Annotated in this window: 44 protein-coding genes (2 of these 44 running past the window's edge); 20 read left to right on the plus strand and 24 right to left on the minus strand. The window is 35.3% G+C overall.

Translation table 11 applies throughout. From position 1 onward, the window contains the following. The 5 genes from ORI89_RS08450 to ORI89_RS08470 all read left to right on the plus strand — a co-directional run. On the plus strand, nucleotides 1-897 hold the 3' portion of the coding sequence (locus tag ORI89_RS08450) for an acyl-ACP desaturase (protein WP_268230025.1). 99 nt of this gene lie to the left of the window's left edge; only the last 897 of its 996 coding nucleotides appear in the window; its start codon lies off the left edge, out of view; its stop codon occupies nucleotides 895-897. 355 nt (nucleotides 898-1252) lie between these two features. Continuing rightward, complete coding sequence (locus tag ORI89_RS08455) at nucleotides 1253-1687, plus strand: MarR family winged helix-turn-helix transcriptional regulator (protein ID WP_268230026.1); 435 nt, start codon at nucleotides 1253-1255, stop codon at nucleotides 1685-1687. 31 nt (nucleotides 1688-1718) lie between these two features. Continuing rightward, on the plus strand, nucleotides 1719-2723 hold the full coding sequence (locus tag ORI89_RS08460; RefSeq protein ID WP_268230027.1) for an NAD(P)/FAD-dependent oxidoreductase: 1005 nt from the start codon (nucleotides 1719-1721) through the stop codon (nucleotides 2721-2723). Then, a complete protein-coding gene (locus ORI89_RS08465; protein ID WP_268230028.1) occupies nucleotides 2723-3052 on the plus strand; it encodes a 2Fe-2S iron-sulfur cluster-binding protein in 330 nt (109 codons plus the stop codon). The genes ORI89_RS08460 and ORI89_RS08465 overlap by 1 nt, the downstream gene beginning before the upstream one ends. A gap of 189 nt (nucleotides 3053-3241) precedes the next feature. Then, nucleotides 3242-4918 (plus strand): DNA polymerase/3'-5' exonuclease PolX, encoded by a 1677-nt coding sequence (locus ORI89_RS08470; protein WP_268230029.1) that lies wholly within the window; start codon nucleotides 3242-3244, stop codon nucleotides 4916-4918. 50 nt (nucleotides 4919-4968) lie between these two features. Here ORI89_RS08470 and ORI89_RS08475 read toward each other — a convergent pair whose 3' ends face one another. The 3 genes from ORI89_RS08475 to nadC all read right to left on the minus strand — a co-directional run bounded on the left by ORI89_RS08475 (nucleotide 4969) and on the right by nadC (nucleotide 7433). After that, nucleotides 4969-5772, minus strand: coding sequence for a M48 family metallopeptidase (locus ORI89_RS08475; protein ID WP_268230030.1), 804 nt, complete (start codon nucleotides 5770-5772; stop codon nucleotides 4969-4971). Between the two features lie 128 nt (nucleotides 5773-5900). Then, the gene (gene plsY / locus ORI89_RS08480; RefSeq protein WP_268230031.1) at nucleotides 5901-6551 is read right to left on the minus strand and encodes a glycerol-3-phosphate 1-O-acyltransferase PlsY; all 651 of its coding nucleotides are present in this window, start codon (nucleotides 6549-6551) and stop codon (nucleotides 5901-5903) included. A gap of 27 nt (nucleotides 6552-6578) precedes the next feature. Then, entirely contained in the window at nucleotides 6579-7433 is an 855-nt protein-coding gene (gene nadC / locus ORI89_RS08485) for a carboxylating nicotinate-nucleotide diphosphorylase (RefSeq protein ID WP_268230032.1), read from the minus strand. Nucleotides 7434-7793: 360 nt separating this feature from the next. Between nadC and gpmI the strand changes: the two genes are divergently transcribed. Together gpmI and ORI89_RS08495 are read left to right on the plus strand one after the other, a co-directional pair. Next, nucleotides 7794-9329: a 2,3-bisphosphoglycerate-independent phosphoglycerate mutase gene (gene gpmI / locus ORI89_RS08490; RefSeq protein ID WP_268230033.1), complete on the plus strand. Its 1536-nt coding sequence runs from the start codon at nucleotides 7794-7796 to the stop codon at nucleotides 9327-9329. A 7-nt stretch (nucleotides 9330-9336) separates the two neighbouring features. Further along, nucleotides 9337-9882 carry a hypothetical protein gene (locus ORI89_RS08495; RefSeq protein WP_268230034.1) on the plus strand — a complete coding sequence of 182 codons (546 nt, stop codon included), beginning with the start codon at nucleotides 9337-9339 and terminating at the stop codon, nucleotides 9880-9882. A gap of 37 nt (nucleotides 9883-9919) precedes the next feature. On the opposite strand, the gene ORI89_RS08500 is transcribed toward ORI89_RS08495, so the two are convergent. Genes ORI89_RS08500 through ORI89_RS08520 form a run of 5 tightly spaced genes read right to left on the minus strand, consistent with a single transcriptional unit; the run spans nucleotide 9920 to nucleotide 14890 of the window. After that, nucleotides 9920-10696, minus strand: a complete 777-nt coding sequence (locus ORI89_RS08500; RefSeq protein WP_268230035.1) for a TerC family protein — start codon at nucleotides 10694-10696, stop codon at nucleotides 9920-9922. A 50-nt stretch (nucleotides 10697-10746) separates the two neighbouring features. Then, the gene (locus tag ORI89_RS08505; RefSeq protein WP_268230291.1) at nucleotides 10747-11274 is read right to left on the minus strand and encodes an adenine phosphoribosyltransferase; all 528 of its coding nucleotides are present in this window, start codon (nucleotides 11272-11274) and stop codon (nucleotides 10747-10749) included. A gap of 9 nt (nucleotides 11275-11283) precedes the next feature. Further along, nucleotides 11284-12195: a helix-hairpin-helix domain-containing protein gene (locus ORI89_RS08510; RefSeq protein WP_268230036.1), complete on the minus strand. Its 912-nt coding sequence runs from the start codon at nucleotides 12193-12195 to the stop codon at nucleotides 11284-11286. A gap of 27 nt (nucleotides 12196-12222) precedes the next feature. After that, nucleotides 12223-13527 carry an efflux RND transporter periplasmic adaptor subunit gene (locus ORI89_RS08515; protein ID WP_268230037.1) on the minus strand — a complete coding sequence of 435 codons (1305 nt, stop codon included), beginning with the start codon at nucleotides 13525-13527 and terminating at the stop codon, nucleotides 12223-12225. A gap of 7 nt (nucleotides 13528-13534) precedes the next feature. Then, nucleotides 13535-14890: a TolC family protein gene (locus ORI89_RS08520; RefSeq protein ID WP_268230038.1), complete on the minus strand. Its 1356-nt coding sequence runs from the start codon at nucleotides 14888-14890 to the stop codon at nucleotides 13535-13537. A gap of 31 nt (nucleotides 14891-14921) precedes the next feature. Here ORI89_RS08520 and ORI89_RS08525 point away from each other — a divergent pair, with 31 nt between their 5' ends. Beyond that, nucleotides 14922-15557, plus strand: coding sequence for a polysaccharide deacetylase family protein (locus tag ORI89_RS08525; RefSeq protein ID WP_326494308.1), 636 nt, complete (start codon nucleotides 14922-14924; stop codon nucleotides 15555-15557). A gap of 22 nt (nucleotides 15558-15579) precedes the next feature. Here ORI89_RS08525 and ORI89_RS08530 read toward each other — a convergent pair whose 3' ends face one another. The 4 genes from ORI89_RS08530 to ORI89_RS08545 all read right to left on the minus strand — a co-directional run bounded on the left by ORI89_RS08530 (nucleotide 15580) and on the right by ORI89_RS08545 (nucleotide 21062). After that, nucleotides 15580-16392 (minus strand): alpha/beta hydrolase, encoded by an 813-nt coding sequence (locus ORI89_RS08530; RefSeq protein ID WP_268230039.1) that lies wholly within the window; start codon nucleotides 16390-16392, stop codon nucleotides 15580-15582. A gap of 7 nt (nucleotides 16393-16399) precedes the next feature. Beyond that, nucleotides 16400-17281 carry a hypothetical protein gene (locus tag ORI89_RS08535; protein ID WP_268230040.1) on the minus strand — a complete coding sequence of 294 codons (882 nt, stop codon included), beginning with the start codon at nucleotides 17279-17281 and terminating at the stop codon, nucleotides 16400-16402. 139 nt (nucleotides 17282-17420) lie between these two features. Next, the gene (locus tag ORI89_RS08540; protein WP_268230041.1) at nucleotides 17421-18065 is read right to left on the minus strand and encodes a hypothetical protein; all 645 of its coding nucleotides are present in this window, start codon (nucleotides 18063-18065) and stop codon (nucleotides 17421-17423) included. A 72-nt stretch (nucleotides 18066-18137) separates the two neighbouring features. Beyond that, nucleotides 18138-21062 (minus strand): FAD-binding and (Fe-S)-binding domain-containing protein, encoded by a 2925-nt coding sequence (locus tag ORI89_RS08545; protein ID WP_268230042.1) that lies wholly within the window; start codon nucleotides 21060-21062, stop codon nucleotides 18138-18140. 237 nt (nucleotides 21063-21299) lie between these two features. Between ORI89_RS08545 and ORI89_RS08550 the strand changes: the two genes are divergently transcribed. From ORI89_RS08550 to ORI89_RS08560, 3 genes are all read left to right on the plus strand, one after another. Continuing rightward, the gene (locus ORI89_RS08550) at nucleotides 21300-21776 is read left to right on the plus strand and encodes an Lrp/AsnC family transcriptional regulator (RefSeq protein ID WP_268230043.1); all 477 of its coding nucleotides are present in this window, start codon (nucleotides 21300-21302) and stop codon (nucleotides 21774-21776) included. 5 nt (nucleotides 21777-21781) lie between these two features. After that, nucleotides 21782-22903: an EamA family transporter gene (locus tag ORI89_RS08555; protein ID WP_268230044.1), complete on the plus strand. Its 1122-nt coding sequence runs from the start codon at nucleotides 21782-21784 to the stop codon at nucleotides 22901-22903. A 233-nt stretch (nucleotides 22904-23136) separates the two neighbouring features. After that, nucleotides 23137-23838: a DUF4397 domain-containing protein gene (locus tag ORI89_RS08560; RefSeq protein WP_268230045.1), complete on the plus strand. Its 702-nt coding sequence runs from the start codon at nucleotides 23137-23139 to the stop codon at nucleotides 23836-23838. Nucleotides 23839-23920: 82 nt separating this feature from the next. Here the strand turns inward: ORI89_RS08560 and ORI89_RS08565 are convergent, their stop codons facing one another. Further along, on the minus strand, nucleotides 23921-24745 hold the full coding sequence (locus tag ORI89_RS08565; RefSeq protein WP_268230046.1) for an aminotransferase class IV: 825 nt from the start codon (nucleotides 24743-24745) through the stop codon (nucleotides 23921-23923). 165 nt (nucleotides 24746-24910) lie between these two features. Between ORI89_RS08565 and smc the strand changes: the two genes are divergently transcribed. Continuing rightward, nucleotides 24911-28453: a chromosome segregation protein SMC gene (smc, locus tag ORI89_RS08570; RefSeq protein WP_268230047.1), complete on the plus strand. Its 3543-nt coding sequence runs from the start codon at nucleotides 24911-24913 to the stop codon at nucleotides 28451-28453. Between the two features lie 331 nt (nucleotides 28454-28784). Here smc and ORI89_RS08575 read toward each other — a convergent pair whose 3' ends face one another. Continuing rightward, on the minus strand, nucleotides 28785-29228 hold the full coding sequence (locus tag ORI89_RS08575) for an Hsp20/alpha crystallin family protein (RefSeq protein ID WP_268230048.1): 444 nt from the start codon (nucleotides 29226-29228) through the stop codon (nucleotides 28785-28787). A gap of 179 nt (nucleotides 29229-29407) precedes the next feature. Next, nucleotides 29408-29779 carry a dihydroneopterin aldolase gene (gene folB, locus ORI89_RS08580; protein ID WP_268230049.1) on the minus strand — a complete coding sequence of 124 codons (372 nt, stop codon included), beginning with the start codon at nucleotides 29777-29779 and terminating at the stop codon, nucleotides 29408-29410. A 74-nt stretch (nucleotides 29780-29853) separates the two neighbouring features. Here folB and ORI89_RS08585 point away from each other — a divergent pair, with 74 nt between their 5' ends. Then, nucleotides 29854-30588 (plus strand): 3-keto-disaccharide hydrolase, encoded by a 735-nt coding sequence (locus ORI89_RS08585; protein ID WP_268230050.1) that lies wholly within the window; start codon nucleotides 29854-29856, stop codon nucleotides 30586-30588. 79 nt (nucleotides 30589-30667) lie between these two features. Here the strand turns inward: ORI89_RS08585 and ORI89_RS08590 are convergent, their stop codons facing one another. Together ORI89_RS08590 and ORI89_RS08595 are read right to left on the minus strand one after the other, a co-directional pair. Next, the gene (locus tag ORI89_RS08590; protein ID WP_268230051.1) at nucleotides 30668-32506 is read right to left on the minus strand and encodes a UbiD family decarboxylase; all 1839 of its coding nucleotides are present in this window, start codon (nucleotides 32504-32506) and stop codon (nucleotides 30668-30670) included. 65 nt (nucleotides 32507-32571) lie between these two features. Then, entirely contained in the window at nucleotides 32572-33435 is an 864-nt protein-coding gene (locus ORI89_RS08595) for a hypothetical protein (RefSeq protein WP_268230052.1), read from the minus strand. A gap of 387 nt (nucleotides 33436-33822) precedes the next feature. On the opposite strand from ORI89_RS08595, the gene ORI89_RS08600 reads away from it, so the two are divergent. The 3 genes from ORI89_RS08600 (at nucleotide 33823) to odhB (ending at nucleotide 39244) form a co-directional block, all read left to right on the plus strand. After that, on the plus strand, nucleotides 33823-35067 hold the full coding sequence (locus ORI89_RS08600; RefSeq protein ID WP_268230053.1) for a deoxyribodipyrimidine photo-lyase: 1245 nt from the start codon (nucleotides 33823-33825) through the stop codon (nucleotides 35065-35067). Nucleotides 35068-35239: 172 nt separating this feature from the next. After that, entirely contained in the window at nucleotides 35240-37966 is a 2727-nt protein-coding gene (locus tag ORI89_RS08605) for a 2-oxoglutarate dehydrogenase E1 component (protein ID WP_268230054.1), read from the plus strand. 48 nt (nucleotides 37967-38014) lie between these two features. After that, the gene (gene odhB, locus ORI89_RS08610; protein ID WP_268230055.1) at nucleotides 38015-39244 is read left to right on the plus strand and encodes a 2-oxoglutarate dehydrogenase complex dihydrolipoyllysine-residue succinyltransferase; all 1230 of its coding nucleotides are present in this window, start codon (nucleotides 38015-38017) and stop codon (nucleotides 39242-39244) included. Nucleotides 39245-39350: 106 nt separating this feature from the next. Here the strand turns inward: odhB and ORI89_RS08615 are convergent, their stop codons facing one another. Together ORI89_RS08615 and ORI89_RS08620 are read right to left on the minus strand one after the other, a co-directional pair. Beyond that, nucleotides 39351-41291 (minus strand): LTA synthase family protein, encoded by a 1941-nt coding sequence (locus ORI89_RS08615; RefSeq protein WP_268230056.1) that lies wholly within the window; start codon nucleotides 41289-41291, stop codon nucleotides 39351-39353. Between the two features lie 353 nt (nucleotides 41292-41644). Then, a complete protein-coding gene (locus ORI89_RS08620) occupies nucleotides 41645-43522 on the minus strand; it encodes an LTA synthase family protein (protein WP_268230057.1) in 1878 nt (625 codons plus the stop codon). Nucleotides 43523-43690: 168 nt separating this feature from the next. On the opposite strand from ORI89_RS08620, the gene ORI89_RS08625 reads away from it, so the two are divergent. Further along, the gene (locus ORI89_RS08625) at nucleotides 43691-46306 is read left to right on the plus strand and encodes a valine--tRNA ligase (protein WP_268230058.1); all 2616 of its coding nucleotides are present in this window, start codon (nucleotides 43691-43693) and stop codon (nucleotides 46304-46306) included. Between the two features lie 492 nt (nucleotides 46307-46798). Further along, the gene (locus tag ORI89_RS08630) at nucleotides 46799-46999 is read left to right on the plus strand and encodes a YqaE/Pmp3 family membrane protein (RefSeq protein ID WP_268230059.1); all 201 of its coding nucleotides are present in this window, start codon (nucleotides 46799-46801) and stop codon (nucleotides 46997-46999) included. Nucleotides 47000-47001: 2 nt separating this feature from the next. Here ORI89_RS08630 and ORI89_RS08635 read toward each other — a convergent pair whose 3' ends face one another. The 5 genes from ORI89_RS08635 to ORI89_RS08655 form a co-directional block, all read right to left on the minus strand. Then, nucleotides 47002-47421 (minus strand): Dabb family protein, encoded by a 420-nt coding sequence (locus ORI89_RS08635; RefSeq protein ID WP_268230060.1) that lies wholly within the window; start codon nucleotides 47419-47421, stop codon nucleotides 47002-47004. A gap of 118 nt (nucleotides 47422-47539) precedes the next feature. Further along, nucleotides 47540-47968: a PepSY-like domain-containing protein gene (locus tag ORI89_RS08640; RefSeq protein ID WP_268230061.1), complete on the minus strand. Its 429-nt coding sequence runs from the start codon at nucleotides 47966-47968 to the stop codon at nucleotides 47540-47542. A 24-nt stretch (nucleotides 47969-47992) separates the two neighbouring features. Then, nucleotides 47993-48436, minus strand: a complete 444-nt coding sequence (locus tag ORI89_RS08645; RefSeq protein WP_268230062.1) for a PepSY-like domain-containing protein — start codon at nucleotides 48434-48436, stop codon at nucleotides 47993-47995. A 242-nt stretch (nucleotides 48437-48678) separates the two neighbouring features. Further along, nucleotides 48679-49965, minus strand: coding sequence for a sensor histidine kinase (gene porY / locus ORI89_RS08650; protein WP_268230063.1), 1287 nt, complete (start codon nucleotides 49963-49965; stop codon nucleotides 48679-48681). A 2-nt stretch (nucleotides 49966-49967) separates the two neighbouring features. Further along, nucleotides 49968-50639, minus strand: a complete 672-nt coding sequence (locus ORI89_RS08655; RefSeq protein ID WP_268230064.1) for a response regulator transcription factor — start codon at nucleotides 50637-50639, stop codon at nucleotides 49968-49970. Between the two features lie 213 nt (nucleotides 50640-50852). On the opposite strand from ORI89_RS08655, the gene ORI89_RS08660 reads away from it, so the two are divergent. Both ORI89_RS08660 and tamL read left to right on the plus strand, forming a co-directional pair. Continuing rightward, the gene (locus ORI89_RS08660; RefSeq protein WP_268230065.1) at nucleotides 50853-56126 is read left to right on the plus strand and encodes a translocation/assembly module TamB domain-containing protein; all 5274 of its coding nucleotides are present in this window, start codon (nucleotides 50853-50855) and stop codon (nucleotides 56124-56126) included. Next, on the plus strand, nucleotides 56092-57671 hold the 5' portion of the coding sequence (gene tamL, locus ORI89_RS08665) for a translocation and assembly module lipoprotein TamL (RefSeq protein WP_268230066.1). The gene runs 754 nt beyond the window's last position; 1580 of the gene's 2334 nt are visible here — the first part of the coding sequence; it begins with the start codon at nucleotides 56092-56094; the stop codon falls past the right edge of the window. Before ORI89_RS08660 ends, tamL begins: the two co-directional genes overlap by 35 nt.

Here is a 57671-nt window from a genome sequence, read left to right on the forward strand (position 1 = left end):
CCTGTTGAAGAAATGTGGCAACCGGCAGATTTCTTACCGGATGCTTCTCGTGACACCTTTTTTGAAGAAATTAGAGATTTACAAGACAGTGCACAAGAGCTTCCTTACGACCTCGTCGCTGTACTTATTGGTGACACAATAACTGAGGAGGCTTTACCTACCTATGAATCCTGGTTAACGATGGTTGATGATGTTCAGAAAAATGAACAAGGAGGATGGATGAAATGGGTACGCGCTTGGACTGCAGAAGAAAATCGTCACGGTGATTTATTAAATAAATACCTGTATTTATCAGGACGAGTGGATATGAAACAATTTGAAATATCTACTCAATACCTAATAAAAGATGGCTTCGACATTGGAACAGGTGCAGACCCATATCGAAATTTTATTTACACCTCCTTTCAGGAAATCGCGACCAATATATCGCATAGACGTGTAGCAGGAATGGCAAAAAAATCAGGTGATAAGTTATTAGCTAAAATGTGTGGTGTCATTGCTGCAGATGAAGCTAGACATGCTAAAGCATATATGTCATTTATAGCGCAAGCGATAAAAGTTGACGCCAATGAAGTATTGCTCGCTTTTGAAGATATGATGCGTAAAAAGATTGTTATGCCTGCTCATTTTTTAAGAGAATCCGGAGAACCGCAAGGAGAAGCTTTCGCTCATTTTTCTGATGCTGCTCAACGTTTGGAAGTTTATACAGCATTAGATTATATCGATATCTTAAAAACACTCAACGCCGACTGGGCTATAGATAAAATATCTGCACTAAACGAAAAAGGAGAAAAAGCACGAGATTATCTTATGAAATTACCCGATCGGCTTACACGTTTAGCCGATCGAATAAAGGTACCCGAAATACAGTATAAATTTAAATGGATTTATGGATAAATGTATTTCATACTCCAGTATAAGCCCAATGTAAAAAGCTTATACAAGCTAAACTGTATTAAAAACTGAAAAAATAATACGCTGAGTTTTCGATATCACTTTACAGAAAAGGTGAAATTCTTAATGAGTTTCACCTTTTTTTTAAACATTTAGGAAGACTAAAATTCATGTAATAATTTCTTTTAACCTTATTGTATCGAAATTTGCAGATAATTAAAGACCTTTTTCCCAGATACTGTTAGCATTAAAAAATCTTACATCCATATTAATATAATAAACGACACATGACATATTTATTATCCCATTGATAAATAAAAGAATAATTCTTAATTTTGTTGTCATACTAATAATTGTTATGCAAATAGAAAAATATTCACAGTATTCTTTCATACTCGACCGAACAGCGAAACGTGTTAAACAATATGCCCAAGCAGCTTTCGTTCAAAACAACTTTGATATCACTATTGACCAATGGTCTGTTATAAAATTATTGTATCAAGAAGATCCGATGACACATAAAGAGTTATCGGAGCGCTCTGGAAAAGATCAGCCTACCCTTACAAGGATTATTGATAACATTATCAAAAAAGATTTAGTAAAACGTGTGGAACATCCCAGCGATCGAAGATGTTTGCAGATACGTTTAACAGAATCAGGCCGCAAAAAAGTTGAAGAATTTTCTCCTAACATTGCAGCTATACGAATGAAAGCTTGGGAAAATCTTTCCGACGATGATTTCTCAAATTTTACACGCATACTAGACACTATATATAATAATTTAAGTGAATAAATAAATTTCAAAAACTGAAGTCAATAATATTATGATCACAACAGATATATGTATCATTGGAGCAGGCCCCGTCGGGCTATTTGCTGTATTTGAAGCAGGCTTATTAAAAATGCGCTGTCATTTAATTGATGTCCTCCCACAAGTTGGCGGGCAACTATCGGAAATATATCCGCATAAACCTATATATGACATCCCGGGCTACCCTACTGTAAAAGCACAGGAATTAATCGACAAACAAATGGAGCAAATAGCACCATTTAGTCCAACTTTCACACTGGGTGAACGGGTGGAAGAATTGCAAAAACAAGATGACGGTTCTTATCATGTGATTGGCTCCGAAGGTACAACCATACATTGCCAAGTAGTTGTTATCGCTGGAGGTTTAGGCTGTTTTGAACCCCGTAAACCAGATCTTAGTGGGTTAGAAAAGTTTGAAAAAAATAACGTGCACTATATGGTCAGAAACCCTGAACACTTTCGAGACAAGAAAATTGTTATTGCAGGCGGAGGGGATTCAGCGTTGGACTGGACCGTCTTCTTGGCAGACATCGCTAAAGAGTTAACGCTGGTGCACCGTAGCGACTCTTTCCGTGGAGCACCAGACTCTGCAGATAAAGTCTATCAATTAGCTAAAGATGGAAAAATCAACCTATTATTATCACATAATTTAGTTGAACTCCAAGGTAATGGTAGCCTCCAAAGTATACACATGACCAACAAACAGAAAGAAGACGTTATTGTAAATACTGAATATTTCATTCCGTTATATGGACTTAGTCCAAAATTAGGTCCTATTGGAAACTGGGGATTAAACATTGACAAAAATGCCATTGAAGTCAATACATTTGATTACTCTACAAATGTGGAACGAATTTATGCTATTGGAGACATCAATACATATCCAGGTAAATTAAAGCTTATTTTATGCGGCTATCATGAAGCAGCACTCATGTGTCAAAGTGCTTTTAAATATGTGTACCCAGATCAAAAGCTTAGTTTTAAATATACAACCGTTAACGGAGTAAATGCATTTTAATGGAAAATTTGATTACAATTTCAGTTGAAGATAGAGATGGTAGCATCAGGGATATTGAAGTACCTACAGACATCAATTTAAATTTGATGGAAATACTAAAAGCTTCCGAGTATGAAGTGTTAGCAACATGCGGAGGTATGGCCTTATGCGCTACTTGTCATGTAGAAATAATAAATGGTGCCGACAGTCTAACAGAGATCAGTGACCAAGAACTGGATATGCTTGACACCCTTCCTGATGCTGATGACAATAGCCGCCTCGCCTGTCAGCTACATCTAAGCCAAGATAATGAAGGATTAACTCTAAAAATCAAAGGGGCTTTACAATAATCCCACTCTTCAAATACAATATTATTGGTATCCTTCACTCCAGAAGAGATGCCAATAATAACTTGCCTTTCTTCAAAATTAGTATGTTCGTTTTTATGTTTCTATCTTTGAAGTTAAACTATTAATATTTACATTTTTTTGGCCTGCATCAATAACAGATCCAAATATTGATACTACTTTTTTATTACTATGGAAAATAAAGCTATAGCTCAATCATTTAAATTGTACAGCCAGTTAATGGATCTACATAAAGAAAATCCTTTTCGCACAAAAGCTATGGCCTCTGCGGCATTCAAAATCGACAAACTTCCTTTTGCAGCTACCACATTATCTTTTGATGAATTAAGTGAACAGCCCGGAATAGGAAAAAGTACAGCAGAAAAAATAATCAGCTTAATACAAACTGGTTCTTTTACGGATTTAGATAAATTGATTTCTAAGACTCCGGAAGGTATTCTAGAAATGCTACAAATAAAAGGTTTAGGTCCAAAAAAAATCCAAACAATATGGCATGACCTCGAAATAGAATCCGTTGGAGAGTTACTCTATGCTTGCAATGAGAACCGTCTAATTGAAGCAAAGGGTTTTGGACTAAAAACACAAGAAGACATTCGTAAAGCTATAGAATTTAACAAAGCTCATAAAGGTGTTTTCCTATATGCGAAAGTAGAAAAAATAGCCCAACCATTATATAATAAGCTACTTAGCACTTTCACAGAAGAGCTAAGCTCCCCAACAGGAGAATACAGACGCAAGACAGAAATCATTAATTCTTTAGAACTTATCACTACTGCAAATTTAACCGAGGTACAAAAACTGATTGAAAGCGTTAAAGAATATGAGAACGTAGAAGTTGCCGAGAACAAAATAAATTTCACTACTGATACAGGTCTAAAATGTAATATCAGGAAAACAACAAAAGATCGCTTCGCTCTTGATCTTCTTTTAAGCACAGGTAGCATTGAACATGTTACAGCATTACAAGCTATAGAAAAAGAGTTACCAGCTTTAAGTACAGAGCATGAAATATACAATAGCTTAGGCTTAGCTTATATAGAGCCCGAATTGCGCGAAGGTCTTGCTGAGATAAATTGGGCAAAAAACAACCTACTACCAGAACTTATAACGTACCAAGACCTAAGAGGAAGCTTACACAATCACTCAACTTACAGCGATGGTGTACACACGTTAAAGGAGATGGCTCTATACTGCAAAAACGAACTAAACTTAGAGTATTTAGGAATTTGCGACCACTCGAAAACAGCGGTTTATGCAGGCGGACTTACTGTCGAAGATCTCCAAAAACAATGGCAAGAAATTGATAATTTAAATAAAGAATTAGCACCTTTTAAAATCTTTAAGGGAATTGAGTCAGACATTCTAGGTGATGGTTCTTTAGATTATCCTGAAGAAATTCTAAAAGAGTTTGACTTTGTTGTAGCTTCAGTTCACAGCAATTTAAAAATGGATGAAAAAAAAGCCACTGAAAGACTTCTAAAAGCTATTGAAAACCCATACACAACCATATTGGGACACCCAACAGGACGTTTATTATTAAGTAGAGCCGGGTACGCACTAGACTTTAGACGAATTATAGATGCATGTGCCGCACATAATGTCGTTATTGAGATAAATGCTAATCCATTACGTTTGGATCTAGACTGGCGTTGGCATCAGTATGCTTTGGAGAAAGGTGTTTTATTATCCATCAACCCAGACGCACACCGGACAGAAGGATTGCTGGATATGCATTACGGCATACATGTAGCTAGAAAAGGTGGTTTAACAGCAAACAAATGCTTAAACACTTTCTCCATAGAAAAGCTACAACAATATTTTGAAAGTAAAAAAGCAGCGTCAATATAACGACACTGCTTTTTTTATTATTATCTATAATAAGTTATAAACTATAACCTTTATTTTTTATAATATTTCATTGCTTCGGGGATCAAAGCTTTAAGATCGTTAACGCGTCTTGCATCGTTCGGATGAGTACTTAAAAATTCTGGTGTAGAACTTGCCGATTTTGCAGAAGCCATTCTTTCCCAAAATGCAACAGCACTCTGCGGATTGTAACCTGCCATTGCCATAAACATTAACCCCAACTGATCAGCCTCAGTCTCATTACCCCTAGAATGTTTTAATGTTGCCAACTGTCCTCCAATACCGTACGCATTACTTACTAAGCCTTGCACTAAAGCACTTTTTCCTGCCGTTGAAGCACCTAGGACCTGAGCTCCAATTTGTAAAGCATACTGATTAGACATCTGCTCCATAGAGTGACGCGCTATCGCATGAGCTATTTCATGCCCCATGACAGTCGCAAGCCCTTCCTCTGTCACAGTAAAAGGTAGTATCCCTGTAAAAATAGCAACCTTTCCCCCTGGCATACACCAAGCATTAACATCAGGGCTTTCTACAAGGTTAAATTCCCAATTAAAATTATAATCTTGCTCTAAACCTTGGGTTTTCAGATATTGGTTAACAGATGCCGCTATGCGATTGCCTACTTTTTTTACCATTGCCGCATCAGCAGTGCCTGTGATAACTTTAGTATTTGCTGAATTCAAAAAAGACTTGTAAGAATTAGCTGCTTGTTTCTGAATTTGATCGTCACTTACTAAAGACAATTGACGACGTCCAGAAAGAGGAACAGTGGAACAAGATCCTAATACGGCCAATACCATCAAAAAAGCTGTGTATTTAAATACTTTTTTCATACGTGTATAATCTATTTTTTTTAATCTCTCCTATGAAATACTCTGAGTTGCTTGACTTCGTTAAACCTAAATATTTCAATTATACAATAAAATGCATCTTCCAATCAGGGAATACAAAAATACGAAATCTATGGATTATTTCTCTTACCAAATAAGTAGATCTTAGACTCATGACCTTTTAAAAGACGCTCAATATTCTTTTGATGCGTTACTAAAATGAGTGCACAAATAGCAATACCATATAACAGAACAGATGGGACTGAAGTATGAAAAACAAAAGCAACACTAAAAGGAAAAGTAAAACCTGCCATGATGGAACTCAAAGATACATAGTGGGTAAATATTAAAATCAATAAAAAAACAGTTACACAAAGTAAGGCTGCCCCTGGGTGTATGGCCAAGACCATACCAAACAATGTAGCCACACCTTTACCACCTCTAAAACCTGCAAAAACAGGAAACAAATGCCCTAATACAGCAATAACCCCTAATGCTAGTTGAAAATTGACAAATTGCACAGAATTAGGTATTCCCACTAAACCAGAATCCAGTAAGTAAGGTAAATTAGTTGCAGTCCAGCCCTTCAATATATCAACAAACATCACAATAGAACCCGCTTTTTTACCCAGGACTCTAAATGTATTAGTAGCTCCTGCATTACCACTTCCATATTCTCGAACGTCTACTCCATAAAAGGCGCCACCAAACCAAACAGCCGAAGGGATGGAACCAAATAGATAAGCTAAAATGACAATTCCGACTAAATAAATTGAAATCATATGTTTATTTAAGCTCCTTAAATATAACTAAAGTATCCTAGCTTTTAAGCTTAAATCTAGACTTTTAACAGAGTGCGTCAAAGCACCGACAGAAATAAAATCAACACCAGTTAAAGCATACGCACGTATTGTATCTAATGTAATACCACCCGAAGCTTCAGTAACTAAGCGTCCATCAATCAAATCTACAGCCTGTTTAACATCTGCAGGTGTGAAATTATCTAACATCACACGGTCGACATTTCCATTCATTAAAACCGCATCAAGTTCTTCGAAATTTCTAACTTCGATCTCAACTGGAATTTCTAATCCTTTTTTTCTTTTATAATCCTGTACACTGCTTAAGGCTTCAGCGATCCCTCCTGCATAATCAACGTGATTATCCTTAATCAAAATCATATCAAACAGTCCAAAACGATGATTAGATCCTCCACCTATAAGTACTGCTTCTTTCTCTAAAAACCGTAAAAGAGGTGTCGTTTTTCTTGTATCTAAGACCTTTGCTTTAGTACCTTCTACACAGTCCATATAAACAGATGTCCGCGTAGCTATACCAGACATTCGCTGCATGACATTTAACACAAGACGCTCTGATTTCAATATACTATGTACTTTTCCTTTGATACGCATAGCTATATTACCAGGTAGTACTTTTGCTCCATCTTCTATGAGAATCTCGACGACTAAAGAACTATCAATAATACGTAATATTTCCTCTCCCACCGACACACCTGCCAACACCCCAGCTTCTTTTACTAAAAGCTCGGCCTCTCCCTCAGTATTTTCAATTATAGTAGCCAATGAGGTATGATCACCATCCCTAACATCCTCCTCCAAAGCCAATTCTACAAATCTCTTCAGTTTACTTAACTCAACTGCCATCTCACATTATTTTTAAATATAAAGCGAAGATGTATAAAATATATTTTAATATAAAATCAATTGCCATTTTTTATCTCCTATTTTTATAGTCTTATCTTTTATTTACATGTTTTTCAACTAAAAAATTTTAAACATACAACATCCAAGAATCCATATAAAAAATACACTTCTTCCTCAATACTATAAATATTCTAAAATACTCATATTTGGAAGACACCAAGGCCAATGAATTAGAAAATGGGGATTCTATATAATAGTTAAAATCAAATCGAGCTTACACGCTCATGAAATAATTCTACACATATGAAATATAGATAAGGTTATTTTACGTTATTTTTTAACAATTAGATATATTTGTGTGTGAGTAAATTAGAAAATAAAAAAGTAGCCTTATTAATCCTAGACGGTTTAGGATATGGCAAAGAAGATAATTCAAATGCAGCTAGAAAAGCTAACACACCTTTTCTCGATAAATTATTAGCAACTTACCCTAACTCTAAACTAGAAGCTTCAGGTGAAGCGGTAGGTTTACCGAAAGGGCAGATGGGAAATTCGGAGGTTGGACATATGAACTTAGGTGCAGGTCGAATTGTATATCAAGAACTGGGTCGTATCAATAAAGCAACACAAGAAGGGGAGTTTAATACAAACCCGATCATTCAAGATGCATTCAAGTACGCAAAGTCGAACAACAAAAAAGTCCATTTCATAGGACTTTTATCTGACGGTGGAGTGCACGCACATATAGATCATCTTAAAGCTCTATGTGATGCTGCTAAACAAGCAGACTTCCAAAATGATGAAGTATTTATACATGCTTTTTTAGATGGCAGAGATACAGATCCAAATGGCGGTCTAAACTACCTTAAAAATTTACAGCAACATTTATCTACTTCCGTCGGTACTGTAGCTACTGCAATAGGGAGATACTACGCTATGGATAGAGATAATCGTTGGGAACGAGTCAAAGAAACTTATGATCTTTTGACACACGGAATAGGAAGTCCAACTAAAGATATTATTACAGCAGTAGAGTCTTCTTATAAAGATGGTGTTACAGATGAGTTTGTAAAACCTATTGTAGTAACAAATGCAGATGATAAGCCTATTGCAACTATACAGGAAGGTGATGTCGTTTTATGCTATAACTTTCGTACAGATAGGGGGAGAGAGATCACCATAGCCCTAACGCAGCAGGCATTCCCAGACTTTAATATGAAACCTATTCCTTTATACTATGTCACCATGACATCTTATGACGATTCTTTTAAAGATGTTAATGTAGTATTTCATAAAGACAACTTAACCAACACGTTAGGCGAAGTATTAAGTATACAAGGTAAAACACAGGTTAGAATTGCAGAAACTGAAAAGTATCCGCACGTAACCTTCTTTTTCTCTGGTGGCCGTGAGGATGAATTTTCAGGAGAACGCAGACTTCTTATTCCATCGCCAAAAGTCGCTACCTATGATCTTCAACCGGAAATGAGTGCAAAAGGAATCACACATGCCATTTGTGAAGACATCATAAATAATAGACCAGACTTTATATGCTTAAACTTTGCTAATCCAGATATGGTGGGGCATACTGGCGTTTTTGAAGCCGTTATTAAAGCCGTAGAAACGGTTGATAGTTGCACAGAAAAGGTTGTAAATGTTGGGCTAGAACATGGGTATTCCTTTATTATACTGGCCGATCATGGTAACTCTGAGTTTATGATAAACGACGATGGATCACCAAACACGGCACATACTACAAATTTAGTTCCTTGCATACTGATAGACGCCGACTACAAGCAGATAAAAAATGGCAAGCTAGGCGATATTGCACCAACAATACTTAAGATATTGGGCACTGAGGTTCCTGTAGACATGACGGGAAATATACTAGTATAATAACACTATGATTATTTATAATATAATAAATAAAGTAGTTTTAGCACTTGCTATTACTATTTTATTTTCTTTCTGTAGTACAAAGGTGCAAAACCAAAAAGATAATACACCCTACATAGATATTCCTACTTACTTTCAAAAGGAAATAATTCGTCTAAAAACAGAAAATCCTACAGTTATAAAAACTGTAAAAAAAGACAAACAGGAAGAAACAAAAGAAGTGCAAATCGCGAATTGGGAAAACGAGCTTTCAAACTATTTAAACATAGATTTAAACAAGCCTGCATACAATGGTCTTTTCACTAAAGATAGTACGGATCATAAAGTAACTTTTAGCGCGAAAGATAGTGATCTTGATATCTCATTTATCGAAATAAACTATATATTAAATGAACCTGTTGAATTTAAAATTAAGCGAAAAGTTAAAAATTCACTTTATCAAACTGAAGAAACCTTACATTATCATAAAAACAAAGGCTATAGCCTAGAGAAACACCAGTCCGTCATTGCTTTAGATGATAACCATTATTACATTGAAGGTCGTTTTAAATAAATAAAACGACCTTCAAATACTTTTTTAAAAATTGAACCTAACTTGTTTTTTCACTATTTCCGATTTTTCTCTGAGCTTTTTTCATTGACCTAATATTTAAGTATTCGACTAGAACAGAAAAAGCCATGGCAAAATAAATATACCCTTTAGGGATATGCTGATCAAAAGCCTCCGCTGTTAATGAAACACCGATTAATAATAAAAAGGCTAAGGCTAGCATTTTAACTGTAGGGTGATTATTAACAAAATTACTAATCGACTCCGCAGATAATAACATAATAACAACTGCAACAATCACAGAAGCAATCATTACACCTATCTGATCTACCATACCAACAGCTGTAATCACGGAATCTAAGGAAAACACGATATCAAGAATTAAAATCTGAACAATAACGCTACTAAAAGTAACGACCTTAGTTCCTATACTTGCATTTTCCACATGCCCTTCTACTTTATGATGTATTTCTGTTGTTGATTTATAAATTAGGAACAGCCCACCAATAAACAATATCAAATCACGTCCGGAAAGCTCAAGATACCTCGCTATGCTAGGGTTATCAATCCCGAAAATATCTCCAAAGTTAATAAGCGGAGTAGTTAAACCCATGACCCATTTGATAGAAAATAGTAAAGCTACACGGGTGACTAGTGCTAAAATCAGACCAATTTGCCTCGCTTTTTTTTGTTGTTCTAAAGGTAGTTTACTACTCTGTATTGATATAAAAACAATATTATCAATACCTAAAACAATTTCTAAAATTGTTAAAGTTAAAAATGAGATCCATATCTGCGGGTCAGCTAGCCAGTCCATTTTTCATCATATTATTAGTACACATATTTGTTTATTTAAACCACATTAAATCAATAACTAACCAGGGAAATAATATTATCACTAAATCTTGATAGACCTCCACGACCATTCAAAAAATCCAAGCTAATAACAAATGAATAACCTACAACATTCCCTCCAAGCTTTTCAATTAATTTTGAACTAGCAACAACTGTTCCACCTGTTGCTAATAGATCGTCATGAATCAAGACATTACTACCTTCTAAAAAAGCATCTTCATGCACCTCAATAGTAGCCTGTCCGTACTCTAATTTATAAGATTCCGAAATAGTTTTACATGGTAATTTCCCTTGCTTACGAATAGGTACAAAAGGTATTTTCAATTTATTTGCTAACATCAAACCAAATAAGAAGCCTCGGCTTTCCACCCCTGCAATAACATCAATTTTCACTCCTTTAAGCTGCTTGACAAATTCATCGACAATTTGTGTACACAAAATTTGATCTTGTAAAACAGGCGTTATATCCTTAAATACTACACCCTTACTAGGGAAATCGGGCACTTCCCTAATAACCTCCTTGAGACGTTGTTCCAGCATTTGCATGTTTCAATCGTAACTAAAATAAGGCTCAATTTTACGTAAAAAAACACTATCTAAAAGATAAATTTTGTTAAAATCTTTAATAGATTGAAAAAGACCATGTTGAAGACGATAAGCTACAATCGCGCTTGCTTGCTTCCGACTGATATAAGGATGTTTCGCCAAGTCTTCAACCGCAACTTGGTTAATTTTCAACAGCCTCAACTTCCCTTCTCCAACATAAAAATTTTCCTTTATCTTAAAAAACAGGTCTTCCGATATACCATAAACATCCCCTATTTGCTCTACACTATGAAACCCGCCTAGTGCATCTCGAAAGTTAACAATCCGTTGTGCATAAACTGGCCCTATACCTCGAAGTGTCCGAAGTTGTGCAGTGTCAGCAAGATTTATATCAAAGGAGGAACTCAATGTCTCAAATGGTATAGAAGATATTGATTTCGTTTCTAAAGAAGGTGTTGTTTCATTTTTAACAGACGGATCTAGACGGATATAAGGAGCAACCCGCTCATAATCTTTTTTTGAAATAACGTATATTTTAGCCAAATCATCGGGCTTGTAAAAATATCCTCCCTTTGCTTCATAATTTTTCACAACCCGAATTTGCCCATCTGTGAACCCCAGCCTCTTCCAATCTTTCACAGACAATCCATTCGGATCGAAGTAAAATAGTTCCGACAGTGCTTCTTGATAATTCTCTATTTTAGCATTGGGTTTATCTTTTATATTAAGAAGCTGTTCTGAAATTTTGTCTTTATGTGAAAGCCACAATAATGATACCTCCTCGTGCTCTTTGTCTTTCTTGTATAAGTTATGGAGAACAGTAAACAGTAAAAACAAAATGAGAAACAGCATCAATACTATAAAGCCTTTACGCTCTTTCGCTGTAAAGGAGAAAAAAGAAAAAAAACTCTCCATAATCAGCCATATTTTCAAAATAGAAGACTATTGTTTCAATTCATTTTCTGAAACTTTCTTTACCCGATCACCATCTTTCAATGTTTTAGAAACAGCATTAAATGGTCTTGACACGATTTCATCACCTGATTTTAACCCTGATTTAATGAGAATAAAACTATCATCCTGTATACCAGTGGTCACTTCCGTCATTTTTACAGTCTCCCCGTCTAATAGAAAGACGTACTCTTTAATATTTTCATCAGCTACCTGCTCACTATCACCTGTTCTAATTGTAACGGCTTGAATAGGTACTGTTAAGCCTTTATCACTTTTCGTATGAATCTGCACTGTAGCCGATAATCCTGGACGAAATGGTGAAGAGTTTGCTTTACTCTCGTCTAATAAATCTTCATAAGAAGACTGTTCGATCCTCACCTTAACATTAAAATTAGTGACTTGTTCGACTGTAGTTGCAGCTGCTGCACTAGAAGTAGAAGAACTCGAAATTTCTGTAACTACACCTTTAAATTTACGTCCTTGAAAAGCGTCCACCTCGATAGTAGCTTCATTTCCTTCTTTTACCCGATTAATATCATTCTCATTCACCTCGACATTCACTTCCATCGTTGACATATTAGCAATACGCATAATTTCAGTGCCCGCCATTTGTGCAGTACCAACAACCCGCTCTCCAAGCTCAATAGACAAAAGGGAAATCACACCATCGGCAGGCGCATAAATAGTCGTACGAGCCAAACTATTCCCTGCTTCTTCCAACTGTGCCTGCGATTGATTAACCGCATAGCCAGCAGCAATTACTTGTTGTTTCTGCGATTCTAGTGTTGCCCTAGCCCCCTCGTACTCCGCACGGGCTTTGTCCATCTCAGAAGCTGAAATCACACGTTTATCGAATAATGCTAAGCTTCTATTATATGTCGTTTCGATATTGATTAGATTCGCTTCCTGTTGCTTAAGCACTTGCTTAGATGCTGCTAAATTAGCTTGCTGCTGCAAAACTGTTGCTGCAACTTGATTATATCCTGATTGTAAAAGATCTGGTTTAACACGACATAAAACCTCGCCTTTCTTAACGACATCTCCTTCTTTAACGTTCAATTCAATGATTTCTCCAGAAACTTCCGAACTCAGCTTAACTTCAAACTCCGGCTGTACCTTTCCACTTGCTGAAACAAGTTCATAAACTGTTTTTTCAGAAACAGAATCAACCGCCACCTTTTGGACACCACCATCACCAAACCACCCCATCTTACTTCCGGCAACAACCCCTAACAATAAAACGACAGATAATACAACAAGTATTTTAGGGAGATTTCTTTTTTTCTTTGCCATGAAAATATTAATTTAATGTTATAGGATTACCTATATAATAATCGATCACTTTGCTACGGAAAACCAATTCGTATTTTCGACGTATCATATCAAACTCTGCTCTATTCATATTAGTCTGCGATGTAAACAACTCAATAGAATTTGCTACCCCAGCGTCATATCGATCTTTAAAAGCCAAAAAAGCGACCTTAGACGTGTTAAAAGCAATCTGAGAGGCTAAATACTGTTTGTTCGCACTTTTAAGATCTAACAAAGCTTGAGATATAGTCTTTTCTAAGTTTCTTTTCAACAATGCTTCATTATTTTCTGCTTGAAGATAACTTATTTTGGCTTTACTCACAGCGACTTTTGTTCTATTGTTATTAAAAATAGGAAAGTCTAGACTCACTCCTCCTCTAAAAGATTTATTTTGATCGAGTTGATCAGAAAAACTCATTTTCTGTTGAGTAATAATATCCTTCCCCTCAGAAGAATAGTTAGTCCCATAACTTGCAGAAACGCTTAACGTTGGATAATAACTACCTTTTGCAATATCGATATTCTTACTAGCTAGCTGCTTATTATAGCCAGCTTGTTCTATATCGGGCTGGACAGCCAAGGACTTGCGATAAACGTCCTCAAAGGGCATAGCCACGTACTCTGCCATTAACGCATCAACATCAGGCTTAATCAATTCTATTATTGTATCGGGTCGCATTTCCATCAGCTGCTTTAAAGCAAGCATGGAAAGCTCATAAGCATTGTCAGAAGTCATTACATTAAGCTCATCTGTCGCAACTTGATTTTCAGCTTGAGCCAAATCTGCCAACGTTTTATTACCGACATCAAACTGTATACTATCCTGTCTAAGCTGCTCTTTAGAAAGTTTAACCTGCTCTAAGGACGCTTCATACAAATCTTTATTTGTAATGGCTTCTACATAATTAGTAACAACCGAAAGTATTAAATCATATTTAATCTTTTCTATTTCTGAGGCATCGACTAAAAGTTGTATTTTATTGGCTCTAATCTGATTGATTTTTTGAAATCCCTGAAACACTGTTACGCTCGATGCCACCTGAGCTCCTGCAGAGCTTGTCCATTTATTTCCACGTAATAATTGCCCAGATATTTGATCAAACGACAATCCATATACGTGCGTATTACTCACTCCGACAGACAGATTAGGATACAAAGCTGATTTAGCTTCCAATAAACTTTGTTCACTGATTTGTTTACCAAACTCCGCTTGTTTAATTTGTAAATTACGGTCTAAGGTAACTTGAATAGCTTCCTGTAAACTAATTTGAGCATACAACTTCGGGCAGCAGCAAACCAACAAAGAAAGAATAAAAAAAATAATCGTGTTAAATTTTATTACCATTTCGTAATTTAAGTGTAAATCATTCCTAAATTTGGCATTAAATATCGACATTACCAACATGTATTTCATCAATTTTCCTTTTTTTTTAAGGCTATTCTACAAAAATGTCACTTTTAACGAGTCTAGAGAGAGAAAATGTGTATACCTCACTTTCGATGATGGTCCTATTCCTGAGGTGACTCCAACAATTCTTGATATACTTGAGGAGTATAATGTAAAAGCAACTTTTTTCTGTGTGGGGGAAAATATAAATAAAAACCCTCTGATATACCAACGTATTATTGAAGAAGGTCACCAAGTTGGAAATCATACGTATAACCATCTGAAAGGATGGAATACCTCTAACGACGCTTATCTTAAAAACATCAATCATTGCGAAGAACTAACCAAAAGTAAGCTATTCCGTCCTCCCTATGGTCGAGCAAAAAGATCACAATTAAACCTTATACAGAAAACACATAAAATTATTTATTGGGATGTCCTATCGGGTGATTTTGATCAAAAAATAAGTGCTGACAAATGTTATAAAAACGTTATAAAATATACACGAAACGGGTCTATTATTGTCTTTCATGATAACATTAAAGCTATTCCACGGGTAACACATGCTTTACCCCGAGTAATTGATTACTTGAAAAACAGAGGTTATACCTTTGAGACACTTTAAAGACACAGAAAGATAAAATCCCCTACTTCCCAACCAACGTCGGATCAAAACACTGCTTAAAAAATGCCATTTGATAATCGATAGATCGTTGCCAGTACTCCCAATTATGTTTTCCTGGCATCACTAAATAATGGTGATCAATATTCATATAAGTCAACTCCTCATGAAGTTTATTATTTACGGGGTAAAAGAAGTCTTCTGTCCCACAGTCAATAAACAATTTTAACTTTCCAGGCTCTATCAAATGAAGATTCCCCATTACAGTGTATGCAGTCCAAGTATCAAAATGATCTGACATCACACCCAACCTATTTTTTATACTCCAGTTATTTGCAAAGGGACGAATATCAACACCACCGGATGTACTACCTGCAAAAGCAAACACATCTTGATGCCTTAATGCCAAATACAATGCACCATGCCCTCCCATACTTAGCCCCGTAATACCTCTATTTTCACGTTGTCCCTTTACCGAGTACGTCTGCTCAACATAAGGGATTAGTTCTTTAATTATAAAGGTCTCATATTTATAGTTTGAATCGTCTGTATCCCAATACCAACTATCATATCCCCCATCAGGACACACGACCATATAGTTATACCTATCAACCAGGTCTTTAATATGTGGGCTTTTATTAACCCAATCCGCATGATCTCCGGAATAACCATGCAATAGATATAACACTGACTGAGGCTTATTGGTTTCTGGCATGATAACCACAGCTTTAATATCTTTAGACATTGCACGACTATGTACCCGTACGGTATCAACAACTGCCGCCTCTAAAGACAAACAACAAATAGAAAGAAAAAAAAGTAGACTAAATATTCTCATTTTCTGATTAATAACTTGTTAGTAAATCAATTGTATATCGGTAAAGATAAGCATCTAATCCTAATACCCGTTCGCTAATTGTATAAAAAACATCATCTCGTTCTGCAAAACAGATGGCTTCTCCCTGAGGTTCCGCTTCATAATTTACTTGAAGATATGGTTGATTTAATGTTTGTACAACAGTCTGACCGACATTCCTTTTCCATAAAAAAACATGCGTCAAATTTTTCACAAGAATATACTCACCGCTCCTAGAAATATCTGCAGCAGTAACAAAAGTAATGGGTAAAGAAGCTGATCTATTTAATATTATACTATCATTGTCTTTCAAAGTAGCTATGGGAATACTATATACACCAACATTAAACTCTCTTTTTGTAATAAGATAACACGTCAAATCTACTGGGTCAACAAAAATTGCCTCTGCATCTCTCGGTTTGTCATCATATGCTAACTTTAAGACACGTATATCAGTCCTTGAAACAAAATAAGTCTCTCCTTCTTCATAATACGAAGGTTCTTCAAATATATATAATTGAATAAACGCCCTAACGGCCCTATTATCTCCTATATCAGCAAGGACTATATAATTCCTTCCCTCATATTGAAACATTGCTATATCTTCAACATCTGTCGCAGTAATCCCCTCCAGATTAAACACAGCCTTTAATTGAGCCATTTCATCTATCAAGAAAACACGTGCACTATCCCCACTATCATTATGTGTCCAAAATTTCCCTGCATATCTTTTTGAAGCTATCAGTCCTGACAATTCATTCATTCTACTATCTTGTACCTTTCCGACAGCCTCTCTTGACACCGTTATATTCTGCGCCCAGCTCCAGTATGATGAATAAAATAAAAATATAAATGCCAAAAAAAATTTCATAGTTCGAAAAAAATATTTTTACAAAAGCTTAATTTATCAAATACAGGATTATTACCTTACAAAAAAAACTTTCTATTTGAAATAGAAACAAAAAAGGGGCATTGCAAAAGCCCCTTTTTTGTTTCTGATACCCTAACTATTATTTACCAGTGAATGACGAAATCAATGCTGGATAAAAGCTAGCATCTTTTGCTCGCAACTCAAACCTTCTATTATAAAGATCAAGTGTAACAAAAGCTTCCGCTTCATCAGCCACCTTATTTTCTAAAAAAACTTTAAACGTATAGGTTTCATTACTACTTAAATCAACATTTTTTTTATTCGATGAGAACACCAAAGGAAGTAAAATTTCTGTGGTCATTGGCTCCTGTGTCGGCATATCATACAACTTACCTAAAGCCTTTACATAATTATCAGACAGTACTCCTAAAGAACTTATTTTAATAGCTCCCTTCACAAAGCCTTTATCCTCATTTATTGTCCCATCCTCATAAATCCCTGCCGAAATACCGTCAATCACCTCAATTTTTAAGCCTATCGTATCCTGCTCATCCATAGCTTTAGTTATAAAAACAGCGGACGAGTCTGTAATTTGTTTGTCCACAAGTCTAAGATATACAGATGGATTTTCAATATTCGTAGTTGCTCTGTAAGAAAGTAAATTTTTCTCCATTGCAGAAACCTCCTGCCCTTCTTCCTTAGTTTTCTGATTCGTGCCTGTACAATTTACAAACAGAGAAACAGTCAATAAAACCACGGCAAATTTGCTAATCAATTTGTTCATATTTAAACCTTTTTAATTATCTATACAATTTACAACTTTTTCCATTTATTACAAAACAAAATCACCAGTACACTATTTCACAAGCAACGCATCATAAAGTATCTCAACGGGATGATAGGACTTTCTTTGCGCACCGTCTTTAATTTGATGCCTACATGAGGTTCCTGCAGCCGCAATCAAGACCTCTTCTTCACTCCTACGTACTTCTGGCAGCAGCACTAATTCGCCTACCCGCATAGAAACTTCATAGTGTTCTCTTTCATAACCAAAAGAACCGGCCATACCGCAACACCCTGAAGGGATAGTCTCTACCACAAAATTTTCAGGCATACGTAATATTTCCTCCGTATACCCAACCAAATGAAAAGCTTTTTGATAACAATGTCCATGTAGTTTAATCTTTCTTTCTTCAGTAGTAAATTGCGATGATGTAATATTCCCATTTCTCAATTCACGCACCAGAAACTCATCAATCATCAATGCATTTCGCCCTAATTCTTTTGCTTCTTTTTTCAAGCTTTCATCAACAAGATCTATATACTCATCGCGGAACGTAATAATCGCTGAAGGCTCTATCCCAAGCAATGGTGAGTCTTCCGATATCACTTCTTTTAACAAATTGATATTTTGCACCGCAATTTTTTTCGCCTCTTTCACAAAACCTTTCGAGAGATAAGTTCTTCCACTCTCGAGGTGTTCAGGAATTATTACTTCGTAGCCGAGGGCATTAAGTAGTTTATAAGTTGTGATACCAATGTCGGTATCATTATAATTCGTAAACTCGTCACTAAACAAGTAAACTCGTCGTCTGTGTTTTATTTGTTTTTGCTTTTTCGCCCAAGAGTTTAGAGTAACAAAGCTTACCGTAGGCAAGGAACGCTTCTTCGCAAAACCAATTATATATTTTACAATTGTAGCTAGAAATGGTGTTTTCACAACCAGGTTATATATAGGAGCAACATAAGATGCTAACTTTTGGCTAAAAGTAAATTTAGCAATAATTTTAGACCGGAAACTAGTTCCATTTTCATCATAATAATGCTGCAAAAATTCAGCTTTCATTTTTGCGACATCTACACTTGAAGGACATTCGTTTTTACAAGCTTTACAGCTTAAACATAAATCCATTACCTCTTTTATCTCTTCATGATCAAAACGATTTTTTTTAACAGAGTTAGTCAAAAATTGACGTAACATATTTGCCCTAGCCCGCGTAGTGTCTTTTTCATTACGTGTAGCCATAAACGACGGACACATGGTACCTCCTGACAGCTCGGTCTTACGACAATCTCCAGACCCTGAACACTTTTCTGCCAAACGCAAAATACTTTCATCTTTCGTAAAGTCAAAATAGGTATTTATTTGAGTACCGTCGACAACTTTGTCATAACGCAAAGCGCTATCCATTGGAGGAGTATTTACAATTTTATTAGCGTTAAACACACCTAAGGGGTCAAATATATGCTTAGTTTCTTTTAAAAGATCATAAACCCGATCACCTAATACTTTACTAATAAATTCACCACGCAACCGCCCATCGCCATGTTCACCACTTAATGAACCCTTATACTTAAGCACCAAATCTGCTGTTCGTTCAAGTACACGACGGAACTGCGCTCTACCTTCCACTGTCTTTAAATTAATAAACGGTTCAATATGCAATTCTCCAGCTCCTGCATGTGCATAATATGATGCATGAATATTCTCTTCCTGCAATAAATCCTGAACATCCTGAACATAAGCAGGTAAATCTTCAGGAGATACGGCACAATCTTCGATCAGATTAACAGGCTGTTGGTCACCCGGCAAGTTACGGATTAAACCCAACCCTGCTTTTCTCACATCCCACACTAAATTCGTTTTGTCCAAGCCAGTAATTAAGGGATACGCATACCCCAACTCTTTAGCAATCAACTCTTGTCTTAAGACTTCAGCTTTATGCTTTATTGTTTCTAAATCATTTGCCCGAAATTCTATTATTAACAGCGCTTGCGGATCGCCTTCAATAAAGAAACGATTATACTGATACGTGGGATGCCCGACTGTAAAATCTAAGATATATTTATCTACAAGTTCAGAAGCTTCCGGTTTATGCTTAAGAGCCACAATGTTTCCCTGCATGCACGACAACATATCTGTAAAATGAACACACAAAAGTCCAATCTCCTTTGGGGGCAAGGGCATCAATTTTAATTTTGCTTCTGTGATAAGCGCTAAGGTTCCCTCAGATCCTGCTAACAACTGACAAAAATTAAAATTTTCACTTGTATCAATTAATAAGTCTAAGGCATAACCAGTATTACGCCTACTAATATCGCTTTTTGGGAAGCCAGATACAATAGCATCAATATTCTCTTTGCTTGTAAGTAGTGAATTCATCTGCCTATATAACTCTCCTTCTCTACTTGAGGCAGTTAATTTTTCAAAAAAAACTCTCTCGTCCAGTGCTTTAAATGTCACTTCACTTCCGTCATCTAATATAACAGCTGCTTCTAATAGGTTTGCGCGCGTATCTCCCCAAACAATAGAATGTAACCCAGAGGAGTTATTACCAATCATACCACCTATCATGGCTCGACTTGCGGTTGATGTTTCTGGACCAAACATCAGTCCATGAGATTTTAATGCCTGATTTAAATCGTCTCTAATAACCCCAGGCTCTACTCTAACCCACTGCTCTTTTACATTAATCTCTAGAATTCTATTAAAAAAACGAGAAACATCAACAACAATTCCGCTGCCTACAACTTGTCCGGCTAAAGAGGTGCCTGCTGTACGAGGAATTAATGTCTGACCATTGCCTTGGGCAAAGGCAATTAAACTTTTTAGATCTTCTTTATCTTTAGGAATCGCAACAGCCAAAGGTGTCTCCTGATAAACCGAAGCATCAGTAGCATAGGCCAAAAGCATTGTCTGATGTTTAGGATTTTGATTATCATAAAACAAATCTCCCTTAAATTTAGAAGAAAATTGGGTTAATTTATCAAATAGTTGCACGTTTTTACTACTTTTATTAAACAAATTTAACTATTTTTAGCATTAATCAACCAAAAACGCAAGCATTAAATATTAAAAAAACAAATAATTCTGCACTCATGTTCTAAAAGACATAGGAGCGAAAGTCGGAAATAACGACTAACTATCAAATTAAAAATCAACGTAAACAAAGAATATAATTCGAAAAAAAATCAATTTCTTTGAATTATATTCGACTTAAACTATATTTGCACCAAAATGGGAAAACTGGAATACAACTTAGACAAAGTAGATTATCAAATTCTTCGTATTATGCAAGATAATGCGCGGACCAACAATGCCGATATTGCACGAGAACTGGGCATGGCTCCATCTGCGATTTTAGAGCGTGTAAAGAAGCTCGAACAAAAGGAGATTATCTTGCAATACAATGCCAAAATAAATCCGAAAGCACTTGATCAAAACTTGTTGTCATTTATTTTCATCAAAACCCAAGATATCATAGGCGAACAAAAAGTTGGTATTTTACTTGCCAAGATACCTGAAGTACAAGAAGTACATGACATAGCCGGCGATGATGGTTATCTTATCAAAGTTCGGACAAAAGATGCAACAGGTTTGGTAGACCTCATGCGAAATTCATTGGGGAAAATCGAAGGCATTATTTCTACACGTACTACAATAGTATTAGAGACAGTTAAAGAAGAACAAAAGCTAGTTATTTCATCAAAATAATAACAATGATAAAAGAGAGCACAAACAAACCTGCAGTAGCAAGCATCGTATTTGCTTACCTTGTGGTATACATTGTTTGGGGCTCTACCTTTTTCTTTATAGAAAAAGCCTTACGAAGCTTTAGCCCTTTTGTATTAGGTTCTGTCCGCTTTATAATTGCTGGAACATTGTTGATGAGTTTTTGTTGGCTAAAAGGTTATAAACTCTATATAAAATCTGTTGTTAAAGAGGCACTTTTCATTGGATTCCTATTACTTTTTATAGATATGGCGGCCATTATATGGTCGGAGCAGTACATATCCAGTGCTATCGTAACAATTTTATCATCTGCAACCGCTATTTGGTTTATTGTCTTTGACAAACCTAAGTGGAAACAAAATTTCTCAAGCCCTCCTATAATCTTAGGGTTACTATTTGGCTTTATCGGTGTATTCATGTTATTTGCAGAGCAAATTTTCAGCAGTAACGACACCGATCAAACCGATAATAAGATGAAAATCACAGCCATGATCGTACTTATTATAGGTACCATCGGTTGGACAGTGGGCTCATTAATCTCGAAATACAATAAGGAGCGGAAGGACAAACTAAACGGGGACCAGCCCAGTGAAGACCTACATGTAATGGTAAAAACTGCATGGCAGATGGTGTCAGCAGGAACAGCTTTTACAATCGTTGCTTTTGTGAATGGTGAATATGCAAATTTTAAAATTTCTAACGTATTACCGAACGACTGGTTTGCTATGGCTTACTTGGCAACTATGGGCTCTATTTTAGCTTTTGGAAGCTACATATGGCTTCTTCAACATCGCCCTGCAACGGAGGTAAGCACATATGCGTATGTCAACCCTATTGTAGCTTTAGTATTAGCACATTATTTCACAGATCATATAGTTACAAAGCTTCAAATTTTCGGACTAATTGTTGTTTTAAGCAGTGTTGTATTAATGAACTGGAACCTCTACAACGATAACAGGAAATTTAAAGCTTATAAAAGAGCTAAAAGAATTAAAAAATTAAGAGAAATGGCTCCAAAAAGTAGTATTCCCCGAATTATAGAAATAACCAATTTTAACAGTAAACACGAAAAGAGAAAAACAAAATCCAAACAAAAGCAAGAATTATGAATAACCATTGCGCTTTTCTCTAGGTAGACGCCCCAGCAAATAGCTCATCTATCACTTTCGAAAAGAGTCGGATAGACATCTGAGGATCTCGAATACATCATTTAATAGACAAATAATTATTCTGCATTTTATTATTGTGAACTAATTTTATACGCCAGTACATTTTTTTTCAAAAGGCTGTAGCATTTTTTATGAGATAAACGTCTTACTTGTAAAATACAAATATGATCGCTATGAAAAAACATCTAAAATTAATCGGCAGCTTTTTAGCCATTGCCATTTTATTCACTAGCTGTCTAAAAGACAATGATTATCAACCACTTCCTAACGGTTTTATCACTTTTATAAATGCGTACCCTGATGCCCATGCTATCACATACACCCTAAGTGGAAATAGGGTTACAACACAAGAGTATAAATCTTACAACTTACCTATTAGAGCTTTTCCTGGTAATAGAGATTTAAGAGTCTATAGCCATAACAACAACAGTGGAGAGTATGAGAAAAAGATTATAGACACTACTATAACAGTAAAAGATAGTACAGGATATTCTGCTTTCACCTATGGTAGCAAAGAAGCACCAGTTTTTGCCATGGTAAAAGATCAAAGTATAAAGGATTTAAATCAAAAATCAGCTACAAGATTTTTTAATTTAGCTAACAACGTCACCAAAGTTAACCTATTTTTCGGTGACGACACAGAGGCTACTTATTCGGCACGACCGATAGAAACCCCTGCATCTGCTAGTGCTAATGAAACCTTTAAAGCAACTAAATCGGGAAAACTTAAACTGCAAGTTACCGATGAAGCAGGGAAAACGATAGCAACACGCGAAAATTATAGTTTTAAAGAAGGCTTATATTATACCGTTTTCCTTAGCGGAACAAAAGACGCTGATAAAAACAGTCTGTACATAGGGGTATTGCCACACTAATAATTTCACCTAAAACCAACTAAAAAAAGCTTCCTCTCTTTTAACTAGAGACGTAGCTTTTTTTACACTCTGTGTTTTAGCTTTACTTTTCATAAATTAATTCTTGCCAAAGATCTTGTAAACGCTTAGTTATTTGGCCTGCACCATCTCCAAAGTTTTTAAACCCCAATATATTGGTTATAGGCGTAATATTTTTCGTCGTAGATGTTATAAAAGCTTCTGATGCATATTTTAAATCTTTTAGTCCAACAGCTCTTTGCTCGACTTTAAGATCATTTTCTTTTGCGACCTCCAAAATTTTTTTACGCGTCACACCTTCTAAAACTCCTTCTTCAGCAGTAATCAACACACCTTCCGAATTTACTAAAAAAAAGTTGGCACGCGGACATTCTGAGATTCTACCGTCTTTACTAAATAGCACATCATCGGCCCCTTTACTCCTTGCTAATTTCATAGCCTGAATACCCATTACATAATCAATAGTTTTCACCCTACTGAAAGGACGCTGATAATCGTACATCATTAATTTCAGTCCCTGCTGCTCTTCTATCATGTTACGCTTAATCGACTGCTGGCTGATTATAAAATTGGGCTCGGCAATACTATACCCATCCGCACTATAACCTCCCGTAAGTAGCATTTTAATACCCGATTCAGGCATATTATTTACTACCATCAATTGAGATATTAATTGTTTCACTTCCTCCCGGGAGTAAACCACGGGAAGGTTCATAAAACTAGCTGATTGATAAAATCTATCTAAATTATCTTCAATAAACAAGGCCTTTCCATTAACCGTCTTAAAAAAATCAAAAACTCCATAACCACGCACAATAGCTAGGTCATTAATAAACAGCTGAGCTTGATTTTCTGCTATGAGCCTACCATTAAAAATCACATAACCCATTTTTATCCTTTCTTTATTATAATTAAAACTAAAATTTTAGTTTTTACTACCATTTGGCAAGATCATTATTATTTTTTAAAAGCTAAAGCTCTGCATAAAATAAGCTTTTTTAGATAAAAAAGCTTATTTTCGTACTTCATTTTTTGAAGGTAGACATCGTGCAATATGCAGTTAACTAAATTAGAAATTAAGGGCTTTAAAAGCTTTGGGGATAAGATTACAATCAATTTTGATGAAGGGGTAACCGCTATTGTCGGCCCTAATGGTTGCGGAAAATCAAACGTTGTCGATGCCATTCGTTGGGTGATGGGCGAACAGAGTACAAAAACACTTCGCTCAGAGAAAATGGAAAACATCATTTTTAATGGCACAGCGAACCGTAAACCTTCCAATCTTGCTGAGGTATCTCTAACTTTCGAAAATAACAGCAACTTACTCTCTACACAATTTTCAACGGTTACGATAACACGTAAACTCTACCGAAACGGGGATAGCGAATATCGTTTAAATGATGTCAAATGCAGACTAAAAGATATAACGGATTTATTCTTAGACACAGGTTTAGGTGCGGATTCATACTCTATTATTGAGCTTAAAATGATCGATGAGATTATTAATAATAAAGATAACTCACGTCGTAATCTTTTTGAAGAAGCATCTGGGATTTCCAAATATAAAGTTCGTAAAAAACAAACCTTATCCAAACTCAAAGATACAGAGAGCGACTTATCTAGGGTTGATGACCTACTTTACGAGATTAATAAAAACTTAAAACAATTAGAGACACAAGCTAAAAAGGCCGATAAATACTTTCAACTTAAAGAAGAGTATAAAGAAGCTAGTATAGGTTTAGCCTACTACCGTTTAGAAAATTTCAGTAACGATCTAATCCGTATTAACGAGCAGGAGAAAAGTCAGAGTTCATCTATTCAAGCAAATGCAGCACAAATAGAGACTAGTGAAAACCAATTGCGCACACTTCGTATAGACATATTAGCTAAAGAGAAAAGCTTAGCTGTTCAACAAAAGAGCACACAAGAATATATAAATAAAATACGTTCATACGAATCGGATAAAAAGATAAAAAATGAACAAGTGCGTCATTTACAAGATAAAGAAGCGCGATTAACCGCTGAGTTAAATAATGATAAAAATCAACTTCAACATGTCGAGCATACGATAAAGCGAATTAATGAAGAACTTTTCGAAGAACAGGGAAAATTAGCCGTTTATCAGTCTGACATTGACAAGCACAAGGCTGAAGTGGATGAATTACGTCAACAGCAATCTTCAGCAAAAGTAAAGTTGGATAACTTCTTAGCACAAAGCAATGAACTCCAAAACAATATATATAAACTTGAAAAAGATATTGCTGTTTTAAAAATTCAACTTGAATCCCTACAGCAGGAAGCTTTGCGCACAACTACAGACACCAGCTCAAAAGAAGAGGAACTCAGTCAGTTTAATCTTGTTGTAAACCAACTTGAAGAACGTACACAGCAACAACAAGATCTTTTTGATCTAGCCCAAAAAGCAGAAGAGAATTTACAATATCAAATACAGACTGTCGAAGAAACATTAAACGACACACGAATACAACTTAGTCGGGAATCCCGTCTTGTTGACGCAAAGCAAAACGAATATAACTTAACAAAATCATTAGTAGATAATTTAGAAGGCTTTCCGGAATCTATCAAATTCTTACGCAAAAACGCTGGATGGAAAAAATCATACCCTCTATTTTCTGATATCTTATTCTGTCAAGAAGAATACCGAGTAGCGATAGAAAATTACTTAGAGCCAATCATGAATCATTATGTGGTGGAAAATCAAAGTGAAGCAGTTCAAGCCATACAGCTGTTAAGTGATTCTTCTCGGGGTAAGGCTAATTTTTTTGTTCTGGATGCAATCCAACAAGTTAATACTAGACCTTTACCTCATGTGAGAACTGAAGCTATATCGGCTTTAGATATTATTAAAGTTGACAAAAAATACGAAAAGCTATGTGAACATCTTTTAAAACATGTCTACCTCTTAAAACAAAGCTCTGCCGACAGCATGGCAGATATACTTCCCACAGACGAGCTTGTATTATTACATCCAGATGGTAAGTTTTCCAAAAACTGTTTGGGCATAAGCGGAGGATCAGTAGGATTATTTGAAGGTAAAAGAATTGGGCGGGCAAAAAACTTAGAAAACCTAATCAAAGAAATAAAATCGCTTAACCAAAAAATAGAACAACTTCAAATTCAGGAAGACGATTATGTCAGCAAGTTGGCATCCTTGCGCGTTGCCTCACAAAAAGAAATTATTGATGAGCAACGCAACATTTTAAACCGTCTAAATAATGAACTGATTTCTGTCAAAACAAAACAAGAGCAATATCAGGAATTCATCAAAAATAGCCAAACTAGAAAATTAGATATAGAAGGCAAAATAACTGTACTAAGTTTTGAATTACAAAAAGCCGAACCTGATTTACAGATTTTAAAAGTCGAAAACGATATTCATAAAAAACAACTTGCGGAAATGCAAGAAGCCTATTCAGAATTGGCTGATACATTAAATGACAAATCAACTATTTTCAATCAAGAAAACATTCGTTTTCATCAGCAACAGAATAAAGTCTCCAGTTTAGAGAAAGATTTGGAATATCGAGAAAGCCAAAAAGAAAATTTTGAATCGCGTATCGATAAAAACTCCTTGGAGTTTGAACAGGTAAAGCTTGATATGAAAGACGCGGTACAATTTGTGGACCATAATGACGAAGATCTTCTAGCTATGTATGAACAAAAAGAAGATTTAGAAAAAGGTTTACAAGAAATTGAAAAAGATTTTTACGAATTCCGTAAAGCTATCATTGATCTAGAAGAAGAGGTTACTCAGCTTAGACGTACTAAAGATCAAAATGATTTTTTACTTTCCGAACTAAAAGACAAAAAAACAAGCTTACAAATAGATCTAAACGCCCTTAAAGAGCGCTTATCAATAGAGTTCAACATTGACATTAACGAACTTTTAGCCGGAGAAATGCCGGATATACCAATGGATCAAACTGAATTAAACGCAAGTTGCGACCGCTTAAAAAAACAACTTGACAGCTATGGCACCATTAACCCGATGGCTAAAGAAGCGTATGACGAAATGAATCAGCGCCATGACTTCATCTCTAAAGAAAAAAATGACCTCATGGAGGCAAAAACATCATTAATGGCCACTATCAATGAGATTGATCAAACAGCAAATGAAAAATTCATGTTTGCTTTTAATACCGTCAGAGAAAACTTTATCCAAGTTTTCCGTTCCCTTTTTAATGAAGAGGACTCTTGTGATATGATTCTAACCGACCCTCAAAACCCGTTAGATTCGGATATTGATATCATTGCACGTCCTAAAGGGAAACGCCCTTTGTCTATTAATCAATTATCCGGAGGAGAGAAAACACTTACTGCTACAGCATTACTATTTTCACTTTACCTTCTAAAACCGGCTCCGTTCTGTATTTTTGACGAAGTCGACGCACCTCTTGATGATACCAACATCGATAAGTTTAATAATATTATCCGCGATTTCTCGGCAAAATCTCAATTTATTATCGTATCCCATAATAAACGCACTATAGCTGCAACAGATATTATATATGGTGTTACCATGGTGGAACAAGGCGTTTCTAGAGTTGTTCCGGTTGACTTAAGAGATGTGGCTTAAAGAACAACAGATTAGGAGTATCTACAAACAAACCTAACTTAATCCCGCCAAACGATGTGATATCGCTTTACATTATTAGTTATTCTTTATTCAAAACCATCCTTATCTCTTGTGAAAACCGAACAATTTTCGCTAACAATCGAGCAGGGCAGAAAAAACAGTTAACATACAAATAAAAAAGATTACTCCTCTCATAATTGCACTAATAAATACTTTCAAAAAGAAAGCTTTCACCAAAACTATGCTAAACGATACACAAAAAAAAGACTACCCCAAGGTTATACAAAAATGTAACCCCGAGGTAGTCCAACCTTAAAATATTTACCTTTTATTACTTGACCTCAATCAATCTTTTTGCAATAATCGAATCCTCTTTTTTACCAACACTCACCACTAATACACCATCGACATACTCTGCAGCTATTGTATTATAATCCACTGTGTCGGGTAATGTAAAAGAACGAGTAAATGAAGAATAACTAAATTCTCTTTTGCTATAAGTCTTATCTTCTTCAATTCTTTCCTCTTGTTTCTCAACTGAAATACTAATCAAATTTTTATCAACATTAATTTTAAAATCTGACTTTTGTAGCCCCGGAGCAGCTAGTTCGATTTTAAAAGCACTTTCAGTTTCTGAAATATTAACTGCTGGGACACGCGTAACCAAACGATCAGAAATAAAAGAATCGTTAAAAAAAGTATCAAAAACACTGTTTACATAAGGGTTAACTACGTCTGAATTAACTGTTTTTGTTGGAAATTTAAGTAATGCCATTTTATATCCTCCTTAATTTTTTTATAATTTTATTTATCTTACCATAATCAAATCATATACCAATTATAGCGGACCAACCGCAACATGACTTTATGTCCTCATCCCAAGCTTTTTACCGACAAAAAGTCACTAACAAAAATTATGCATAACAATTATCTGACTATTAAACAGTGAAAAAATCATTTCTTAAAACTCAAAGAGACAACAGATTTTATATAATCTAAACCAAAAGGTGGCGTTGTTTTCCGAATAATCACCTCTGCTTCGTTAACAAAGGGATATTTTAGCTCCACTATATTTAAAATATCCTTCGCTGCAGACTCTAACAACTTTCGCTTAGGAGTCATTATCTCTACCAAAATCTTATATAACTCTTCATAATTAACTGTGTTTTGCAAATCCTCTGCATCTAAATTTTTATTATCAAAAGGAAAACGCAAAGCAACATCTACAAAAAACTCATTACCTAAAATTTGTTCTTCAGGATAATATCCTATTGGTGCGAAAAAACGCACATCTCGCAAAGCAACTTCTTGTATTATTAAAGCCATAAACAAACATACTTAAAAAATAAAATTCTCTAAATTAATATGTATATTCGTTAATATCATAAAAACTAAACCCAATGAAAAAAGCCGCTTTTTACAGCTTAGCACTTACACTAGCTACATTTTACAGTTATGGACAAACTAAGTTTGTTCCAGAAGACACAGAGTACTATAGCCCAAAACCACCTATCATAACATTACAAAAAAACATTCCTAGCGACGCCACTATTCTATTTGATGGCAATAATCTAGAAAACTGGGAAAGCAGCAGTTCCCCTGGCAGCAGCGCCCCCTGGGATATTACCAACAACATTCTTACTGTAAAGCCAAAATCCGGCAACATACAAACGAAAGAGAAATTTAAAGATTTTCAACTCCATATTGAATGGAGAAGCCCTAATATTATTAAAGGAAATGGTCAAGGTCGTGGAAACAGCGGTGTCTTTTTACAAGGACTATACGAAATACAGGTACTCGATAATGATGATAACCCTACCTACGTTAATGGCCAAGCAGGGAGCATCTACAAACAAACTCCTCCACTTGTAGAGGTCAGATCAAAAGAAGATAAATGGCACAGCTACGATATCATATATACAGCTCCCCGTTTTAATAAGGACGGAATGCTAATCTCAAAAGGTAAAGTTACTATCTTACACAATGGCATTCTAGTGCAAAACAACACTCAGATTGAAGGCACAACAGAATATATAGGTCTACCACAAATGAAAGCTCATGAAGCAGGTCCGATTATATTACAGGATCATGGGGATTTAGTAAGTTTTAGAAACATTTGGATTAGACCATTATAAATACACATAGAGCCCACTACAGTTTAAATATTACTTAAACCGTAGTGGGCTCTATATTGATACAAGAAATCAACTACTTTTATATAAGACCATACAATGCCCCACCCTTTATCCCCATCTGATCCACTTTACGTTCAATTTTATCATCTTTAACAAGAGCAGGGGCATGATGAGGCTTAGATCTTGCATCTATAATTACAGGGCCCGTACACCCCCAATGCTTATGCGAAGTAAAACTTCCAACACCGTAAATATCATGAGACGGATTACTCCGCGTAAAAGTAGTCCAAACGAAATTATTAACACTTTCCCCCGCAAAGCCTGCATCGTCAACAAAAACAATCATCGGTATACCTATCCAATCTTCTTCATTAATCAACCCCGCCCATCGATCAATAACAAGCTGCTCTTCATCATACGAAATAAAATCACGCCCATCTACAACTACTACCCCTGGGAACACCATTTTTATTTGATTAAAAGGCCGAGGCAGATTCAAGCCAGCAGGCAACTCATTTAACAACTCTCTTTTTTTACTCCCAACAGCTGCAAATGTCACTTTGGACCCCGCATTTAAATCATTCCCTGTATAATCTAAAGTATCAATGGTAGTGTTTGTTAAAAAATGTAAATCTCTTGTAAAATCGATACGTTCTAATATATGCTTAAAGAACCCAGGAATATCATAAATATCCAGTTCTAGATTATCTTCTCGAGCAGCTATAAACAGGTATTTAGCTAAACTCAACTGATTAGTTCCTAAAATTTGGTTTGCGATAGTCAGCACTTCTTGTGGCCTGTCCACTTCTTGATAAGGAGTGTAACGCTCACTACCTATAGCGAACAACAAAGGATGAACACCCGCAGGGTCAACAGCGTGAACAGCATGTAAACCGGGAATTTGCTGCGGGATAGCACTACCCGTAATTTCATGAATTAAGGCTCCAAAACTCGTATCTTCCTGTGGAGGCCGCCCAACAACAGTAAAAGACCAAATGGGATTTTTTCGATGATAAACACGATGCACTTTCATTAAAGGAAAAGGGTGAACTAAACTATAATAACCTATATGATCACCAAAAGGTCCCTCTGGTTTATTATCATTTGGATACACCGTTCCAGTAATTACAAAATCCGCATCAGACGAAATACAAAACCCCTCATCATCATAAAAATATCTAAACCGCCTATTCCCTAAAGCTCCTGCAAAAATAACTTCAGATAAGCCTTCTGGCAGCGGCATAACCGCGGATAAAGGGTGAGATGGAGGGCCACCAACAAAGACACTTACTTTTAATGGCCGACCTAAAGCATTAGCTTTAGCTTGATGCACGCCTATACCTCGATGCAATTGATAATGCAAGCCGACCTCCGTATTTTTTTCATAATCGTTTCCAGAAAACTGTATACGATACATACCAAGATTCGCATTCATCACGCCAGGCTTTTCTATATCCTCGCTATACACCTGTGGCATAGTAACAAAAGCCCCACCATCCATTGGCCAATTGACAATCTGTGGCAACTCGCTTACGCTTGTTCTACCATAAAGTATTGGCGCCCCAGCTTTTCTCTGCCATGGCAACGCCCCCAACGCCACCATAGATGATCCCACAAAATCAAATGGTTTCTTAAGCACACTCATCGGGTTCATTTTCACATCTACTAACTTCTTAACATGCTCCAAAGTGTCTCTAAACATAAATTTGGAACGGTCTAAAGTTCCGAAAAGATTCGAAACAGCAGGAAATTTACATCCCTTTATATTTTCAAAATATAACGCAGGTCCTTCAGCATCAAAAACCCTCATATGTATAGCGGCCATCTCCAGATAAGGATCAACTTCCTCTTTAATACGAACCAAGTGTCCATTTCTTTCCAAATCAACTACACAATCTTCTAAACTTTTGTACCCCATGTCTTAAATAAATAGCGTGAACACAAAAATAAAAGAATTCCTCAGGATTAAAAGGAAATCCAACACTATTGGTCTTTCGACAAAGCTTCTGCCACACCTATAAATTTAAAATCCATATGCTGCATCCATTCGTCGTTTGCTTTAGAGTCAAGACACAAAGAATTATTTATCAAATATTTACTAACAAAAAAATCTCCCAAGACAAATCGATAAAAACACATCACTACCCATTGAGGTGCACTAAACACAAAAGACTTTATAGAAATTGACCTCACTTCCTTATATAAAAGAAAGAAATCTGCAAAAGAGATCAACTCTCTACCTCCTACCTCTAAAATAGTATTATGAAATTTAGGTACAAGTAGCATTTTCTTAAGCCAAGACACTAAATCAGATATAGCTACAGGCTGTATTTCTCCACTTCCACAGGCATAAGTATGTAAAATAATTTTCCGCAACGACAAACGTGCATAAACGCTCTCGATTATAGATCCCTTTCCAATAACACAACTACTTAAAACAACCGTATAATCAACAGACATTTCCAAGAACAAATTGATGAAAGGTTCTATATAGGGCTTATCTGCTAAAGTAGACACATAAACAAGCCGTTTACAATTAAACCTCTTTAGGTAGGCTATAAAATTACGTAAACAAAGCAACTCTAACTTCACATTCACTACATCTGTTAATGTCGACGCCTGGACGAAATAATAACCGACATCCAAAGTCGGCATATGCACACTTTCATCAAAATCATTTCGGATCAAGTCTCCATAATATATTTCTGCATTAAGCTCTCCCAAAAAAGTTTTTTTAAACAGAGAAACACTACTACTCAATGCAAACACCCCTCCCTCCTCTCCTGCCATCAAGCTAAGACTTCGTTCTGCTATATAGTTTTTAACCCCACTTATTAAAACATTCATTCGCAACCCATTAACGAAACACAACAATATTTTACCGCGCTCATAATCTTAAACCAAATTCTGAGACAACTACAAAGTCCAAAAGAACATAACAAACATTTCCTTTCACACAATTAGATATTGTTAGACTTTTTGGACAAAGTCATTATTATTAAACTCTATACAATTATTATGTTAACAAAAACCGAGGGACAATGTTCTGATATTTTTTTAAAACCACCCGTTTTTACCAGTCTATAAAAAAGCTGACTGCTTATTCTAAAAGTTCAAATTGTCCGACCTATGTAAAAAGTACTGACTAACTAGAGCTAATCTAAATATAATCAATATTTTGAATTATATTTGCTTTACAAGTTTAGTTATAATCTCAGCTGAACATTTCCCTATATGATGAAAAAGGTTATTTTAGTATGGTTTAGAAACGATCTCCGTATTCACGACAACGAAATTTTATTTGAAGCTACTACAAAAGGGGATATCGTTATACCTGTCTTTTTTTTCGATCCTCGTTATTTTAAAAGAAATAAATTTGGCTTTCTTAATACAGGTCTAAGAAGAGCTGATTTTTTAATACAATCTGTACAAAACCTTAAAATTAATTTACAAAAGATAGGAGCCGACCTTTTGACTTTCCATGGAAAACCAGAAGATATTATCCCTACATTGTGTGCAAAATATGATATTTCTGAAGTTTACCATCACCGTGAAGTGGCTTCTCGGGAAACAAATATTTCTGAAATTGTTGAAACGGCACTATGGAGTGCCAAAATCAATTTAAAGCATTTTATCGGCCACACATTATACCACAAAGAAGATCTACCAATCCCTATTAGGGATATTCCAGATTCTTTTACAGCTTTTCGTAAAAAAGTAGAAAAAGAAAGTTTTGTGCGCCCCATTCTACCTGCTGTAACTTCTATTGTAACACATCCACATCTTGAAAAAACAACTATCCCCACACTATTAGAGTTGGGATTTGATGATAATGATATAGAAAAATTAGAAAAAGACAAGAATGCCCTATTATTAGGAGGAGAAACAAAAGCTATACAGCAAGTAAATAAAACTCTAGATGACGATTATACAGAGATTAATAACTACAACCTAATTACCCCGTATATCGCTCATGGCAATATATCTCCAGCATACTACCATGATTGCATAAAAAAAACATTTAATGTTTCGAATAAAAAAAAGCACGAAACATTAACCCTAAGATTATTATGGCGTGATTACTTCAGGTTTATGTTGAAAAAATATCCAAATATTTTTTTTAAAAATCATGACAATAAATATGATATTGATACTTCAGTCGAAACACTAAAAAATTTTATAGCAAATGGTTCTGATAATTCTATTATCAACCAACTCTTGGATAGTATGATTAAATTGGGTAATATGCCCTACGAATACCGAGAGATTTTAGCTGCTTATATCCATCAAGAATTAAAGGTTAATCATCTTGTAGGTGCAGCATTTTTCGAAGAGTATTTAATTGACTATGTTCCAGCAACAACCTATGGCTATTGGTTACATTATGCAGGTTCAGGAACTAGTTTGAAAAACAATTTAAAAGATACATGGCAAGAATTAGTAAAAAGGAATTACAAAGGGGAAGTACTTGAAAAATAAAAATTTAAAATGATTTGACTGTACTGAATAAGAAGTTCTAGCATAGTATTGTCATAATAATCGTGTTAGTTTTTATTTAATTGATTCAAAGCCTTATTTTGTTCTTTTTCGAGCAGCAAAATATCGAATTATTATTAACTTTGGTCAAAATTTTTATACGTAAAATTTCTTCATGGACAATTTAACATATTTGAGTAACGCTGATTCAGGATATATTGATTCGTTATATCAAGCATATAAGGAAGATCCGAATGCAGTAGATGTGAGCTGGCAAAAATTCTTCGAAGGCTTTGACTTTGGGCAGTCCAATAGTTCAGCCACTACTATTGAAACTCCTGAGCAAGCTCTCAAAGAAATTAATGTACTAAACATGATTCACGGCTACCGTGATCGTGGGCATTTATTTACAGAAACAAATCCTGTGCGCGAACGCCGCAGATATTTCCCTGGGAAAGAATTAGAAACGTTTGGTTTATCTGAAGCTGACTTAAATACAGTTTTCAATGCAGGTATAGAGGTTGGTCTAGGTCCAGCAAAACTCAAAGACATACGTCAACTTATTGAAGATACATATTGCAACTCTATCGGTGCAGAATTCCGTTACATACGTAATCCAGAAAAAATTAAGTTTTTACAGGAACGCATGGAAAGTGACAGAAACACCCCAAGTTTCAACATAGATAACAAGAAACGTATATTAAAAAAATTAAATGAAGCTGTTGTTTTTGAGAGCTTTTTAGGCACAAAATTTCTAGGACAAAAACGTTTTTCTCTTGAAGGCAGTGAGTCTTTAATACCAGCACTAGACTCTGTAATACAACAAGGGTCTTCTTTAGGAATTGAAGAGTTTGTTATTGGTATGGCGCACAGAGGGCGTTTAAACGTTCTGACAAATATTATGGGAAAACCGTATGAAACTGTTTTTTCCGAATTCGAAGGGAAAATGTATGTCGCTGACCCCGAATCTCAGTTCGGTGGAGACGTTAAATATCACCTTGGTTTTTCATCAGACATAACAAGTCAAGATGGCAAAAACATTCACTTAAGCCTTGCCCCTAACCCCTCACACCTGGAAACAGTAGATGGCGTCGCAGAGGGGATGGTCCGCTCCAAAATTGACATGAAGTATGCAGGAGACTCTTCTAAGATTGCTCCTATACTAATTCATGGCGATGCAGCTGTTGCTGCACAAGGAATTGTTTATGAGACTATCCAAATGTCGAAGTTAGATGGCTACAAAACAGGTGGTACAATACATATCGTTATTAATAACCAAGTAGGTTTTACAACAAACTATAAAGACGCACGATCATCAACATATTGTACAGATATTGCCAAAGTAACTCTTTCTCCTGTATTCCATGTAAACGGTGATGATGTAGAGGCCTTGGTTTATGCAATCAATCTAGCTGTAGAATATCGTCAAAAATACAAAACAGATGTCTTCATCGATTTATTAGGCTACAGACGCTATGGACATAACGAAGCTGATGAACCTAAGTTCACACAACCATCTTTATATAAACTGATAGAAAAACACCCTAATACATTAGCTATTTATGTTAAGAAGCTTATAGAGCAGGGGACTATCGATGCAGATTATGCTAAAAATCTAGAAAAAGACTTCCGTTCAGTTTTACAGAAGGATCTAGATGAAGCAAAAACTGTAGATGAATTAAATGAAGATATCCCAATGTTTGCAGGTGCGTGGAAAGGCCTACGTCCTTCAAGACCAACAGACTTCGCTGAAAAAACTGAAACAAAAGTTGATAAACAAACCTTCTTAAATTTAGCTAAAGAGTTTAATAAACTCCCGTCAGATAAGAAATTCTTCCGTAAAATAACCAAAGTATTTGAAGATCGATTAAAAATGATTGATACGGATAAATATGATTGGGCAATGGGCGAATTGATGGCTTATGCAACACTATTAAACGAAGATTATCGGGTTCGTATATCAGGACAAGATGTTCAGCGTGGCACATTCTCACATCGTCATGCTGTAGTAACATTAGAAGATTCTGACGAAACATATACTCCTTTAGCCAAAGTGAAAGGCGGTGATAAATTCAATATTTACAACTCATTATTATCGGAGTATGCTGTACTTGCTTTTGAATACGGTTATGCTTCAGTAAACCCTAACTCACTTACTATTTGGGAAGCCCAATTTGGAGACTTTGCTAATGGTGCACAAGTTGTTTTTGATCAGTACATATCTTCAGGAGAGTCAAAATGGAAACGTTCTAACGGGTTAGTGATGCTTCTGCCTCATGGAATGGAAGGCCAAGGCCCCGAACACTCTTCATGCCGCATTGAGCGCTATTTAGAGCTGTCCGCTAATAATAATATGATTGTAGCGAACTGTACTACGCCAGCGAATTACTTCCATTTATTACGTCGTCAATTACACCGTGACTTCCGTAAACCGTTAATAGTCGCTACACCAAAAAGTTTATTGCGCCACCCTAAAGCAGTTTCTCCTCTCACTGATTTCACAGAAAAATCTTTCCAAGAAATTATTGATGACGTGAATGTAACTGCGAAATCAGTAAAACGTGTACTACTTTGTTCAGGCAAAATCTACTATGAACTACTAGAGAAACAAGAAACTGATAAACGTAAAGATGTAGCAATTGTTCGCGTAGAACAGTTATTCCCAATAGCACATAACCAAATAAACGGTCTGCGTAAGAAGTATGCTAATGCAGAATTTGTTTGGGTACAAGAGGAAAATGAAAACATGGGAGCATGGCCGTTCTATTGTCGTAAATTTAGTGGCTCAGACCTAAACTTAAAAGTTGTAGCCCGCCCAGAAAGTGGTTCTCCTGCAACGGGATATATGAAACGTCATATCGCAGAACAAACAAACATATTAAATAAAGCATTTGAAATATAAAACATATACGCCCGTATAGGCGTTATGATATAACAAGAAAACAAATATATGAGCTTAGAAATTAAAATACCAGCTGTAGGAGAATCAATTACAGAGGTAACCTTAGCACAATGGTTAAAACAAGATGGCGATTATGTAGAAATGGATGAGAATATTGCCGAATTGGAGTCTGATAAAGCTACATTCGAATTGCCTGCAGAAAAAGCGGGTATTCTAAAAATCATTGCACAAGAAGGTGACACTTTAGAAATTGGAGCTGTTGTATGTACAATTGAAGAAGGGGAAGCTCCATCTGGTGGTGACACTAAAGCAAACAGTAGTACTTCAGAAAATGTCAAAGAAGAAAAAAGTATAGCTGCATCAGAAAGCCCTGAGACATATGCTGCAGGGACTGCGTCCCCAGCTGCTGCAAAAATACTAAGAGAAAAAGGAATTGATCCTTCGACAATTAAAGGAACAGGTAAAGATGGTCGCATCACAAAAGAAGATGCTGAAAAAGCTCAACCAGCAGCGCCTGTTGCCGCAAAATCAGAGACTAAAACCGCCGCACCAGCTACTGCTCCTGTTATAACAGGAAGCCGTAATGAGCGTCGTGAAAAAATGACTTCATTGCGTAAAACTATTGCTAAGCGTTTAGTAAGCGTGAAAAATGAAACAGCAATGCTTACGACCTTTAACGAGGTAAATATGCAGCCTATCATGGATTTACGCGCAAAATACAAAGATACTTTTAAGGAAAAGCATGGAGTAGGCTTAGGTTTTATGTCTTTCTTTACAAAAGCTGTCACTACAGCATTACAAGAGTGGCCAGCAGTAAACGCTAAGATTGATGAAAACGAAATTATTTATTCAGATTTCTGTGACATCTCTATTGCCGTTTCAGCACCTAAAGGTTTAGTTGTTCCTGTAATCCGCAATGCAGAGTCATTAAGTTTACATCAAATCGAGAAAGAAATTGTTGATTTGGCAACAAAGGCTAGAGATAGCAAATTGACTATTGAAGAAATGACCGGAGGCACATTTACAATCACTAACGGAGGAGTGTTTGGTTCTATGATGTCGACACCAATAATCAATGCTCCACAGTCTGCTATCCTAGGTATGCACAATATCATCCAACGCCCTATTGCAGAAAACGGACAAGTAGTTATTCGTCCAATGATGTATATTGCATTGTCCTATGACCATCGCATTGTTGACGGAAGAGAATCTGTAAGTTTCTTAGTTCGAGTAAAACAATTATTAGAAGATCCAGCAAGGTTGTTATTAGAAGTATAATAATAGCATATAATTACATTAGAAAGGGGCCCAAGGTCCCTTTTTAATGTAATTATATGCTCAACAAGCTAACATATAAAGTAAGTATATAAAAAAACTCTCCTTCCTAATCAACCGTAAGCTTATTATGAATCATTCGATTATTATATTGTTGTATAAAAGCTTTCAAACTTACTTCCAAGCTATCAATAACTTCTGGGCTTTTTTTTACGATATTATCAGTTTCTAAAGGGTCTCTCCTTATATTAAATAAGGATAATGCTTCATCACCGTTATGTGTCATAAAATAATCGCCCTTAAAAAAATTATAAACCCCTGTTGTATTATTAACTACAAAATTATTTTTAGCACTAGAAAAAGCATCAAAGCCCAGTGAGAAATATGGCTTATTATAACCCAGAAAATTAAGTACCGTAGGCATAATATCAATTTGTTGTATAAGCTTATCTGACATTCCTCGAAGTCTTTCATTATCACCAGGAAAATAAAAAACGATTGGAATAGCATAACTATTGGCTGTTGTCTTATATTCAGAAAGATAACTAACACTAGAATGATCGGCGCAGATAACAAACAAGGTATTTTTATACCAGCTAGACTTAGATGCTTTAGCAAAAAACTCCCGTAAAGCATGATCTGTATAACCTATAGGTTCATGTACTGGTAAGGGTCCTTTAGAAAACTGACCTTCATACTCAGTAGGCACTTTAAAGGGGTGATGAGAAGATAGAGAGAAGAAGCTGGCAAAGAAAGGCTCAGATAGTTCATTTAATTTATCGCCCATAAATTGCATAAACGGCTCATCCCATATTCCCCATATACCATCAAAATCAGCATCATTATTATATTCAGTTTTACCATAATATCTTTTTATTCCTGCCAAATTAGTAAAAGCAGAAAATCCCATACTACCATTAGGGGCTCCGTGAAAAAAAGCTGTCTCATAACCTTCTTCCCCTAAAAGATCAGCAATACTAGTCGTTTTGTTACTAGAGTAAATAGATAAAACAAATGGTTCGCCAATTGATGGAATTCCTGTAATAATCGAGGGTAATGCATCTATCGATTTACGCCCGTTAGCAAATGAGTGTTTAAATGAATAAGATTCTGCAATCAGTGAATCTAAAAAAGGAGTGTAACCTTTATAAGTTCCAGACTCTAGGTCTTTATTATAAAAACCTACATATTCTTTTGCGAAACTTTCCATAATTAGAAAAACAACATTATACGTTTTAAACTCTATGCTATCCTGCGGGTAATGAAATACAGGGTAAATATGCCCTAGTTCGTCTTCCGTAAAAACATTTACCTCCTTTAGATCCACCGCTTTTAACGTTTTCAAGATACTGAAGGGAGTATTTAACACAATACTTATTTCCTCTGGGCTTTTAACATAATCTCCCGCATTACTTAATGTTATAGGTCTTGTACTATGTGCCCAACCTCCCCTCACTCCCCCTACAAAAAGAAACGCAACAAACAGCAACGTCGCCAAATGGGTTATATAAAATTGCCAATTTACTTTATTTGGTTTGAGTAAAACTAATCTTCTATCAAAAAAATAAAGGAAATAAACAAGAATAAAAAATACGATGACCAAAGGCCAGTATAAAAGAAAAAAATCTAAGAACAACCCTACTATATTATCTTCATTAGCAAATTGACTAAATACAGTGCCGGTTGTTCGTTTCAGAGTAAAAGGATAATAAGCAAAATCGATTAGATTACTTCCAATCCCAACACTATTCGTAAATATAAAAACCCAACTTGCGACCTTCTGATAACCATCAGTATATTTAATTGCGAGTGGTAAGCATTGCATTAAAATATACAAAAGATTAATATATAACAGTGCTACAATATCAAACTTAACCCCACCTATTAACATCAACCCTATTTCAGAAAATTCGACATTGGAAAACAAACTTTGATTATACCATAAAAACCCAACCCGCAAAAGAGCATAAATCAATAGAAGCAACACGAAGTGACTCATTAATAACAATACATTATTAATAGGTCCTCCAAATTCAATCTGTTTTTTCATTCCGTATATAACTTATCTTTTATATTTACAGAGAATAATACTTATACATCTCTTTTAAAATCAAGAATAATTTATAAGCAAATAATTATTCGTTACTGTATTTTTTTATTAAACTCATAAATACACTGTATTTACTTCGTGCCCCCTAAGCTCGTTTTGATTTTTAATGACCATATGAAACATCCCCATTATTTAATAAAAAAGAGTTTGTTTTAAATCGATGCTCATGCTGCTTCGAAGTCATATGTGTTTGTATCATTCGCACTACCTAGATATTCTATATATAAGTATTAGAATTTCACTAACAGATGGACACATTATGTTTTTCTACGCTACAAAAATAGAACTGCATGCTAATATTTTAAAAAATCATCAAATACTACTTGGTAATAAGCTTTAGCTTGATTTAACAGGCTATCCCTAACCCCAATATTTTCCTTAGGAACTGTTGTGTAACTTATATTTCGCTTCAACATATCATAACTAACTGCATATTGATCGTTAATAAGCCCAAATGCACCATTAGAATTATAAAAAGCTATATTTTTCCGGTTCTTAGCAAAAAGATTTTGTGAATATTTAAAAGCAGAACCATTTCCTCCGATAAAGTCAGACAAAGTAGCCACGATATCGAGCTGGCTAACTACCTGATCAACCTTTAATCCCCTATATTCTTCTTTTAATGCACCTCCTAAAAAGAACAAAGGGACATGGTAGCGTTCAGGTCTATCTAACCCATATTTTTCTGTCGGATAAACATGTCCATGATCCGAAGTAACAATAATTATAGTATTCTCATACCAGCTTTCTCTTTTTACCTTATCAATAAAACTATACAACATACTGTCTGTATAAAAAGAAGTACTACGATATGCATCTGCTTTAGTATTATTACCAAACTTATAGCCTGTTGATAAATTAAAAGGCTCATGATTTACTAAGGTATAAAATATACTAAAGAAAGGTTTTTTTTCTTTTTTAAGATCAATAAACATACGATCAGCTACGACATGATCATAGACTCCCCAAGAACTTCTCAGTGTTCCTATTGGAAAATTTATATTGTCAACAACTTTATCTATACCATGCGTAAACATGAATGATTTAAAATTATAAAACTCACTTTGTCCGCCGTGATAAAACGATGTTGCATAACCACAAGAATCAAAAACCTGACCTATTGCAGGAAGTCGTTCATGCTTAGGAATATATTTAATAATACTTTCAGGTCCTTGAGCCGGGAAACCTGCTAAAACAGCTATCATTCCTTTATCTGACCTATCCGCTGCAGCATAAGCACGCCTAAATGACACCCCCTCGTCCATCAACTCTTTCATCTTTGGCGTCACATCTTTTTCTCCTCCCAAGTCTTCAAAAATCTGCCCTACCAAGCCCTCTAATATTACCAATATAACGTTTGGTCGTTTGGTCACTAATACTTGATAGACACTATCATCTGCCACTGTAAGAATTTCATTCTCTACAATATTCTCAGCATCTATAAGTGCCATAAATTTATAAGGACTTTTCTTGGTGCTTTTTGTCAAATCTTTAATGAAAGACCAATACGTGTTAACCGCAACATGATTTGCCGTATTGTCATCTGAAAAATAAACCGAACTTTGATTTAAAGTAGCTCGCCCATACCCTCCTCGTATCATCGTAAACAGAGCAATTGCCCCTACTAATAGCATAATAATTGTGGAGACATACGTCTGTTTGCGATACTTAGCAAACTTAACAACAAACCAATGGTAAAAATAATGAGCTCCTAAAAAAAAAATACAAAGTACTGCAAAAGCTTTCCACAACACCGCTCCATCGATAGAACTAGAAACTCCTCCCAACGTATCTAACCCCAGTACAATTGCTCTTTTACTTATTTTCTCTCCCCATGACTCATACAAGGCTACATTACCAACGGTGATAAAAGCGAGAATAAATGTAATGACCATCACATATATTCGAAGTACCCAAGTTGAAACAGCTCTTCGTACAAAAAGATGCTGAATCACATAAAATAATAAAGGCAAAACCAGTAGATAGGAGGCTAAAGAGAAATCCAACTTCAACCCATATAGAAAAGCTAATACAACATCTGTTTTAGTCTCTATTTTATGCCAAACGCCAAATAAAAAAACAGTCCTATCAAGTACTGATAAAAATACCCAATAAAAAAAGAGAGCTAAAAAGAATCTAATATTTGTGCGCCATTCGCAGTTCAACTTCATACGTTATAATTATGATAACAGTTTGTTAAAATAAAATTAAGGGCAAAAATACATATATTACCTAATATGTTAGGGAGTTTCTGTCGATATCAACAACATTTATTACCTCCATTCCTCCTTTAAATCCCTGTAAATGCGTATTTTTGCTTTTCGAATTTCAAGATAACAATGAGCATAGCAAAAACTTACAATCCGAGAGAGGCAGAAAAGAAGTGGTATTCTTACTGGATGGAACATGGTTTTTTCCGTTCTACGCCTGATGAACGTGAGCCTTACACTATTGTAATGCCTCCACCTAACGTCACAGGTGTTCTCCATATGGGCCACATGTTGAATAATACAATACAAGATGTATTAATTCGTCGTGCACGTATGCAAGGCAAAAACGCTTGTTGGGTCCCAGGAACAGATCACGCATCAATTGCCACGGAAGCCAAAGTGGTTGCTATGTTGAAAGAGCAAGGGATTGACAAGAAATCATTATCCCGCGAAACATTCTTAGAACATGCTTGGGAATGGAAAGAAAAATATGGAGGCATTATTCTTAAGCAACTTGAAAAACTAGGAGCTTCCTGCGATTGGGAGCGTACAAAATTCACAATGGATCCTGATCTATCAGAAGCTGTTATTGATACTTTTATTAAGTTTTACAAAGAAGGATATATTTATCGTGGAGTCCGTATGGTTAATTGGGATCCACAAGGAAAAACCGCTTTATCCGACGAGGAGGTTATACGTAAAGAAGTTAATCAAAAACTTTACTATGTACGCTACCAAATTAAAGACAGTGAAGAGTATATAATCATTGCTACTACACGTCCCGAAACAATTATGGCAGATACAGCAATATGTATCAACCCAAATGACGAAAGGTTCACACACCTAAAAGGTCAATCCGTCATAGTCCCTCTGATAAATAGAGAAATACCCATAATTGAAGACGAGTATGTCGATATGGACTTTGGAACAGGCTGTTTAAAAGTGACTCCTGCACACGACTTAAATGATTACGAACTAGGACAAAAACACAATTTAGAGGTCATTGATATTCTAAATGATGATGGCTCCTTAAATGAAAAAGCTCAAATTTTAATCGGTGAAGACCGCTTTATTGCCCGGAAAAAAGTTACTAACTTGCTAGAAGAAGCCGGACAAATAGAAAAAATAGAAGATTACAAATCCCAAGTTGGATTTTCTGAACGTACGGATGCAGTCATTGAGCCTAAATTATCCATGCAATGGTTCTGCAAAATGGATAAATTGGCAAAACCTGCTTTAGAGTACGTTGAAAATGGTACCATCAAACTGATACCTGAAAAGTTTTTTGCCTCATATAAGCACTGGATGCTCAATGTAAAAGACTGGTGTATTTCTCGTCAACTTTGGTGGGGACAGCAAATACCTGCGTGGTATAACGAAAACAACGAATGGGTTGTTGCTAAAACAGAACAAGAAGCTATAACCGAATTTAATCAACAAGGCAAAAGCTCATCAAATCTCCTCCAAGAAGAAGATGTTTTAGATACTTGGTTCTCGTCTGCTTTATGGCCAATGTCTGTGTTTGACGGTGTACGTAACCCAGATAATACTGAATTTAATTACTACTACCCTACCCAAGACTTAGTAACAGCTCCCGAAATCTTATTCTTCTGGGTAGCACGTATGATAATAATGGGGCACGACTATACACAAAAACCACCTTTTAAGAATGTATACTTAACAGGAATCGTACGTGATAAAATGGGACGTAAAATGTCTAAATCCTTAGGCAATTCACCTGATCCAATTGAATTAATGGAACAATATGGGACAGATGGTGTCCGTGTCGGTATGTTATTATCATCTCCTGCAGGAAACGATCTAATGTTTGATATTTCATACTGTGAACAAGGTCGAAATTTTGCGAATAAAATATGGAACGCTTTCCGCCTAGTAAAAGGGTGGGAGACAACAGAAGCCCCAGCAACGGAGTCTCAAAAAAATGCAGCTATTTGGTTTGAAAACCGATTTAACCAAGCCGTATCCGAAATAGATGAACATTTCTCACATTATCGCTTATCCGATGCTTTAATGGCAATCTATAAATTGATATGGGATGACTTCTGTTCTTGGTATTTAGAATTGATCAAACCCGCCTATCAAGCACCGATTGAGAAAGAAACCCACGAAACTGTCAAAGTATTTTTTGAAAAAATACTTACACTCGCACACCCTTTTATGCCTTTCCTAACCGAAGAATTATGGCATGACGAACTATTTAAGAAACGTGAAGAAAAAGATTGCATTATTGTTGCTCAATACCCAGTAGTGAAAGACTTTGACATACGCTTGATTAAAGACTTCGAAATTGTTCAGCAAATTATCTCAGAGGTGCGCAGCATAAGAAATGCCAAGGGAATATCTCCAAAAATTGAACTCCCTTTAGCTATCAATGCCGCTGGTATTGATTTCGAAACCCACAGAGAAACTATCATAAAACTTGCAAATATATCGACGTTAGATCTGGTTAACGAAAAAATACAAGGAGCAGTTAGCTTTCTAGCAGGAAAAAGCGAATGCTTTGTAGCATTAGAAGAAAATATAGATATAGATGCAGAACGGGAACGTATTACTAAAGAAATAGAATATCTAAAAGGTTTTTTAATATCCGTGGATAAAAAACTATCCAACGAACGTTTTATTCAGAATGCAAAACCAGAAGTGGTACAAAACGAAAAAAACAAAAAAGCTGATGCAGATACTAAGTTAAAAATACTTGAAGGAAGTTTACTCAACTTGAGCTAAATCCATTTAATTGTTCAACAAAAAAGCGTCTTTGAAACTTAACCGATTCAAAGACGCTTTTTTGTTGCATTATGAATAACTAGCTAAAAATTTTCACCGACAGCATTTCGCATTTTACCGAACAATAAGATAAGTTCACCTATTTCATCTATACATATTATGATAGCTATGATACATTTGTTCTATTATAAAAAACATAGAAAGATGAAAATGAAACAAACATACAATATAAATAGCGAAACCTTAACTAAGGTCTTTGATAAGATTTTTTTATGGATTCAAAAAACAAAAATCACTATCAGTTCTAAACGTAACAAAGAGTACATAAGACTTCCTTTTATTTTTGCGTTAGCAATTGCGATTATTTTTCCGTTCATTATTATAATAGGTCTTATAGTAAGTTTAACTTTTGGTCTACATATAACATTTGAACGAGAAATAAGTTCGGAGAAGCAACCAGATATCATAAAGATCAACTAAACCATTAAAATAATGACATTAATTGCTGTACTTCTACCTTGGTTATCTTTTTTTCTCCGGGGAAAAATTATAATAGGTTTAATATGTCTCATTCTACAGATAACTCTCATAGGCTGGTTACCTGCTGCTATATGGGCAGTAGCCTCCCTAGTAGATGATCGCAACAAACGACGCATAAACCGTCTTGAACGGGATATGCATCGTATAGGCTAAGGTTACAAAATTTCCGTATCCATTACCAACACCTTCCTCCAGTATTTACCATATTTGGCAGAAGCAGCTAAATGTCCAGGATCATTTTCATATATTTCTATATCCTTTAAACTTTTAAAAGATACAATCAAATTATAACTAAAAGATTGGTCCACCACATCCCTGGCATTAGTACCAGCGACTTTACCATAATGTATAGTGTGAATACCAGGAACATTCTTCAATTCTTCAAAGAAGTTCAAAAAATCAGCTTCTTCTTCGGGTGTGATTCCCTCCTTTAACCAAAAAGACACATGATGTAAAATATAACCTTTTCCTATACTATCCTCTACACTAGCCGTAGTCATGCTATTACCACACGACGTCACAGATGTACCTACACCAACCAGAGCGGCAGCTGTTAAAAAACTTCTTCTTTTCATGATATATGATTATAATTATATTCAAATATACACAATTGCAGTCTTTCACAAGTTCAATATAAAAAAAGCCCTAAATCAAGATTCATATAAGGCTAGCAAAATATTTAGCGATTTCTTTTTACTTACAGCCACCTTTAAACTCACCATTTGCAGTAAAACAAATACTGATATTTTGTTTAATTAAGGTGATAACAAAACCGTGCACATCCTTCTTTATTAAACTTATATTATTTCCAACATATGTTTTTCCTATATAAGCCACAATCTTCGGATTAATAAAACCTATAGGAATGTTTTTCCCACTCTTGCCATCGACCATCAGCCATTCCCCTACTTCATCAAATTTCAATTCACAACCATTCATCAAGTATACAGAATAACTATTCTTTACTTTTTTGACGTGAGATACATTCACTCCTACAAAGTAGTTTCTAATAAATTCCTTGGATGACTCTGGCAAATCATTACTTGAGATTACATTTTTACTGCAAGCACTTGTTAAAAGTAAAAACACAAGCCCCAAAAACCTTATACTTTTTCTGCTCATTGATATTACATGACACAATGAAAATTAATCGTCTATTCGTCTAAAATCCCCTTCTTTGGTAAACTCAAGCTCTAAACCGTTTGATATTTCAACTTCAATTTTATTACGGTGTTTTTTAATTTCCTTAACAAAAGTGTTAGGAAAACTTCTTTGAACGTATTCCATGATTTTCACAGGAACAACCTCCACAGGCACTCGATCATTTTTCATGTCAATTTTTTTCCATTCGCCATCACTATCAAACTCTACCTTTGTTCCGCTATTAAATTTCACTTCGTACTCTTTGGAAATGAGAAATTTAGTATCCTTTTTTACTAAAACAACATCCTTCGGAGAAAAATGTTTTTTCACAAAAGCCTGCGCTTTCTCTGGTAAGTCAGCAAAAGTAATAATTTTATCTGCAGCTTTTACCTGGATTACCATTGCAACGAGAATCACGGTAACTAAAACTATTATAACCTTATTCATATCTAAATAATTTATTTTTTAATGATCACATGTAAGTATTTCATGAACTCACAAGCTAGATTTATTCTTCGATTTTGAAATAAAATATAAAAACTATTTTTCTTCCTTTTCATATAATTGCTAGTCCATGGATATTTTAATATTTGTTTATTCTATAACATAAGCAAACTCTATACCTATCTTATTAACTTTCTTTAGTGATATAACAACAAAGCAAATATAACGCACAATTTAGGAAGCATTTAGGATTTCACATACCGTAAAGCAAAAATATGTTTACCACCTGTATACGAATACATAATATGTAAAAATGGATACAGATCAACGATAGACTTTACGATAGCTAACCCAAGACCATTAGATTGATTATCTTGTTCGCCTTTATGAAAACGATTAAATACTTTTTCGGTATCTAAAGCGGAACCATTAGATGAATTCAATACACGCAAACAATCGTCCGTTATGTCAACTATTATCTTTCCCCCTTTTTCAGTATACTTGATGGCATTACGCAATAAATTTGCAAACAGCACCTCCGCTAGATCTGGATTCATAGTTATAACAAAAGACCCTTTATCATTAAGCTGAAATTCAACTTCCTTATACTCAATCATACTTTGATATGTAATAAAAGTCTCATGGACAATCTGATTAAGGTTAACAGATAGCACTTCACTATACTGCCTATTACTAATTCGAGATAACATTAGTAAAGACTTATTCAGCCCAACTAAACGCATTAATGATGATTTCGCCTCTGCTATTGCTGTAAGTTGTCCTTCATTTAGACTCAAATCCTCCATTAATAACTCCAGTTTATTAATAGTTACTGCTAATGGCGTTTGCAACTCATGAGATGCATTTTCAATAAAAAGTTTCTGTTCATTAAAAACTTCTTCATTTCGCCTCCACATATCTACAATCTCATTATAAAGAGTTTGAAACTCTATAACATTTGTATTTATAGGTGCCAATTGTTCCTTCTTACCAAAACGATACAAGTTCAAATTATCAATTATTACATTAAATGGCCCCCAAGCTTTTCGGAGAACAAACTCATTAATAAGATATAAACTAAGTACTAAAACTAAATAAAGCACAATAAGTGCTGTACTCAAATCTAACATCAAATCATCTTCCTCAACCGTAGATGTACGAATCTCTAAATGATAGGGCACGCCCTCTGGATCGTAAAATCCAGTTCGTAATACACGATAAGGCTCCTCTTCATCATCATATGGCATATAAAAAAACTCACGACTAAAGTTATTATCTTCTGAGAAGCTAACATCTCCTTCGGCAGAGATTATCCTAAATTGATTTACGCCATATTCATTAATGTTTAATGTATTTAAGTTCCTATATACTTCTCTTAAAATTTCTATTTTTTGATTTTTCAAGCCATCATCAACATTATCATATACTTCCTCTAAAATATAAGCGTAGAAAAGAACAGCCCACACTGCGATAATTAATAAAAAAGATATACTTAAATGTCTAAGTGTATAGTTTTTAAGCGATACTCGCATGACTAAACTAATTTATAACCAACTCCGTAAACAGCCTGAAAATCAACCTCAGCCTTCGATTCTTTCAGCTTTTTTCGTAGGTTTTTAATCTGAGAATAAATAAAATCCAAATTATCAGCCTGATCTATGTCATCGCCCCAAATAGCCTCGGCCAAAGAGGTTTTCTCTACTAACCTTTCAGGCCTGACCATAAAATGGTAAAATAAATCATATTCCTTTCTATTTAGATAAACTTCAAGACTTCCTATCATGACTTTTCTTTTATCAGGAAATAAACACACATTTTTATACGTAATCACCTGCTCCCCTTGTTGATTCTTCCGACGGATAACACTTTTTACCCTCGCCAATAGTTCTGCCAAATGAAAAGGCTTAGCTAGGTAGTCATCAGCGCCCAATTCTAACCCTTCTACTTTGTCATCGACAGAATCCTTGGCCGAAATAATTATTACCGAATCATCCTTACCCATTTTTCGCAACTCGGTAAGTAACTTCATACCAGAAGCACCGGGTAACATAATATCCAGTAAAATACAGTCGTAACTATAATTTGCTATTTTATCTAACCCACTATAATAATCTTTAGCAGTCTCAACGATAAAATGCTCTTTTTCCAGAAAAAGCTGAACGACAAGCATCAATTCGATTTCATCTTCTATTACTAATATCTTCATATCAACTTTTTTATACAATAATAAACCGACTATCGGGAAAATTTTAGGAACGATATTTATAGACTTCGTTTATAATTAATACAGTACAAAGTCTATCTTTGCTTAATTACAAGCAATTTGAAACATTTCATTATTTAAGTTAAACATTTAGGTTTGATTTCTGTTTTCTAAGTGCTTATTTATTGTATTTCATTATCATATAAAAAAACTGTTTTGAATCGATTTGGACGAATAGCTTTAAAAACCATTCTTTGGATTATCGGTAGTGTGATCGCCCTGCTTCTATTATTAATTTTGCTGATTAGACTTCCTAGTATCCAAAACTATGTAGTTGGTCAAGTCACAAATTACCTAGAAGATAAAATAGGAACACCTGTCGATATTGGCTATATTAATATTACTTTTCCAAAGAAGATAGTGTTGGAAAATGTATATTTTGAAGATCAATCTAAAGACACCCTAATAGCTGGAGAAAAGCTCCTTGTCGATATCAATATGTTTAAATTATTGAAAAACACCGTACAGGTACAAGAGATACAACTAAAAGGAATAACTGGAAAAATAAAGCGAAGCGCGCCCAGTGGGGACTTTAACTTTACCTATATTATTAATGCTTTCGACTCTGAACAGGAAAGCACAACAAAAAGCGACACAGTATCAGCCCTTATCTTTGATATCAATGACGTACTACTAGAAAACATTCATTTTGCTTATCATGACGATGTTATTGGTACATCCGCTGATATTCGTCTAAAAAAATTTGACACTAAACTTAAAAAATTTGATCTATCAAATAACATGGCATTTTCACTGCCAAATATAGAGTTAAATGGATTAGATGCTATTATCAAGCAATGGGCTTTACCAAAAGATAATAATAATCTACCAGTTTTAACTAATGCACTAACAGAAAGTAATACCAGTGCAATAAACTCTTTACTCCCCGACATTGACATAAAAAACATTAAGCTGACTAACATCTCCGTACAATACCAAGACAGTTCTTCTTCAATGTATACCCACTTTAATATCAAAAAATTAAATGCGGGTCTTCAACAGATTGATCTAAATAAAGAAGTTATACACTTTAAGGATATCGAACTAGATGAGAGCGATTCTAAAATAGTATTAGCGAAAATAAACAAAATAGATACTGACGTAAAAGTCACTCAAAGCAAAGAAAGCCCCCCTATAAACTGGATTGTAAGTGCTCAAAGACTAACAATTAATAAAACTAACCTTTGGTTCAAGGATAATAATCAACCACAAGCTAAAGGTTTTGACTACTTTAATATAAAACTAACTGATTTAGGAGGAGAACTGAATAATCTTTATTACTCTGCAGACTCCATCTCTGGTTCCTTACCCTATCTGACCGTTAAAGATCATTCTGGCTTTACATTAAAAAACATTCAGGGAGATTTTATATATACTAATACGGGCTTAGAAATTAAAAATTTATTGGCACAAACCCCTACTACCACGATACGTGACTATATTAGTATAGCTTATCCATCTTTAGACGACTTGACAGAAAATCCCCATCTGGTAAAAGTTAAGGTCAATATAAAAAAATCAATTATCGACATGCGTGACCTCAACTACTTTGCTCCAGATTTAAAGGATATAGAAGCAATGAGACCCATTTTAGATCAAAAACTATATATTAATGGAAGTGCAGAAGGCAAGCTTGATTATCTAAATGTTCAAAAGTTTGATTTTAAAACAGGTGAACGCACGCATTTACTCGCCAATGCTGTCATAAAAGGATTACCAGATATTGAAAAATTAAATATCGACCTAGATCTTCAAAAATTAATTACAGGTCGCAAAGATTTAGAACAACTCATATCACAGTCTCTGTTACCAGATAGCCTGCAATTACCTAATGCAATTAGTCTAGTAGGTAAGTTTACAGGGGGCATGCAAGGTTTCGACACACACATGAATCTGGTGACAGAAAAAGGAAATGCGTCTTTAGAAGCTAATATTCTTATGGGGAGAGATACGACTTACAATGCAACTGTATTCATAGATGATCTAAATATCGGTAGTATCTTAAATCAAGACTCTCTGTTAGGAAATTTATCATTTGGCGCAAAGGTTGTCGGTACAGGGCTAGATCCAAAAACAATGATTACAGATATTGAGGGTGAACTAAACCAATTGGACGCCATCGGCTATACTTATAAAGGTATTAATTTAAACCTACAAGCGAAAGACGGTGACATTGCTGGCCTTATACAAAGTCCTGATCCAAACGTACAGTTTAATATGGACTTTGCCGTTAACATGCATAGTAGATTTCCAAAAGTTCAAGCGAATCTAATGTTGGATAGTATCAACCTCAAGAATTTAAAAATAATGAACGATGACTTTCGTTACCATGGAAGGGTTATTGCTGATTTTGAAACTGCCAATCCCGACTTTCTAAACGGAACAATAACCATATCTAACTCATCCTTAGCCTACAACGACACTCGATTAACTTTAGATGATGTTCTATTAAAAGCCACGGCAGATAGTAATAGAAATACACTCATATTAAATTCAGAGTTCCTACGCGCTCACTTAGTTGGGAGATATAAACTTACAGAACTTAGCTCCTCTGTCAAGGATATTATCTACATGTATTACAACCCTCAACAAGTTGCACACTTACCAGAAGACTATAGCGCTCAGAATTTTGAATTTTCTGCCACACTAAATCATTCACGATTTATACGAGATCTCCTTCCCGAATTAGAAGAAATGCAGATAGTCACCCTAGATGGGACTTTCAACAGCAATTCTAAGAATATAATGGCTAAATTATTAGCACCTAAGATTGTTTACGATGGAACTGTCTTAGAAGACATCAGCTTAGACGTAACGACCGCAGATAGTACATTATACTACTCTGCACTAATAGAAAAGGTTAAAGTAGGAAACATACAACTTAACAACTCGGTTTTTAGCGGCAGTGTTATAGAAAACAATTTAGATTTTGGCCTATGGATTAAAGATCTAAAAGACAAAGAACGTTATCACTTGGGGGCAACAGCTAGTGTAAATAATGATAATTATATAATCCGCCTAAAGGAAGATGGCTTAATGTTAAATTACGACAAATGGAATATTACTTCGGATAACCAATTACTATTTGGACCTTCGGGTATTCATGCCCATAATTTTTTACTTTCAAATAAAGGACAAGAATTTCTAATTCAATCACAAGATTCATCTTTAAATTCAACAGTGAATCTATCTTTTAAAGACTTTAGAATAGAAACATTTACCAAAATTTTAGACTCTGATGATTTAAATGTTGGAGGAAATATAAATGGTTATGCGAGTCTATTTAATCTGTCAGAGAACCCCATGTTCACATCAGACATTCATATTGATAAGTTTTACTTTGCTCAAGACACCATAGGAAATATCTTAATAGCTGTAAATAACACAAAAAAGGACACTTATTCTGCTGATATCAGAGTTACAGAAAATGGTAATGACATTAAACTAATAGGCGATGTATTCAGTCCAGCCAACGGAAAGTCTTCAATGAATGGCACACTAACCTTAAGCCCGATGAAATTAGCTACCTTAGAGGCTTTCAGTATGGGTTATTTAAAAGGAGCTGATGGAGATCTAGAAGGAAAACTAGAACTCACAGGCGCTTTGAGTGCACCTAAAATAAATGGGGAGTTACTATTTAAGAAGTCTCAACTTAATATTGCCATGTTAAATGCCGATTTTATGATGGATAATCAAAAAATTCAATTTAATGACAAGGGAATACAATTTAAACAATTTCAAATTCAAGACTTACGTGGAAACACCGCTCGTATTAATGGGGCAGTCCTCACAAACGATTATACAGATTTCGATTTTAATCTCAACCTTACAACAGATGATTTCTCGGTTGTAAATTCTACCCGAGAAGACAATGATCTCTTTTTCGGAAAATTATTTGTTACCTCGAATATCCGTATAACAGGAGATATGCACAAACCTCGAATAGACGGCACTGTCAAAGCAAACAATAAAACCGATTTTTCCATCATTGTCCCTAATGAAAACCCAGGTGTTTCACAACGAGACGGTGTTGTTAAGTTCGTTAATAGAAGTGACACAACACGTACAAATGTTTTTGCAAGGCTAGATTCTATAACCACTGCGACTCACTTAATGGGCTATGATATAGCCTTAAATTTAGCCACAGATAAAGACGCGAAATTTAGAGTAATTTTAGATGAAGGCACGCAAGATGCCTTAAATATTCAAGGAGTTGCAGAACTAACAACAACCATTGACGCCAATAACCGGATTACTATGTCTGGAACATTTACTGTGGAAAAAGGAGATTATTCCTTCTCTATGGGTCCGATATCCAAAGATTTTAGTTTTCAAAAAGGAAGTACCATTACGTGGAACGGCGATCCTCTTGATGCTCAGCTTAATATTACAGCACTCTATTCTAACCGCTTCTCGACATTAGAGTTAGTTCAGTCTCAAATTGGTTCCGAAAGTCAAAACCTATACAAACAACGTATACCATTTGACGTCAAATTGATCCTGACGGGCGAACTATTTAAACCTATAATCAATTTTGATATCGATTTAGACGAAAATAATGCAATTGTTTCGCAAGATGTTGTTAGCAAAGTAAACGTCGCATTAGCAAATCTTCGAGAAGATCCTGCCGAGCTGAATAAACAAGTATTTTCTTTGATTGCATTAGGTCGTTTTATGGCTGCAAATCCATTTGCAAGTTTATCAGGAGGTAGCGCCGAGTCATTAGCACGTAGTACAGTAAGCTCATTCCTATCCAGTCAATTGAACAGTCTAGCTTCTAACTTGATAACAGGTGTTGAACTAGACTTCAACTTGCAGTCGGAAGAAGACTATCTGACAGGAAATGCACAAACTCGAACAGATCTAAATGTAGATATTTCAAAAATGCTGTTTGACGATCGCTTGAAAATAACTATTGGATCGAATTTTGAAGTCGAAGGAAACACCCGTCCAGGAGAACGAGCCTCCAATATTGCGGGCGATATCTCTTTAGAATATCAACTTTCTAAAGATGGGCGCTATTTCGCACGTGTATATAGAAAAAATCAGTATCAAGCAACATTACAGGGTGAATTTGTCGAAACAGGAATAGGGTTCATCATTAATATGAGCTATGACAAATTCAAAGAATTATTTATGAATTCGAAAGCTTTGGAATCTTACTATAATCAAGACAGTCGTAACTTTAGGCGTCGTTTTGATGTTGAACGAATGGAAACAGATTCAGCTTACCGAGATAGTGTCCGTATAATTTTAAGAGATAGCCTAATAAAAAATAATCCCGAGTTTAAAAAACGATGGGAAGAGCGCCAGCGCGAAGAGTTAAATAAAGACAAAAAGCAAAACAACTCTGATAAACAAAACATAGATCCAACGAGCACTACTGCTATTAGAAATGAAGAAGAAGAAAGGAAGTCAAATGAAAATTAATAAAATAGCTTACACATTAGGGCTAGCTTCTCTACTATTTATTTCAAGCTGTAACTCTACTAAATACCTCAGTGAAAATGATCATCTCTATGTAGGTGGAAATGTTGAAATACACAGAGAAAATTTAGATGCGAAAAGAAAGCAAACCTATGAGGAAAGTTTAGAAAATTACCTCATGCCTAAACCCAATACCAAATTTTTAGGAATGCGTTTTAAACTGGGTATGTACAATATGGGAGGAGGACCTGATACCGCAACAAATTTCTTCAAAAAATGGTTAAAGAAAAAAGGAGAAAAGCCCGTTCTTCTCGGAGATGTAAATCGTGAATACAATGAGAACCTTTTAAGAAATCGAATGGAAAACTTAGGATTCTTTAACTCCTATGTTACCTCTGATACCAGTATAAATGGACAGTTTGCCGAAGTGACCTACAATGCTTACCCTGGCAATCAGTACAAAATAAGAAAAATAGATTTTGAAATAGACTCTTTAAAAGATCTAGGCAAGGACATCCTAAACCATAAAAACAATTCTTTGTTAAAAGTTGGAACAGGCTATAATCTTGATTTTATTATCAATGAGCGAGAACGCATTGATAATGATTTAAAAAACAAAGGATATTACTACTTTTCTCCCGACAATATACTTGTAGAAGTAGATTCCACCATAGGCGACCATAAAGTGGACCTATTTGTTACAGTGAAGCCTGAAACCCCAAAAAAATCACAGTCTCCACAACGCATAGGGAATATTTTTGTTTATCCAACATATACACAAACTTCCGAAGGGTTTCGCCCTGCAAAACCACGCCAAAGTGATCTTTATAATGATCATTTATATATCATTGACAGGCAAAACACCTATAGAAATAAAGTTTTGGCCAATCATATATTTTTCGAAAGAGGCGAACTATATAATCGAATAGACCATAACAGAACTATTAGCCATTTAGTTAACTTAAATGCATTTCGTTTTGTGAAAAATGATTTTGTAGACAACCCCGACTCAGCGAACACACTTGATGTCTATTATTTCCTCACGCCCATGCAACGCAAATCAATTCGAATAGAATTATTAGCCAAAGCTGCAAACGTTTACAACGGAACAGAAGCCAATTTTAATTGGACACTTCGAAATGCTTTTAAAGGCTTTGAGAACCTCAACCTGACCGTTTTTGGCGGTTATGAGACACAGACGGGAGGTAATGTAAATTTAAGCTCAAGTTACCTACGTTATGGAGCCGAACTAGGAATCACATGGCCAAGATTACTATCTCCCTACAAATGGACACCATCTCGTCGCTTTATCCCTAAAACATATGCAAAAATAGGTTATGAGTTCTTGAACAGAAAGAACGCATATACCCTTAACTCATTAACATTTAATTACGGTTATAACTGGAAAGAAACAGATAAAAAACAACACGATTTAGCCGTAGCAGAAATTATATATGTGCAGCCCAGAAATATATCCACTTCATACCAAGAACAAATGGACACAGTTCCTACATTAAGGCACATAGTTGACCCACAATTTTCATTCGG

It is taken from the genome of Sphingobacterium sp. UT-1RO-CII-1 (assembly GCF_026711005.1).
Classification (GTDB): Bacteria; Bacteroidota; Bacteroidia; order Sphingobacteriales; family Sphingobacteriaceae; genus Sphingobacterium.

Coding starts and splice junctions, on each gene's coding strand:
- ORI89_RS08635 (WP_268230060.1), bottom strand. CDS start 47,421: ATGAAAAGAAGAAGTTTTTTAACAGCTGCCGCTCTGGTTGGTGTAGGT.
- ORI89_RS08625 (WP_268230058.1), top strand. CDS start 43,691: ATGAGCATAGCAAAAACTTACAATCCGAGAGAGGCAGAAAAGAAGTGG.
- ORI89_RS08640 (WP_268230061.1), bottom strand. CDS start 47,968: ATGAGCAGAAAAAGTATAAGGTTTTTGGGGCTTGTGTTTTTACTTTTA.
- ORI89_RS08530 (WP_268230039.1), bottom strand. CDS start 16,392: ATGAGAATATTTAGTCTACTTTTTTTTCTTTCTATTTGTTGTTTGTCT.
- ORI89_RS08510 (WP_268230036.1), bottom strand. CDS start 12,195: ATGGAGAGTTTTTTTTCTTTTTTCTCCTTTACAGCGAAAGAGCGTAAA.
- ORI89_RS08495 (WP_268230034.1), top strand. CDS start 9,337: ATGATTATTTATAATATAATAAATAAAGTAGTTTTAGCACTTGCTATT.
- ORI89_RS08550 (WP_268230043.1), top strand. CDS start 21,300: ATGGGAAAACTGGAATACAACTTAGACAAAGTAGATTATCAAATTCTT.
- ORI89_RS08585 (WP_268230050.1), top strand. CDS start 29,854: ATGAAAAAAGCCGCTTTTTACAGCTTAGCACTTACACTAGCTACATTT.
- odhB (WP_268230055.1), top strand. CDS start 38,015: ATGAGCTTAGAAATTAAAATACCAGCTGTAGGAGAATCAATTACAGAG.
- ORI89_RS08465 (WP_268230028.1), top strand. CDS start 2,723: ATGGAAAATTTGATTACAATTTCAGTTGAAGATAGAGATGGTAGCATC.
- ORI89_RS08630 (WP_268230059.1), top strand. CDS start 46,799: ATGACATTAATTGCTGTACTTCTACCTTGGTTATCTTTTTTTCTCCGG.
- ORI89_RS08605 (WP_268230054.1), top strand. CDS start 35,240: ATGGACAATTTAACATATTTGAGTAACGCTGATTCAGGATATATTGAT.
- nadC (WP_268230032.1), bottom strand. CDS start 7,433: ATGGCAGTTGAGTTAAGTAAACTGAAGAGATTTGTAGAATTGGCTTTG.
- ORI89_RS08540 (WP_268230041.1), bottom strand. CDS start 18,065: ATGAACAAATTGATTAGCAAATTTGCCGTGGTTTTATTGACTGTTTCT.
- porY (WP_268230063.1), bottom strand. CDS start 49,965: ATGCGAGTATCGCTTAAAAACTATACACTTAGACATTTAAGTATATCT.
- ORI89_RS08615 (WP_268230056.1), bottom strand. CDS start 41,291: ATGAAAAAACAGATTGAATTTGGAGGACCTATTAATAATGTATTGTTA.
- ORI89_RS08515 (WP_268230037.1), bottom strand. CDS start 13,527: ATGGCAAAGAAAAAAAGAAATCTCCCTAAAATACTTGTTGTATTATCT.
- ORI89_RS08505 (WP_268230291.1), bottom strand. CDS start 11,274: ATGCTGGAACAACGTCTCAAGGAGGTTATTAGGGAAGTGCCCGATTTC.
- folB (WP_268230049.1), bottom strand. CDS start 29,779: ATGGCTTTAATAATACAAGAAGTTGCTTTGCGAGATGTGCGTTTTTTC.
- ORI89_RS08500 (WP_268230035.1), bottom strand. CDS start 10,696: ATGGACTGGCTAGCTGACCCGCAGATATGGATCTCATTTTTAACTTTA.
- ORI89_RS08560 (WP_268230045.1), top strand. CDS start 23,137: ATGAAAAAACATCTAAAATTAATCGGCAGCTTTTTAGCCATTGCCATT.
- ORI89_RS08600 (WP_268230053.1), top strand. CDS start 33,823: ATGATGAAAAAGGTTATTTTAGTATGGTTTAGAAACGATCTCCGTATT.
- ORI89_RS08470 (WP_268230029.1), top strand. CDS start 3,242: ATGGAAAATAAAGCTATAGCTCAATCATTTAAATTGTACAGCCAGTTA.
- ORI89_RS08460 (WP_268230027.1), top strand. CDS start 1,719: ATGATCACAACAGATATATGTATCATTGGAGCAGGCCCCGTCGGGCTA.
- ORI89_RS08520 (WP_268230038.1), bottom strand. CDS start 14,890: ATGGTAATAAAATTTAACACGATTATTTTTTTTATTCTTTCTTTGTTG.
- ORI89_RS08590 (WP_268230051.1), bottom strand. CDS start 32,506: ATGGGGTACAAAAGTTTAGAAGATTGTGTAGTTGATTTGGAAAGAAAT.
- ORI89_RS08655 (WP_268230064.1), bottom strand. CDS start 50,639: ATGAAGATATTAGTAATAGAAGATGAAATCGAATTGATGCTTGTCGTT.
- ORI89_RS08595 (WP_268230052.1), bottom strand. CDS start 33,435: ATGAATGTTTTAATAAGTGGGGTTAAAAACTATATAGCAGAACGAAGT.
- plsY (WP_268230031.1), bottom strand. CDS start 6,551: ATGATTTCAATTTATTTAGTCGGAATTGTCATTTTAGCTTATCTATTT.
- ORI89_RS08455 (WP_268230026.1), top strand. CDS start 1,253: ATGCAAATAGAAAAATATTCACAGTATTCTTTCATACTCGACCGAACA.
- smc (WP_268230047.1), top strand. CDS start 24,911: ATGCAGTTAACTAAATTAGAAATTAAGGGCTTTAAAAGCTTTGGGGAT.
- ORI89_RS08475 (WP_268230030.1), bottom strand. CDS start 5,772: ATGAAAAAAGTATTTAAATACACAGCTTTTTTGATGGTATTGGCCGTA.
- ORI89_RS08620 (WP_268230057.1), bottom strand. CDS start 43,522: ATGAAGTTGAACTGCGAATGGCGCACAAATATTAGATTCTTTTTAGCT.
- ORI89_RS08555 (WP_268230044.1), top strand. CDS start 21,782: ATGATAAAAGAGAGCACAAACAAACCTGCAGTAGCAAGCATCGTATTT.
- ORI89_RS08535 (WP_268230040.1), bottom strand. CDS start 17,281: ATGAAATTTTTTTTGGCATTTATATTTTTATTTTATTCATCATACTGG.
- ORI89_RS08575 (WP_268230048.1), bottom strand. CDS start 29,228: ATGGCATTACTTAAATTTCCAACAAAAACAGTTAATTCAGACGTAGTT.
- ORI89_RS08645 (WP_268230062.1), bottom strand. CDS start 48,436: ATGAATAAGGTTATAATAGTTTTAGTTACCGTGATTCTCGTTGCAATG.
- ORI89_RS08565 (WP_268230046.1), bottom strand. CDS start 24,745: ATGGGTTATGTGATTTTTAATGGTAGGCTCATAGCAGAAAATCAAGCT.